56 protein-coding genes and 1 tRNA gene (2 of these 57 only partly in view) are annotated in these 56,269 nt (G+C 70.9%); 44 read left to right on the top strand and 13 right to left on the bottom strand.

Annotation, left to right across the window (positions count from 1 at the left end; genetic code table 11):
* A protein-coding gene (locus KM933_RS02150; RefSeq protein WP_221348026.1) for a KAP family P-loop NTPase fold protein crosses the window boundary here: on the bottom strand, window positions 1–475 show its start. The gene continues 1,658 nt to the left of window position 1, outside the view; only the first 475 of its 2,133 coding nucleotides appear in the window; the start codon lies at window positions 473–475; its stop codon lies beyond the left edge, outside the window.
* Between the two features lie 346 nt (window positions 476–821).
* Between KM933_RS02150 and KM933_RS02155 the strand changes: the two genes are divergently transcribed.
* The 13 genes from KM933_RS02155 (at window position 822) to KM933_RS02215 (ending at window position 10,465) form a co-directional block, all read left to right on the top strand.
* On the top strand, window positions 822–1,673 hold the full coding sequence (locus tag KM933_RS02155) for a helix-turn-helix domain-containing protein (protein ID WP_221348027.1): 852 nt from the start codon (window positions 822–824) through the stop codon (window positions 1,671–1,673).
* 97 nt (window positions 1,674–1,770) lie between these two features.
* Window positions 1,771–2,160, top strand: coding sequence for an ATP-binding protein (locus KM933_RS02160; RefSeq protein ID WP_221348028.1), 390 nt, complete (start codon window positions 1,771–1,773; stop codon window positions 2,158–2,160).
* A 175-nt stretch (window positions 2,161–2,335) separates the two neighbouring features.
* Entirely contained in the window at window positions 2,336–3,187 is an 852-nt protein-coding gene (locus tag KM933_RS02165) for a sigma-70 family RNA polymerase sigma factor (protein ID WP_221348029.1), read from the top strand.
* Complete coding sequence (locus tag KM933_RS02170; RefSeq protein ID WP_221348030.1) at window positions 3,184–4,005, top strand: integrase; 822 nt, start codon at window positions 3,184–3,186, stop codon at window positions 4,003–4,005. Before KM933_RS02165 ends, KM933_RS02170 begins: the two co-directional genes overlap by 4 nt.
* Before the next feature lie 182 nt (window positions 4,006–4,187).
* The gene (locus KM933_RS02175; RefSeq protein WP_221348031.1) at window positions 4,188–4,535 is read left to right on the top strand and encodes an SCO3933 family regulatory protein; all 348 of its coding nucleotides are present in this window, start codon (window positions 4,188–4,190) and stop codon (window positions 4,533–4,535) included.
* A gap of 5 nt (window positions 4,536–4,540) precedes the next feature.
* Complete coding sequence (locus KM933_RS02180; RefSeq protein WP_221348032.1) at window positions 4,541–5,908, top strand: FtsK/SpoIIIE domain-containing protein; 1,368 nt, start codon at window positions 4,541–4,543, stop codon at window positions 5,906–5,908.
* An 89-nt stretch (window positions 5,909–5,997) separates the two neighbouring features.
* Window positions 5,998–6,747, top strand: a complete 750-nt coding sequence (locus KM933_RS02185) for a DUF2637 domain-containing protein (protein WP_221348033.1) — start codon at window positions 5,998–6,000, stop codon at window positions 6,745–6,747.
* A gap of 13 nt (window positions 6,748–6,760) precedes the next feature.
* Window positions 6,761–6,940 (top strand): mobile element transfer protein, encoded by a 180-nt coding sequence (locus tag KM933_RS02190; RefSeq protein WP_073889547.1) that lies wholly within the window; start codon window positions 6,761–6,763, stop codon window positions 6,938–6,940.
* A gap of 15 nt (window positions 6,941–6,955) precedes the next feature.
* Entirely contained in the window at window positions 6,956–7,111 is a 156-nt protein-coding gene (locus KM933_RS02195; protein ID WP_221348034.1) for a hypothetical protein, read from the top strand.
* Between the two features lie 20 nt (window positions 7,112–7,131).
* A complete protein-coding gene (locus KM933_RS02200) occupies window positions 7,132–7,434 on the top strand; it encodes a SpdD-like protein (protein ID WP_221348035.1) in 303 nt (100 codons plus the stop codon).
* Between the two features lie 111 nt (window positions 7,435–7,545).
* Entirely contained in the window at window positions 7,546–8,919 is a 1,374-nt protein-coding gene (locus KM933_RS02205; protein ID WP_221348036.1) for a replication initiator, read from the top strand.
* On the top strand, window positions 8,919–9,089 hold the full coding sequence (locus tag KM933_RS02210) for a helix-turn-helix transcriptional regulator (protein ID WP_221348120.1): 171 nt from the start codon (window positions 8,919–8,921) through the stop codon (window positions 9,087–9,089). The genes KM933_RS02205 and KM933_RS02210 overlap by 1 nt, the downstream gene beginning before the upstream one ends.
* Window positions 9,086–10,465, top strand: a complete 1,380-nt coding sequence (locus tag KM933_RS02215; protein WP_221348037.1) for a tyrosine-type recombinase/integrase — start codon at window positions 9,086–9,088, stop codon at window positions 10,463–10,465. Before KM933_RS02210 ends, KM933_RS02215 begins: the two co-directional genes overlap by 4 nt.
* Window positions 10,466–10,727: 262 nt before the next feature.
* On the opposite strand, the gene KM933_RS02220 is transcribed toward KM933_RS02215, so the two are convergent.
* Window positions 10,728–10,799: transfer RNA gene (locus KM933_RS02220), tRNA-Arg, on the bottom strand.
* Between the two features lie 369 nt (window positions 10,800–11,168).
* Here KM933_RS02220 and KM933_RS02225 point away from each other — a divergent pair.
* From KM933_RS02225 to KM933_RS02345, 25 genes are all read left to right on the top strand, one after another.
* The gene (locus KM933_RS02225; protein WP_430727265.1) at window positions 11,169–11,669 is read left to right on the top strand and encodes a response regulator; all 501 of its coding nucleotides are present in this window, start codon (window positions 11,169–11,171) and stop codon (window positions 11,667–11,669) included.
* A 108-nt stretch (window positions 11,670–11,777) separates the two neighbouring features.
* The gene (nrtL, locus tag KM933_RS02230; protein WP_221348039.1) at window positions 11,778–12,845 is read left to right on the top strand and encodes an ArgS-related anticodon-binding protein NrtL; all 1,068 of its coding nucleotides are present in this window, start codon (window positions 11,778–11,780) and stop codon (window positions 12,843–12,845) included.
* A 92-nt stretch (window positions 12,846–12,937) separates the two neighbouring features.
* On the top strand, window positions 12,938–14,329 hold the full coding sequence (lysA, locus tag KM933_RS02235) for a diaminopimelate decarboxylase (RefSeq protein ID WP_221348040.1): 1,392 nt from the start codon (window positions 12,938–12,940) through the stop codon (window positions 14,327–14,329).
* A gap of 290 nt (window positions 14,330–14,619) precedes the next feature.
* Window positions 14,620–15,918, top strand: a complete 1,299-nt coding sequence (locus KM933_RS02240; protein ID WP_221348121.1) for a homoserine dehydrogenase — start codon at window positions 14,620–14,622, stop codon at window positions 15,916–15,918.
* Between the two features lie 6 nt (window positions 15,919–15,924).
* Complete coding sequence (gene thrC, locus KM933_RS02245) at window positions 15,925–16,983, top strand: threonine synthase (RefSeq protein ID WP_221348041.1); 1,059 nt, start codon at window positions 15,925–15,927, stop codon at window positions 16,981–16,983.
* 429 nt (window positions 16,984–17,412) lie between these two features.
* Window positions 17,413–18,330: a homoserine kinase gene (gene thrB / locus KM933_RS02250; protein WP_173895057.1), complete on the top strand. Its 918-nt coding sequence runs from the start codon at window positions 17,413–17,415 to the stop codon at window positions 18,328–18,330.
* Between the two features lie 397 nt (window positions 18,331–18,727).
* The gene (gene rho / locus KM933_RS02255) at window positions 18,728–20,851 is read left to right on the top strand and encodes a transcription termination factor Rho (RefSeq protein WP_221348042.1); all 2,124 of its coding nucleotides are present in this window, start codon (window positions 18,728–18,730) and stop codon (window positions 20,849–20,851) included.
* Between the two features lie 277 nt (window positions 20,852–21,128).
* A complete protein-coding gene (locus tag KM933_RS02260; RefSeq protein WP_221348043.1) occupies window positions 21,129–22,232 on the top strand; it encodes an LCP family protein in 1,104 nt (367 codons plus the stop codon).
* A gap of 258 nt (window positions 22,233–22,490) precedes the next feature.
* Window positions 22,491–22,712 carry a 50S ribosomal protein L31 gene (rpmE, locus tag KM933_RS02265; RefSeq protein ID WP_010984345.1) on the top strand — a complete coding sequence of 74 codons (222 nt, stop codon included), beginning with the start codon at window positions 22,491–22,493 and terminating at the stop codon, window positions 22,710–22,712.
* Between the two features lie 212 nt (window positions 22,713–22,924).
* The gene (gene prfA / locus KM933_RS02270) at window positions 22,925–24,001 is read left to right on the top strand and encodes a peptide chain release factor 1 (RefSeq protein ID WP_221348044.1); all 1,077 of its coding nucleotides are present in this window, start codon (window positions 22,925–22,927) and stop codon (window positions 23,999–24,001) included.
* Window positions 24,002–24,086: 85 nt separating this feature from the next.
* Entirely contained in the window at window positions 24,087–24,926 is an 840-nt protein-coding gene (prmC, locus tag KM933_RS02275) for a peptide chain release factor N(5)-glutamine methyltransferase (protein ID WP_221348045.1), read from the top strand.
* A gap of 138 nt (window positions 24,927–25,064) precedes the next feature.
* Complete coding sequence (locus KM933_RS02280) at window positions 25,065–25,712, top strand: L-threonylcarbamoyladenylate synthase (RefSeq protein WP_221348046.1); 648 nt, start codon at window positions 25,065–25,067, stop codon at window positions 25,710–25,712.
* Window positions 25,709–26,389, top strand: a complete 681-nt coding sequence (locus KM933_RS02285) for an arsenate reductase/protein-tyrosine-phosphatase family protein (protein ID WP_221348047.1) — start codon at window positions 25,709–25,711, stop codon at window positions 26,387–26,389. The genes KM933_RS02280 and KM933_RS02285 overlap by 4 nt, the downstream gene beginning before the upstream one ends.
* 123 nt (window positions 26,390–26,512) lie before the next feature.
* Window positions 26,513–27,766 (top strand): serine hydroxymethyltransferase, encoded by a 1,254-nt coding sequence (locus KM933_RS02290; protein ID WP_221348048.1) that lies wholly within the window; start codon window positions 26,513–26,515, stop codon window positions 27,764–27,766.
* A 126-nt stretch (window positions 27,767–27,892) separates the two neighbouring features.
* The gene (locus KM933_RS02295) at window positions 27,893–29,266 is read left to right on the top strand and encodes an MraY family glycosyltransferase (RefSeq protein ID WP_221348049.1); all 1,374 of its coding nucleotides are present in this window, start codon (window positions 27,893–27,895) and stop codon (window positions 29,264–29,266) included.
* 298 nt (window positions 29,267–29,564) lie between these two features.
* Window positions 29,565–30,002: a Cg1360 family ATP-synthase-associated protein gene (locus KM933_RS02300; protein WP_221348050.1), complete on the top strand. Its 438-nt coding sequence runs from the start codon at window positions 29,565–29,567 to the stop codon at window positions 30,000–30,002.
* Window positions 30,003–30,227: 225 nt separating this feature from the next.
* Window positions 30,228–31,049: a F0F1 ATP synthase subunit A gene (gene atpB / locus KM933_RS02305; RefSeq protein WP_221348051.1), complete on the top strand. Its 822-nt coding sequence runs from the start codon at window positions 30,228–30,230 to the stop codon at window positions 31,047–31,049.
* 75 nt (window positions 31,050–31,124) lie between these two features.
* Window positions 31,125–31,361 (top strand): ATP synthase subunit c family protein, encoded by a 237-nt coding sequence (locus KM933_RS02310; RefSeq protein ID WP_019060721.1) that lies wholly within the window; start codon window positions 31,125–31,127, stop codon window positions 31,359–31,361.
* Between the two features lie 42 nt (window positions 31,362–31,403).
* Window positions 31,404–31,958, top strand: a complete 555-nt coding sequence (locus KM933_RS02315; RefSeq protein ID WP_221348052.1) for a F0F1 ATP synthase subunit B — start codon at window positions 31,404–31,406, stop codon at window positions 31,956–31,958.
* Window positions 31,955–32,770 carry a F0F1 ATP synthase subunit delta gene (locus tag KM933_RS02320; protein ID WP_221348053.1) on the top strand — a complete coding sequence of 272 codons (816 nt, stop codon included), beginning with the start codon at window positions 31,955–31,957 and terminating at the stop codon, window positions 32,768–32,770. The genes KM933_RS02315 and KM933_RS02320 overlap by 4 nt, the downstream gene beginning before the upstream one ends.
* A gap of 170 nt (window positions 32,771–32,940) precedes the next feature.
* Window positions 32,941–34,533 (top strand): F0F1 ATP synthase subunit alpha, encoded by a 1,593-nt coding sequence (atpA, locus tag KM933_RS02325; RefSeq protein ID WP_221348054.1) that lies wholly within the window; start codon window positions 32,941–32,943, stop codon window positions 34,531–34,533.
* Between the two features lie 20 nt (window positions 34,534–34,553).
* Window positions 34,554–35,471, top strand: coding sequence for a F0F1 ATP synthase subunit gamma (locus KM933_RS02330; RefSeq protein ID WP_221348055.1), 918 nt, complete (start codon window positions 34,554–34,556; stop codon window positions 35,469–35,471).
* On the top strand, window positions 35,471–36,907 hold the full coding sequence (atpD, locus tag KM933_RS02335; RefSeq protein ID WP_221348056.1) for a F0F1 ATP synthase subunit beta: 1,437 nt from the start codon (window positions 35,471–35,473) through the stop codon (window positions 36,905–36,907). Before KM933_RS02330 ends, atpD begins: the two co-directional genes overlap by 1 nt.
* A gap of 197 nt (window positions 36,908–37,104) precedes the next feature.
* Window positions 37,105–37,479: a F0F1 ATP synthase subunit epsilon gene (locus KM933_RS02340; protein ID WP_217456820.1), complete on the top strand. Its 375-nt coding sequence runs from the start codon at window positions 37,105–37,107 to the stop codon at window positions 37,477–37,479.
* Between the two features lie 129 nt (window positions 37,480–37,608).
* Window positions 37,609–38,055, top strand: coding sequence for a DUF2550 domain-containing protein (locus KM933_RS02345; protein WP_221348057.1), 447 nt, complete (start codon window positions 37,609–37,611; stop codon window positions 38,053–38,055).
* Window positions 38,056–38,140: 85 nt separating this feature from the next.
* On the opposite strand, the gene KM933_RS02350 is transcribed toward KM933_RS02345, so the two are convergent.
* From KM933_RS02350 to KM933_RS02360, 3 genes are all read right to left on the bottom strand, one after another.
* On the bottom strand, window positions 38,141–39,976 hold the full coding sequence (locus tag KM933_RS02350; RefSeq protein WP_221348058.1) for a glycoside hydrolase family 18 chitinase: 1,836 nt from the start codon (window positions 39,974–39,976) through the stop codon (window positions 38,141–38,143).
* 106 nt (window positions 39,977–40,082) lie between these two features.
* Entirely contained in the window at window positions 40,083–40,724 is a 642-nt protein-coding gene (locus KM933_RS02355; protein WP_221348059.1) for a response regulator, read from the bottom strand.
* Window positions 40,721–42,019: a sensor histidine kinase gene (locus KM933_RS02360; RefSeq protein ID WP_221348060.1), complete on the bottom strand. Its 1,299-nt coding sequence runs from the start codon at window positions 42,017–42,019 to the stop codon at window positions 40,721–40,723. The genes KM933_RS02355 and KM933_RS02360 overlap by 4 nt, the downstream gene beginning before the upstream one ends.
* A 160-nt stretch (window positions 42,020–42,179) precedes the next feature.
* On the opposite strand from KM933_RS02360, the gene KM933_RS02365 reads away from it, so the two are divergent.
* Window positions 42,180–42,734 (top strand): hypothetical protein, encoded by a 555-nt coding sequence (locus KM933_RS02365; RefSeq protein ID WP_221348122.1) that lies wholly within the window; start codon window positions 42,180–42,182, stop codon window positions 42,732–42,734.
* A gap of 32 nt (window positions 42,735–42,766) precedes the next feature.
* On the opposite strand, the gene KM933_RS02370 is transcribed toward KM933_RS02365, so the two are convergent.
* Window positions 42,767–43,339 carry a cob(I)yrinic acid a,c-diamide adenosyltransferase gene (locus KM933_RS02370; protein ID WP_221348061.1) on the bottom strand — a complete coding sequence of 191 codons (573 nt, stop codon included), beginning with the start codon at window positions 43,337–43,339 and terminating at the stop codon, window positions 42,767–42,769.
* 439 nt (window positions 43,340–43,778) lie between these two features.
* Here KM933_RS02370 and KM933_RS02375 point away from each other — a divergent pair, with 439 nt between their 5' ends.
* The 3 genes from KM933_RS02375 (at window position 43,779) to KM933_RS02385 (ending at window position 48,198) form a co-directional block, all read left to right on the top strand.
* Window positions 43,779–44,627 (top strand): 3-hydroxyacyl-CoA dehydrogenase family protein, encoded by an 849-nt coding sequence (locus KM933_RS02375; RefSeq protein ID WP_221348062.1) that lies wholly within the window; start codon window positions 43,779–43,781, stop codon window positions 44,625–44,627.
* A gap of 216 nt (window positions 44,628–44,843) precedes the next feature.
* Window positions 44,844–45,167, top strand: a complete 324-nt coding sequence (locus tag KM933_RS02380) for an STAS domain-containing protein (RefSeq protein WP_221348063.1) — start codon at window positions 44,844–44,846, stop codon at window positions 45,165–45,167.
* A gap of 322 nt (window positions 45,168–45,489) precedes the next feature.
* A complete protein-coding gene (locus KM933_RS02385; RefSeq protein WP_221348064.1) occupies window positions 45,490–48,198 on the top strand; it encodes an ATP-binding protein in 2,709 nt (902 codons plus the stop codon).
* A gap of 80 nt (window positions 48,199–48,278) precedes the next feature.
* Here the strand turns inward: KM933_RS02385 and nucS are convergent, their stop codons facing one another.
* The gene (gene nucS / locus KM933_RS02390) at window positions 48,279–48,950 is read right to left on the bottom strand and encodes an endonuclease NucS (protein WP_221348065.1); all 672 of its coding nucleotides are present in this window, start codon (window positions 48,948–48,950) and stop codon (window positions 48,279–48,281) included.
* A gap of 287 nt (window positions 48,951–49,237) precedes the next feature.
* On the opposite strand from nucS, the gene KM933_RS02395 reads away from it, so the two are divergent.
* Entirely contained in the window at window positions 49,238–49,630 is a 393-nt protein-coding gene (locus tag KM933_RS02395) for an SCO5389 family protein (protein ID WP_221348066.1), read from the top strand.
* A gap of 144 nt (window positions 49,631–49,774) precedes the next feature.
* Here the strand turns inward: KM933_RS02395 and KM933_RS02400 are convergent, their stop codons facing one another.
* Window positions 49,775–50,803 carry an LLM class flavin-dependent oxidoreductase gene (locus KM933_RS02400; RefSeq protein ID WP_221348067.1) on the bottom strand — a complete coding sequence of 343 codons (1,029 nt, stop codon included), beginning with the start codon at window positions 50,801–50,803 and terminating at the stop codon, window positions 49,775–49,777.
* A gap of 218 nt (window positions 50,804–51,021) precedes the next feature.
* Between KM933_RS02400 and KM933_RS02405 the strand changes: the two genes are divergently transcribed.
* Window positions 51,022–51,351 carry an ATP/GTP-binding protein gene (locus tag KM933_RS02405; protein ID WP_221348068.1) on the top strand — a complete coding sequence of 110 codons (330 nt, stop codon included), beginning with the start codon at window positions 51,022–51,024 and terminating at the stop codon, window positions 51,349–51,351.
* A 52-nt stretch (window positions 51,352–51,403) separates the two neighbouring features.
* On the opposite strand, the gene KM933_RS02410 is transcribed toward KM933_RS02405, so the two are convergent.
* From KM933_RS02410 to scy, 5 genes are all read right to left on the bottom strand, one after another.
* Complete coding sequence (locus KM933_RS02410; protein ID WP_221348069.1) at window positions 51,404–51,556, bottom strand: hypothetical protein; 153 nt, start codon at window positions 51,554–51,556, stop codon at window positions 51,404–51,406.
* Complete coding sequence (locus tag KM933_RS02415) at window positions 51,553–52,290, bottom strand: ABC transporter permease (protein ID WP_221348070.1); 738 nt, start codon at window positions 52,288–52,290, stop codon at window positions 51,553–51,555. Before KM933_RS02415 ends, KM933_RS02410 begins: the two co-directional genes overlap by 4 nt.
* Window positions 52,287–53,489, bottom strand: coding sequence for an ABC transporter ATP-binding protein (locus tag KM933_RS02420; RefSeq protein WP_221348071.1), 1,203 nt, complete (start codon window positions 53,487–53,489; stop codon window positions 52,287–52,289). The genes KM933_RS02415 and KM933_RS02420 overlap by 4 nt, the downstream gene beginning before the upstream one ends.
* Before the next feature lie 232 nt (window positions 53,490–53,721).
* Window positions 53,722–54,657 (bottom strand): coiled-coil domain-containing protein, encoded by a 936-nt coding sequence (locus KM933_RS02425; protein WP_221348072.1) that lies wholly within the window; start codon window positions 54,655–54,657, stop codon window positions 53,722–53,724.
* A 183-nt stretch (window positions 54,658–54,840) separates the two neighbouring features.
* Window positions 54,841–56,269: the end of a polarized growth protein Scy gene (gene scy / locus KM933_RS02430; protein WP_221348073.1), read on the bottom strand. Its footprint extends 2,420 nt past the window's final position; 1,429 of the gene's 3,849 nt are visible here — the last part of the coding sequence; the start codon falls outside the window, past its right edge; it ends in the stop codon at window positions 54,841–54,843.

A 56,269-nucleotide genomic window follows, 5' to 3' on the forward strand; every position in this document is an offset into this window, starting at 1 on the left:
ACACCCCGGAAGAAATGCCCTGTGCGGTGCCAATAGCTGCCCCTGCGAATGGCATGAACTTCAGGGGTGAAAGTGCGGCAGAGTAGCGTGTGAATGCGTCAGCTATGGAAACGCTCTTTTGTCTAAATCTTTTACGCTTCTTCTCTGTGTCCTGAAGTTGGCTAGCTAGCTCCGTGAAAAAGAATCCCATAAGTTGATCTGTCCCCGAGAAGAGCCAGGGATTGAAGCGGGTGGTGCGAACCGCCTCGTTCTGTTCAAGCTTATTGGCAATTAGATTTATTAGGGAAGTCTTCCCGGTCCCCCACCTGCCGGTTATAGCCAGAACGCCACCGTTGTCGGCATTCATTCCTGCTATTTCCTCCGCAATGGCGGCTGCCAAAGACGTCCGATTTAGTAGATCGTCCTGTTCTCGCGAGATCGGGTCGTCCCCAGAAATTAGGGCGCTGCCGTTGTCGTCGTCGTTTACTTCGCTCATTCCTGCCACCGTTCCTTATGAGAGTCGTTTCAGTGTGACAGCCTCGGTCCACCAAGGTGCGAGGATCGATGGATTGCAGCCATGGAGCCGACCGTTCCCAGACGCGCGCACTCAAACTCGGGTATCAAGCGGCCAATCGCTGTGCGTGCGGCCCGGCTGCCGGCCGGGTTGGAGCGGGGCGGAGACAGGAGCGCAGGCCCGGCCGGGGGTCGGGCCGCACGCGGGGAGCGGAGCGAGCCGCCTTGAACCAGTAGAGAAACTTTGAATCATGCTCTGTGCCGACCGGTGTTGATCACTCCGGTTCGGACGCCCGGTGCCTGCTGTCCTGTGGTGTAGAACCCTGGGTATGGGGAGTGAGCGGCGGGAGCGGATGAGGGCGCTTGGGGCGCGTCTTCGGGGACTGCGAGCTGAAGCCGGGCTGACGGGTGCTGTGTTGGCGCAGCGGGCGGGTGTGGGGCAGCCGACTGTGTCCAAGGTCGAGACTGGGCGCATGGTTCCGAGTCTCGATGTGCTCGACCGGCTGTCGCGTGCCCTCGGCCTCGATGACTTGACCGCTCGTGAGGTGCGTGAGCTTCTGGTCGCTGTGGAGGCTGCTGCGGACTCTGGTTCGGCGTCTGGTGATGAGGCTCCCGCGGGAATGGTCCTGGATGACGCCGTACGGTCCGCTCGGCTGGTGCGGTCGTTCCAGTGCGTTGTTCTGCCGGCCATGTTGCAGAGTGCGGAGTACGCCCGGCACGTCTTCGAAAGCGCGCCGAACTCGACCCCTGAAGTGGTTGGTCGGGCTGTCGCTGCTCGTGTGGAGCGGCAGAGCGTGTTGTACGAGCCGGGGCGGGAGTCGGTGTTCGTGCTGACGGAAGCCGTGTTGCGGACCTGGCCGGGGACCCCGGCGCTGATGCTCGCCCAGTTCGACCGGCTGCTGGCTGTCGAGAGTCTGAGCACGGTACGGCTCGGGGTCATCCCCTGGCGTCGGCCGGTGCCGGTGCTGCCTCGGCATGGGTTCACGCTGTGCGATCAACGGGCGGTCGTGGTCGAGACGTTCGATGACGAGCGGGTATCGATCGACTCCGTCGAGCTGGCCGCGTACGAGGAGACGTTCGCTCGCTTCGAGCAAGCCGCGGTCTTCGGTGGTGAGGTGCGGGAGCTGCTGTTGCGAGTGATGAAGGAGTTCCGCAACTTGGGAGACGCCGTCACTCCTTAGAGGAATAATTCCTCAAGATGCCTAGGCTGTAGGTCGTGTCTGGGAATATTCTGCCGTCACGTTGTCTAGCCCCCTAGACGTACTGAGGTGGTTTCCCATGCATCCCAAGTGGTGCCGTGCCTTTCCCGGCCATGCTGAGGAGGTGGCCCATGCCCGTCACTTCGTGGCATCCCTGGTCGGTGAACGGAGCTGCGTCGACGATGCCGTCCTGGTCGTGAGCGAGTTGGCGACCAATGCCGTTCGGCACTCGCGGAGCGGCGCGGTCGGCGGCTGGTTCCTGGTGGTCATCTGCTTCGGTGACGACTTCGTGCGTATCGAGGTGGTCGACCAGGGCGGCAAGTGCAGGCCGCGCCTGTGTGACGTGACGCATCAGGAGGAGGGCGGCCGGGGCCTGGTACTGATCGCGGCCTGCGCCAAGGACTGGGGCGTGAAGGACTGGCCCGAGGGGCGTTCGGTGTGGGCCGACCTGGTCCAGGAGGGCGTGTGATCGCGCTCCGCTCGACGCCGACCCGCGGTTGCCGCACGGACGGTGACGTGTGAGTCCTCGGGGTGTGCCTCGGCGGCGGTCCCGGTTCTACGTGATCGGCGTTCATACGGGGAGGCGCCTCCCGCCCATACCGTCTAGAGCCCTAGACTCCTGGGTAACCGTGGGAGGTGAGGTCATGTCGGACGAGTTGCAGCGGATCATGGCGATCGATGATCCGTACCTGCTGCTGCGTGAGGTCACGACCCGGTTGGCCGACGCGCAGCAGGAAGTGACCGAACTGGCCCGCCTCCGTCGGCGGGTGGTGCAGGACCTGCATGCCCAAGGGCTGTCGTACGCGCAGATCGCGACAAAGGCCGGCCTGAGCCGCGGGCGCATTCACCAGATCCGGCACACCGGACCGGCTCCTGAAGGTGCCTTCCTGGGTGCGGGCGCCGTCACCATCGTGACCCCGCTGCGGTGGGACGACACGAAGAAGCGCCCGGTCGTCGCCATGGACGACGTGAACTCCGGTAAGCGTTTGGAAGAGCTGGCGAAGTCGTACGGGCTCGATGTCAGCTCCGGTCACGTACTCGTGAGTGGGGAAGTCGACCTCAACCGTAACGGCCTGGTCGTCGTCTGCGGGCCGGGGATGTCCCAGGCCATGAGGGACCTGTACGCCCAGGATCCGGTCCTCGGCTGGGAGCACCCGGAGGGCGAGCCATGGGCCCTGGTGGACCGGCGTACCGGCACGGCGTACCGCGCGGGAGCGGACACCGAACCGCACCGCCCGCACGATGTCGGCTACCTCGGCCGGCTGCCCCGCCCGGACGGCAACGGCTCGGTGCTCGCCATCGCCGGAATCCACACCGCGGGCTCCCTCGGCGTCGTGCACCTGCTTGCCTCCGACCTCAACGCGCTTTGGGGGCAGGTAGGGGAACGTCACTTCTCCACACTGGTGAGCGTCGACTACGACCCCGAGACCGGCGAACCGCAATCCGTCGAACTGCTCTGCCCCCTCTACCTGCACGACGAGGAAGCAGCGGCGTGAACGTCGCCCTCGGCTCGTTGCCTGCCGACCCGGAACGGGAGAACGAGGACTTCGCGGCCGTCGCTCCCGGTGTGGCCGTACTCCTCGACGGTGCAGGCGTGGCCGGGGCGGAGACCGGATGCGTGCACGGTGTCGCGTGGTTCTCCTCGACGCTAGGCGGGCTGCTGTTGAGCAGCATCACGACGCGCCCCGCCTGGTCCCTTGCTGGTTGCCTTGCCGACTCGATCCGGGCGGTCCGGTCCCTGCACGAGGACAGTTGCGACCTGACCTATCGGGCCAGCCCGACCAGTACGGTCGTCGCGGTGCGGGTCGGTGCGGGAGCTCTGGAGTACCTCGTACTCGGTGACTCGACGCTCCTCCTCACCGACGAGGACGGGAAAACCGCTGCCATCACCGACCGGCGCCTGGACGAGGTCGGCAAGCGGCTCCGTGGCCGGGTCGACGACCTGCCCACCGGCTCGCCGGAACATGCTGCCGCGCTGGCCGAGTACCGCGATGCTCTGACAGGGCTACGCAACCGGCCGGACGGCTTCTGGATCGCCGGCCCCGACCCGCGAGCAGCCGAACACGCCTTTACGGGAACCGTGCCGCTGGACTCGTTGGCGTCCGTGTCGCTGCTGAGCGACGGAGCAACCCGCCTTGTCGACCGGTTCGAACTGGCCGACTGGCAAGAGGTTGTGGCGGTCCTCGGATCCTCCGGGCCGGATGAGCTGATCCGCCGTGTGCGAGAAGCGGAGGACGGCGACCCTAACGGTCGGCGCTGGCCGCGCGGCAAGGCGCGCGATGACGCGACCGCCCTTCACTGGGTCCTGCCGTAGCCCGTTCGAGCGGCTCCGGAAGACGTTTCGTATACCCCCCTAGACAGTTGATGGGGCGTCGGGTTACGGTTGGCGTCAACCCCCCTAGACAGATGGGGCGGGTCACCTCTCTACTGTCTAGGGGGGTATCCAATCGAAGTGGCGCCGCCCAACAGCGCCACCGACCCTGTGAGGTTCAGGAAATGCGTGTCATCCCTGTGGACACCTCGGCCGCGACGCTCCTCGTCACCAAGCTGCCCGAGGTCAAAGTGAGGGACCGGCAGACCGGTGAGGTCGCCGTGGACCCGGTGTCCAATCAGCGGCTCATGACGCTGGAGCTGGTGTTCATCGCGGCCGGCGGCTCCGACATGGTCAAGGTCACCGTGCCCGAACAGGGCATCGGTGAGGGCCTGGTGATGGGAGCGCCGGTCATCCTGTCCGGCCTGGTGGCCCGGCCCTGGGAGAGCGAGTTCGGCGGGCGCGCCCGTCACGGCATCGCCTACCGGGCCGACGCCGTCATGGTCAACGCTCCGGCGCCGGTGAAGGGCTGATCGCCATGACAGACGCCGTGCGGGTGCTGTTACCGCTTCTCCTGGCCCTGGTCGCGCTGCTCGTGCTGCGCCGTCGGATGCCGGTCCTGTTCTGGTGGCTGGTCGGGTATCCGGTGATCGCGCTGCGGGTGCTCGTCTCGTACCGGGCGACAATGGACGCCTGCGGCCTGACGGTCCCGGCCTCGGCCATCCGCCGGGCCACGGCCCGGATGGTGGGGCGAGAGGCGGCACCCGTACCGCCTCGCCACTCGTTCCCGCTGCCGACCGGGTCCGGACTCGTGATGCGGCTGCGCATGGCGGCCGGGCAGGCTCCGGAGGACTTCACCGCCTCGGCGGACCGGCTGCGGCACGCCTGGGGCGCTCACGCCGTGCACGTCCGTCCCACGAAGCCGGGGCGGCTCGAACTGCGGTTGGTCGGTTGGGACGTGCTCGCAGAGGTGCGTCCCGCCCGGAGACGGCTGGCGACCGGTCCGCTCTGTCTGCCGCTGGCGCTGCGGGAGGACGGGCAGTGGCACGTACGGGACTTCCGCACCGTGCCGCACGAACTGATCCTCGGCGCCACGCAGTCCGGCAAGTCCGTCTACCTGCGCAACCTGCTGTGCGGTCTGGCCCGGCAATCGGTCGTGCTCGTCGGCATCGACTGCAAATGGGGCGTCGAACTGGCCCCGTTCGCACCCCGGCTGTCCGCGCTCGCCGACAACCCGGACCGGGCTGACGAACTCCTCGACGCGCTGCTGGAGGAGATGGAGGCACGGTTCCGGCTCATCGGGCTCCGCAGCGGGGCCGGTCCGGACGCCGTACTCACCTCGGACGTATGGGGGCTGTCGGAAGCGGTGCGGCCGGTGCCGGTCGTGCTCGTCGTCGACGAGGTGGCGGAACTCTTCCTCGCTGCGAACAAGGACGACGAAAAGCGACGGGATGCCATGGTCACCAAGCTCATCCGCCTCGCCCAGCTCGGCCGCGCGGCCGGCATCTACCTGGAGGTCTGCGGACAGCGTTTCGGCTCCGAACTCGGTAAGGGCGCCACCATGCTCCGTGCCCAGTTGACCGGGCGGGTCTGCCACCGCGTCAACGACGAAGCCTCGGCGAACATGGCGCTGGCCGACATCTCCCCTGAGGCGGCACTGGCCGCCACCTCCATCCCCGCCGAACGGCCCGGCGTCGCGGTCGTCGGCGACTCCTCCGGCGGCTGGTCCCGCGTCCGCTCGCCTCACCTCACCCTCGACGCCGCGGCGGCCGTCTGCCGCGACACCTCGGCCCTGGTGCCGGAACTGCCCCGGCTCGACTCCTTCCGGCCCGTCGTAGCCATGGAGTCCGCCGCGCTGGCCTCGCCTGCCGCTGCCGCGCCCACCACTCGCCCGGTGACCGAGTAGCCGCACCCGCCCCTTCCACGGTCGGCGTGACCGTCTCGCGCCAAGCCCCTACCCCTCCCATGCCCGAAACCGGAAGGAACGCCGTGCCCATGCGTGCCCACCTGGTCCGCGTAGACGCCGTGCTCGTACAGGCGGTCATCGCGGGGGCCCTCTCCTTCTCCCACCTGCACGACTTGGCCGAAGCGGCCGGGCAAGGCGGCTGGAAGGCATGGGCCTACCCCGTCAGCGTCGACCTGCTGCTGGTCGCTGCCTGGCGCCGGATGCGTGATCAGCAACGGGCCGGAGTACCGGCCGAGGGACCGCGGCTGTGGTTCCTGGTCGCGCTGGCCGCGTCCCTTGGTGCGAACGTCGCCACCGCCGGGCTCCTCGACCTGGACCACGTCCCCGCTTGGCTCCGAGTCGTGGTCGCGGGCTGGCCCGCCGTCGCCTTCTTCGGCGGGACGCTGCTGGCCCACACACCGCGCAGCCCGGAAGCGCCGGTCTCGCCAGCCCCGCCGGTCTCGCCGGTGACTGACACGGGTGAGGACGCGGAATCACATCCCGCCCCGGTCCCCGTCGACGTACCCGAGCGGGACGCGCTCCCGGCACCGTCCCCCGCCGCTGTCCCCGCCCTCGACCCTGCCTCCGGTCCCGATCCCGTTCCCGCCGCGGAACCGGTCTCCGCTCCGTCTGTGGCAACCGTTCCGGCCGTCCCGCTCCCGCCCGCCCTGGTCGAACGCGTCCGGGCCCTGGCCTACGAGCACCACTCGACCACTGGCCGCCCCGCCGATCCCGACGTCGTACGCACCCGGCTCGGCCTGCCCCCGTCCATGACCGCGTCCGTCGCCGCGCACCTCTGAGAGGAGCACCACCATGCACCGACGCTTTCGCAACGTCCGCCGCATCGGCCCCGTGAACGTCGCTTCCTACCTCGACCGCGGCAAGAACCGTCACCTGGCCGCCTGCACCGCACCCCGCTGCGACTTCTCCGCCGAGTACGACAGCCGCGCCGCCGCCGAACTCGCAGCCCGTACCCACCGCTGCTCCGCCTGACAGGAGATCACCGTCATGGACGTTCCGCTCTGGCTGGCTCTGCTCTGCGTCGGGGTCCTGGGCGTCAAGCTCATCCGCCCGCCCTGGTGGCTCATCGCCGCGCTGCTCCTCGGCGGCTACCTCCTCGCCGACAGCCTGCTGACCCCCGTCATCGACTCCGTCGTCAAGTAACCCGCGAAGGGAGATCCGCCATGCTCCGACCCAAGATCCCGGCCATGCCCCAGCCGACCGGCCTGGTCACCCCGCCCGCTGTCGCGCAGCCGGTCACCATCACCTCGGCCGCTCAGGTTCCGCAGCCGGCCCCCGCCGCCCCGGCGCCGTTCCGCCCGGCCGTCCAGCTCACCCCCGGCACCGCGCTCACCTTCGTCGGCGGCGGCACCGCCGTGGTCCTGGTCGTCGGCGCCGTCCTGGTCTCCATGCTCCTCGCCGTCGCCATCACGGCCGCCTCCGTCGCCGTCTGCGCCGCGTCACACGCTCTCCTCACTAAGCGCTGACCTCGCCTGCTTCGCCCCAGTCCGGCTTGCCCATGCTGTCTAGCCCCCTGGACGACATGGGTGGGCCGGACCAGCCCTCAACCCCAACCTCTCTCAAGGAGGAAACCGCACATGCGTCCCGCGGCTCCGACCGGAGCCATCCGCCAGCTCGCAGCCCTCGCCCAGCACGGTGATCTCAGCGCCTATGCCCGACAGGTCCAGCGCCTCGGCGGCTGCGAGCAGCCGGTACGGATGGAAGGCCACCGGCTCGACGTCCACGCCGCCACGGGCGAGATCGTCCGGGAAGTCATCGACCGCGACCTTCCCGCCGGACAGCTCCTCATCCGCTGCAACAACCGCCGCGCCACACGATGCGCAGCCTGCGCCGAGGTCTACCGCAAAGACACCTTCCACCTCGTCACGGCCGGACTGAGTGGCGGCAAAGGCATCGGCCCGACCGTCGCCCAGCACCCCCGCGTCTTCGCCACCTTCACCGCCCCTTCCTTCGGACCCGTCCACAACCGACCGGCAGGCGGTCGCTGCCGCTGCGGACGCACCCACCCGGACGGTGACCCCGCTCTCGGCACGCCCTTGGACCCGGAGCGGTACGACTACCGCGCGGCCGTCCTGTGGAACGCGCATGCCGGAGCGCTCTGGGCCCGGTTCACCACCTACCTGCGCCAGCAACTCGCCTCCCGCGCAGGCATCGGTCGCTCCGCGCTGCGCCACTGCCTCAAGGTCTCGTACGCCAAAGTCGCCGAGTACCAGCGGCGCGGAGCCGTCCACTTCCATGCCGTCATCCGCCTCGACGGCCCGGAAGGCGCCGAGGACACCCCACCCTCCTGGGCCACCACCGAACTCCTCACCGACGCGATCCGCTCGGCGGCCCACCTCGCCGAAACCCCCGGCCCCGTCCTCGACGGCCACGCGTACACCTTCAGCTTCGGCCGACAGCTCGACGTCCGACCGATCCGCTCTGCCGACTTCGCGGGCACCTCGGAGCTCTCCAGCCGCGCCGTGGCCGCGTACATCGCCAAGTACGCCACCAAGGGCGCCGAAACCGCCGGCACCCTGGACCGTCCCATCCGCAACCCGATCACCGACCTGATCGGCACCGAGGTCACCGACCACGCCCGGCAGATGATCCTCACCTGCTGGCACCTGGGCGCGCTGTCCGAACTCGAAGACCTGCGCCTGCGCAAGTGGGCCCACATGCTCGGCTTCCGCGGCCACTTCTCCACCAAGTCCCGCGCCTACTCCGTCACCCTCGGGGCCCTGCGCCAGGAACGCGCCGACCACAACGAAGCCGTATCCCGCGAACGCGCGGCCGAAGCGGGCCACCCGCTGCCCGACCCGGACACCGTCCTCGTCCTCTCGCACTGGCGCTTCGCCGGTACCGGCCTGACCGCGGCCGAGTCCTGGTTCGCCACCTCCCGGCGACCCGACGTCCTTGACGCTCCTGACGTGGAAGGAGACTCGGCGTGGACCGCCGACGAGACGAACTGATGACTGTTCCGCAGGTCCTCGCCGAATTGGGCGGAGTCTCCCGCCGCACCTTCTACCGCTGGCGCGAACTGGGGCAGGCTCCGGAAGCTATCAAGCTCCCCAACGGTGAACTTCGCTTCTGGCGCAGCGACTTCACAGCATGGCTTCACGGACTCGGAGAAGCGGCATGAAGTCGCACGACGTGAAGGTGTGGGGCATCCGGAAGCGGCCGTACAAGACACCGTCGTATGACGTGCGGTGGAAGGTCGGTGAGGCTACGCCGTTCTCCGAGACCTTCCGGACCAAGGCGCTCGCTGACAACTTCCGCGCGCAGTTGCTCCGGGCCGCGCAGAAAGGGGAGGCATTCGACACGGAGACCGGTCTGCCGGACTCCATGGCGCCGGTCAAGGAGTCCCTTACCTGGTACGACTTCGCGCGGACGTACGTGGCCATGAAGTGGCCGCACGCGGCTCCGAACTCCCGCGACAGCCTGAACGAGACGATGACGCTCGTCACGACTCAGCTCCTGGGGGACCGCCCCGGTCGTCCGGCGGACGATGTGTTGCGGCGGGCCCTGCGCGGCTGGGCCTTCGTCGTCCAGGACGAGGACGAGAACACCCCACCGGTGGACATCGCGAACGCTCTCCGCTGGGTGGGCAAAGCCTCGCTGCCGCTGACCACGCTCAAGAACCCGGCCGACATCCGGAACGTCCTCGACTCGCTCAAGCTCACGCTTTCCGGGGCTCCGGCCGCCGCCGAGACGGTACGGCGCAAGCGAGCCGTCCTGTTCAATGCCCTGGCCTATGCGGTCGAGCTGGGGGAGCTCCCCGAGAACCCGGTCACGCTCGTGAAGTGGAAGCTGCCGAAGGTGACCAAGGAGGTTGACCGCCGAGTCGTGGTGAATCCCCGGCAGGCTGCCGAGCTCCTCGGGGCTGTCTCGTACGTGGGTGGCTACCGCCGGGCCCGTGGGCGCCGTCTCGTCGCGCTCTTCGCCTGCATGTACTTCGGCGGGCTTCGGCCGGCAGAAGCCGTGGCCCTGCGGCGGCAGGACTGCACGCTGCCGGACACCGGTTGGGGCTCGCTGATCCTGGAGAAGAGCCGCCCCACCGTCGGCAAGCGGTGGACCGGAACGGGCGAGGTGCACGACAACCGCGGCCTCAAGAACCGGCCCGCGAACGAGACCCGCATCGTTCCGATTCCGCCGCGCCTGGTGCGCATGCTCCGAACTCACATCGCGGAATTCGGCACGGCCAAGGACGGCCGGCTGTTCGCCAACGAACGCGGGGGAGTGGTCGCCTCGACGACGTACTGGCGTGTCTGGGACGAGGCGCGGCACCTGGCGCTCACCCCGGAACAGGTGGCCTCGCCGTTGGCCGCTCGGCCGTACGACCTGCGGCACGCCGCGCTGTCGTCCTGGCTCAACGCGGGAGTGGACCCCACCGAGGTCGCCGAGCGCGCGGGCAACAGTGTGGAGGTGCTGCTGAGCCGGTACGCCAAGTGCCTCGACGGTCGGCAGGACGTCGCCAATCGCCGGATCGCCGAGTTGCTCGGTGAGAGCGACGGCTAGGAGGAGAAGAAGCCCGGCGGCGGGCCCTGATCCCGACACACCTCCGACACGCGCACCTGCGGCATGATGGCCCCTAGACCACGGTCCGGGGGCCTCGTCATTTCTAGGGCTGACCTGCGGATTCCTGCCCTGCGGCCAGTCCACGCATAGTCCACGGCACCCGACATACAGCCGCTCCGAGCGGCATACGGCTGCACATACGCCAAGACCCCGTCCTCAGCGAAAGCGCTGATGGCGGGGTCTTTGGGCACCTAATCCAAGGTGCCCCCGGCAGGATTCGAACCTGCGCACACGGCTCCGGAGGCCGTTGCTCTATCCCCTGAGCTACGGGGGCGTGTCGGGCGCTGTTGTTGCGGCGACGGGTAGAACCCTACCAGCTCTTTCGGGGTCGTCATGAACAGGTTTTGAGGGTGGGAGGCGGAGGGACGGGGGCTCAGTGGATCTTGGTTGGGTCCTGCTCGGTTCCCGTGATGGTTGGGGTGGGTGCGGTGGTCGCGGCGGGTGTGGAGTTGGGTGGCTGTGGCGTACCCGTCCCCCGTTGGCCCAGAGCGTCCGCTCGTCACCCCGTGGAGCGCCCCGGCCCGAAAGGGTGCCCGGTGCGAAAGAGCGTCGGTGTCCCCCGTGCGAGGCAGAAGTGGGGAAAAGCCGGACGCGGCCCCGCGTGCCGACCTACTCTCGAGTTGTGCCAGGCGCGTCGGGTCGGGTGCTTGTTGTGGACGACAACAAGGTCATCCGGCAACTGATCAGGGTCAACCTCGAGCTGGAGGGTATCGAGGTCGTGACCGCGGCCGACGGTGTCGAATGTCTGGATGTCGTCCACCAGGTTCGGCCCGATGTGGTCACCCTCGACGTGGTCATGCCCCGGCTGGACGGGTTGCGTACCGCCGCCCGGCTCCGGGCCGATCCGCGGACCCGTGGACTTCCCCTCGCCGTCATCAGCGCTTGTACCCAGTACGAGGTCGACAGCGGTCTTGACGTCGGCGTCGACGCCTTTCTGGCCAAGCCCTTCGAGCCCGCCGAACTGGTCGCGCTCGTACGTCAGTTGCTGGAGCGGCGAACCCCCTACGGCGGCACCGGTGCCACCGATGGACCGGCTGGGCCGGTTGCGCCCGGTGCTCCCGGCGCGTCCAGTGCGCTGTTGCAGGGTGCCGAAGGGCTGTACGGGGCCGGCGGGAGCGAGCATGCCGGCCGTACCGGGAACTGAGCCGGGCCGGGGAAGGCGGGAGGGAGGGAACGGGGAGTCTGTCCATAGTGCGGACAGTCGTCTTAACCCGTTCGCCTGCCCCACCCCCTCCTCCCCTACGCTTGTCCCATGACCCCCGTCGAGCTCTCCAGCACCGTTCTGCGCGCCGTGCGCCGTGCGGTGGACGCCGGTGAGCTTGATGTCGGTGTGCCCCGGCGGGCGCAGGTCGTCCCGCCCGGACCCGGCGGCCGGGGGGACTACGCCACCAACGTCGCCCTTCAGCTGGCCCGCCCCGCGGGTCGCCCGCCCCATGAGGTCGCCGCGATCCTGCAGCCGTACCTCAGGGGAACGGCCGGTGTGACGCGGGTCGACATCACCGGGCCGGGATTCCTCAACATCACCCTGCGGGGGAGGGGGCAGGCCCTGGTCGGCGAGGTGCTGCGGCGCGGGGAGCGGTACGGGTACGCCGACGCGCCCACCGGTGAGCTGGTCCGACTGCACCACCCCCGCGAAGTGCGCGCCGCCGTGACCGGTCAGGTCGTCGCCCGGATTCTGCGTTCCCAGGGCGTGGCGGCCCGTACGTACTGCGCCGGGGAGCCCGATCCCGCCTGGGCGGAGGTCCTCGGTGTCGACGGCGACGACCATGGGGTGGGCCAGGGCGCGGACCGCACCCCCGGTGCCCCCCTCGACGTGGGCCTCCGGCCCGTGCCCGCCGGTCAGGACCCCCGTCCCCTCGGCCGCGACGCCGGCCGCTGGGCGCTGCTCCACCCCGCGCCCCACGACCGGCCCCGCATCACCGGCGAGCACCTCGTGCAGCGGGAGGGCAATCCCCTCTTCCGGGTCCGCTACGCCCACGCCCGTTCCCGGGCCCTCAGCCGCAACGCCGCCGGACTCGGGTTCAGCGGCGTTGCCGGAGACCCCGGCGGTTCCCAGGACTGCGGTGCTCTCCTCGACGCCCTCGACACCTACCCGCACGCCCTCGCCGCCGCCGCGCGCCACCGTGCGCCCGACCGGCTCGCGCGGCACCTCGTCACCACCGCCGACGCGGTGCTCGCCTTCCAGCACGGCGTGCTCCCGCCGGGCGACGAGAAACCCTCGGCCGCCCACCGCGCCCGGCTCGCGCTCGCCGAAGCCGCCGGGACGGTGCTGGCCGGCGGCCTGTCCCTGCTCGGCATCGACGCACCAGAGCACCTCTGAACCCTTCGAGCATCCCAATATCTCTGAATATCCCTGCATAACTCTGCACACCTCTGCATATCTCTGAACATCTTCGAGAGAGCCCACCAGACATGAGCCGTTCCGCACACCCCGCCGGGCCCCGTCACGCCGATGTGCTGCCCGAGGGCCACTACTCCGCTCCGGCGGCCGACCTCAACGTCCTCGACCCGAAGGTCTGGGCGCAGACCGTGACGCGTACCGAGGACGGCTCGGTCAGCGTCGGCGGGATCGACGTGGCGACGCTCGCCGAGGAGTTCGGCACCCCCGCCTACATCCTCGACGAGACCGACTTCCGTGCGCGGGCGCGCGCCTGGCGCACCGCCTTCGGGCACGACGCCGACGTCTTCTACGCCGGGAAGGCGTTCCTCTCCCGCGCCGTCGTGCGCTGGCTGCACGAGGAGGGCCTCAATCTCGACGTGTGCTCCGGTGGCGAGCTGGCCACCGCCCTCTCCGCCGGCATGCCCGCCGACCGCATCGCCTTTCACGGCAACAACAAGTCCGTGGAGGAGATCACCAAGGCCGTCGAGGCCGGCGTCGGGCGCATCGTCCTCGACTCCTTCCAGGAGATCGTGCGGGTCGCGCACATCGCGCAGGGCCTCGGCAGGCGGCAGCGCGTGCAGATCCGCGTGACCGTCGGCGTCGAGGCCCACACGCACGAGTTCATCGCCACCGCCCACGAGGACCAGAAGTTCGGGATCGCGCTCGCGGACGGGCAGGCCGCCGAGGCCGTACGGCGCGCGCTCGCCCTCGACGGGCTCGAAGTGATCGGTATCCATTCCCACATCGGTTCGCAGATCTTCGACATGGCGGGGTTCGAGGTGGCCGCGCGGCGTGTCGTGTCGCTGCTCGCCCAGATCCGTGACGAGCACGGGGTCGAGCTGCCCGAGATCGACCTCGGCGGCGGTCTCGGCATCGCCTACACCAGCGAGGACGACCCCCGCGAACCCCACGAGATCGCCAAGGCGCTCGGTGAGATCGTGACGAGGGAGTGCGAGGCCGCCAAGCTGCGCACGCCCCGCATCTCCGTCGAGCCCGGGCGTGCCATCGCCGGGCCGACCGCCTTCACCCTGTACGAGGTGGGCACCGTCAAGCCACTCGAAGGACTGCGTACGTACGTCTCCGTCGACGGCGGCATGTCCGACAACATCCGCACCGCGCTGTACGACGCCGAGTACAGCGTCGCCCTGGTCTCCCGTACGAGTGACGCCGAGCCCATGCTCGTCCGGGTGGTCGGCAAGCACTGCGAGAGCGGCGACATCGTCGTGAAGGACGCGTTCCTGCCCTCCGACCTGGCCCCCGGCGACCTCGTCGCGGTGCCCGCCACCGGTGCGTACTGCCGCTCGATGGCCAGCAACTACAACCACGCCCTGCGCCCGCCCGTCGTCGCGGTCCGCGACGGCGAGGCGAGGGTGATCGTGCGCCGCGAGACGGAGGAGGACCTTCTGCGTCTCGACGTCGGCTGATCGCGACGACGCACGGGTGTCGCGGCCGACCGCGACCGATGCCGACCGGCCGCGACCGTTGCCGACCGGCCATGGTCGGCATCGGCCGACCGTGACCGGTGTCGTCGGCGCCGGCGACCGGTCGTCGCTGGTGGCGGCCTGCGGAGCGAGTGAGTCCGGACGGAAGATCTCCTGTCCTCCGTCCCGTAAAGATGAAATAGACATCTCACGATCCGGACGAGGGGCAGAAACCCCCGTCCGGTGAGTGAGACTGGTTCCACCGTGACGGTGTGAGGAAACGAGGTCGGATGATGCGTACGCGTCCGCTGAAGGTGGCGCTGCTGGGCTGTGGGGTCGTCGGCTCAGAGGTGGCGCGCATCATGACGACGCACGCCGACGACCTCGCCGCCCGCATCGGGGCCCCCGTGGAACTGGCGGGCGTGGCCGTGCGCCGCCCCTCCCGGGTGCGCGAGGGCATCGACCCCGCGCTGGTCACCACGGACGCGACCGCCCTGGTCAAACGGGGCGACATCGACGTGGTCGTCGAGGTCATCGGCGGTATCGAACCCGCCCGCTCCCTCATCACCACCGCCTTCGAGTACGGCGCCTCCGTCGTCTCCGCGAACAAGGCGCTCCTCGCCCAGGACGGCGCGGCCCTGCACGCGGCGGCCGAGGACCACGACGCGGACCTCTACTACGAGGCCGCCGTCGCCGGCGCCATCCCGCTGATCCGGCCGCTGCGCGAGTCCCTCGCCGGCGACAAGGTCAACCGGGTGCTCGGCATCGTCAACGGCACCACCAACTTCATCCTCGACAAGATGGACTCGACGGGCGCGGGCTACCAGGAGGCCCTGGACGAGGCCACCGCCCTCGGGTACGCGGAGGCCGATCCCACCGCCGACGTCGAGGGGTTCGACGCGGCCGCCAAGGCCGCCATCCTCGCCGGGATCGCCTTCCACACGCGGGTGCGCCTCGACGACGTGTACCGCGAGGGCATGACCGAGGTCACCGCCGCCGACTTCGCCTCGGCCAGGGCGATGGGCTGCACGATCAAGCTGCTCGCCATCTGCGAGCGGGCCGCCGACGGGGGGTCGGTCACCGCGCGGGTGCACCCCGCCATGATCCCGCTGAGCCATCCGCTGGCCTCCGTGCGCGGCGCGTACAACGCCGTGTTCGTCGAGTCGGACGCGGCCGGGCAGCTCATGTTCTACGGGCCGGGGGCGGGCGGCGCCCCGACCGCGTCCGCCGTGCTCGGCGACCTCGTGGCCGTGTGCCGCAACAAGCTCAGCGGTGCGACCGGGCCAGGCGACTCGGCGTACGCCCGGCTGCCCGTCTCGCCCATGGGCGAGGTCGTCACCCGCTATCACATCAGTCTCGACGTGGCGGACAAGCCGGGTGTCCTGGCCCAGGTGGCGACCGTCTTCGCCGAGCACGGCGTGTCCATCGACACGGTCCGCCAGCAAGGACGGCAGGACGGGGGCGGCGACGCCTCCCTGGTCGTCGTCACGCACCGCGCGTCCGACGCGTCCCTCACCGGGACCGTCGAGGCGCTGCGCAACCTCGACACCGTGCGGGGTGTCGCCAGCATCATGCGGGTTGAAGGGGAGTAACCAGCAATGACCCACCAGTGGCGCGGAATCATCGAGGAGTACCGGGACCGGCTGCCGGTGTCCGGCACCACGCAGGTCGTGACGCTCCGTGAGGGCGGTACGCCGCTCGTGCCGGCGCAGGTGCTCTCCGAGCGCACGGGCTGCGAGGTCCACCTCAAGGTCGAGGGCGCGAACCCCACCGGGTCCTTCAAGGACCGCGGTATGACCATGGCCATCACGCGGGCCAAGGAGGAGGGCGCGAAGGCCGTCATCTGCGCCTCCACGGGCAACACGTCCGCCTCGGCCGCCGCCTACGCCGTACGGGCCGGGATGGTCTGCGCCGTCCTCGTCCCGCAGGGCAAGATCGCGCTCGGCAAGATGGGCCAGGCCCTCGTGCACGGCGCGAAGATCCTCCAGGTCGACGGGAACTTCGACGACTGCCTCACGCTGGCGCGCAGCCTCTCCGACAACTACCCGGTGGCGCTGGTCAATTCGGTGAACCCGGTGCGTATCGAGGGGCAGAAGACCGCGGCGTTCGAGATCGTGGACATGCTCGGCGACGCCCCCGACATCCACGTCCTCCCCGTCGGCAACGCGGGCAACATCACCGCGTACTGGAAGGGGTACACGGAGTACGCCGCCGACGGGATCGCCGGCCGGACTCCGCGGATGTGGGGCTTCCAGGCGTCCGGGTCCGCGCCCATCGTGCGCGGCGAGGTCGTCAAGGACCCCTCGACGATCGCCACCGCGATCCGGATCGGCAACCCGGCCTCGTGGCAGTTCGCGCTCGCCGCGCGGGACGAGTCGGGCGGCCTCATCGACGAGGTGACGGACCGTGAGATCCTGCGCGCCTACCGGCTCTTGGCCGCTCAGGAGGGCGTCTTCGTCGAGCCCGCCTCCGCCGCCTCCGTCGCCGGGCTCCTCAAGGCCGCCGAACAGGGCAAGGTCGACCCGGGGCAGCGCATCGTCTGCACGGTGACCGGGAACGGTCTCAAGGACCCCGACTGGGCCGTCGCGGGCGCCCCGCAGCCCGTCACGGTCCCCGTCGACGCGGCCACGGCCGCCGAGCGCCTCGGGCTGGCGTAACCGCGGCATGCCGCGACGCGGCGTGGCGTGGCGCGTGACGCCCTGTGCCACGCCGCAACGCGTCACGCCCCGCGCCACGCCGGGCGCGTGACGCCTCGCCCCACCGGGGCGCCCCACCAGGGGCGTGCCACGCTTCACCGCGTCACGTCACGCGGCCAAGGCGGCCGGCAGGACACCGGCGGCGTGTCCGGCGTGGCACGGCAAGGTGCCTGACAAGGGGTGCACAAGGGGCTTGCGACACGCATCGTGCGCCTCTTGTGCGCCCTATGTCGCCACGGAACCTTCCTTCGATAAGCTGTACCGAACCCGCCCGCCGCATATGCCGCGGTGCCGCGCCGTCCCTGCGGCCTCCGGGTGTTCCGCATTCTCCGTACGTCTCGCAGGATTTCGAGAATCTCGCAGCTCAAGCTCAAGGAGAGTCATCGAGCGATGGCCGGTCCAGCGTTCCGCGCCGCCGCCGTCCGGGTGCGCGTCCCCGCCACCAGCGCCAACCTCGGCCCGGGCTTCGACGCCCTCGGCCTGTCCCTGGGGCTGTACGACGACGTGGTCGTCCGGGTGGCCGACTCCGGGCTGGACATCGACATCGCGGGTGAGGGGAGCGAGACGCTCCCGCGCGACGAGCGCCACCTCCTCGTACGCTCCCTGCGCACCGCCTTCGATCTGCTGGGCGGACAGCCCCGCGGCCTGGAGATCGTCTGCGCCAACCGCATCCCGCACGGCCGCGGCCTCGGCTCCTCGTCCGCCGCGATCTGCGCCGGCATCGTCGCCGCCCGCGCCGTGACGATAGGCGGCGACGGCAAGCTCGACGACACCGCGCTCCTGGAGCTCGCCACCGAGATCGAGGGACACCCCGACAACGTCGCGGCGTGTCTGCTCGGCGGGTTCACCCTCTCCTGGATGGAGAGCGGAGCCGCGCGCGCCATCAGGATGGACCCTGCGGACTCCGTCGTTCCGGTGGTCTTCGTACCCGGCAGGGCCGTGCTCACCGAGACCGCCCGCGGGCTGCTCCCGCGTACCGTCCCGCACGTCGACGCCGCCACCAACGCGGGCCGCGCCGCCCTGCTCGTCGAGGCCCTGACCAGGCGCCCCGAGCTGCTGCTGCCCGCCACCGAGGACCGGCTGCACCAGGAGTACCGCGCCCCCGCCATGCCGGAGAGCGCGGCGCTGGTGGAGCGGCTGCGGGCCGACGGGGTCCCCGCGGTCATCTCCGGCGCCGGGCCCACCGTGCTCGCGCTCGCCGACGAGGCCGCGGCCGACAAGGTCGCACGACTGGCGGGCGAGGGCTGGGCGGCCAACCGGCTGGCCCTCGACGCCACGGGGGCGAGCGTGCTGCCGCTTGCTCCGTGACACTCGGTTGCCGGATTTCGAGAGGGGGAATGTTTGTTGGATCCGGTAGTGTTAACCTCAAGTCTGCACCCGACCCCACCATGGCGAGGTGCTTCACGTCCCCGTCCGGGACAACCATTCTTCCGGGAGCCCCCCAAACTGCTTTGTGCCATGCATTGGGTTGCATTGGGTGCTACGCGCGCTGAGCGGTGCTGAGCACGCTCCGGAACCGGCGTGAACGAGCCGATGGACACAGCACCTCAGGTCCATGGCCCCGGGAAACGTCATCCCAGAAGTTCCCTCCGCCTTTTGGCGGACCACCGCCCCGGCACGGTCCACACAGCAAGGACCACTGTCGGACAGCACAACCGGTCGCCGAGCCAGACAGGCCGACGTCCGCTCCAGGGAAGGACCCTTCGTGAGCGACACCACCGATCTGATGGGCGCACGTGTCGAGGAGACCGCTGCCGCGCCCGCCACGGACGCCTCCGCGCCTGCCACCGGTGCCGGCTCCCGTCGGCGCCGCGGTACCGGCCTCGAGGGCATGGTGCTGGCCGAGTTGCAGCAGGTCGCATCCGGCCTCGGCATCAGGGGCACCGCGCGGATGCGCAAGAGCCAGCTGATCGAGGTCATCAAGGAGGCGCAGGCCGGGGGCGGTGCTTCCCCCAAGGCCGCGTCCGCCGCCGACGCCGAGGCGAAGCCCAAGCGCCGGGCCACCTCGAAGGCCCGTACGGGTGACGAGACCGTCCCCGCCGACGGGAAGAAGGCGGACGCCGAGGCCGGGAAGGCCGTGGCGCAGCAGCAGATCGAGATTCCCGGCCAGCCCGACGGCGGCCCCTCCCGCGGCGAGGCCGAGGACGCCCCGGCCGAGCGCCGCCGCCGTCGCGCCACCGCCGACGCGGGCAGCCCGGAGACGGTCACCGCCGAGGCGAAGACCGACCTGAAGACCGAGCCGAGGGCCGAGGCGCCCGCGCAGTCCCAGGGCGAGCCCAAGGGCGACGGCCCGGACGCCGGCGCCGAAGGCCGTCAGGGCCGCCGCGACCGCCGGGACCGCGGGGACCGGGGGGAGCGCGGCGACCGTGACCGCGGGGGCCGCGACCGCGACCGCCGTGGCAAGGGCGACGAGCAGCAGGGCGGCCAGGGCGGCCAGGGTGGCCAGGGTGGCCAGAGCGGCAACCAGGGCGGCGGCAACCAGCAGCGCCAGGACCGACAGGACCGCCAGGACCGTCAGCAGGGCGGCGGCCGTCAGGACCGCCAGGACCGCCAGCGGGACAACGGGCCCCAGGACGACGACGATTTCGAGGGTGGCCGCCGCGGTCGCCGCGGTCGTTACCGGGACCGCCGCGGCCGCCGCGGCCGCGACGAGTTCGGCCCCAACGAGCCGCAGGTCGCCGACGACGACGTCCTGATCCCCGTCGCGGGCATCCTGGACATCCTCGACAACTACGCGTTCATCCGTACGTCGGGTTACCTGCCCGGCCCGAACGACGTGTACGTCTCGCTGGCCCAGGTCCGCAAGAACGGCCTGCGCAAGGGCGACCACGTCACCGGCGCCGTCCGCCAGCCCAAGGACGGCGAGCGCCGCGAGAAGTTCAACGCGCTGGTCCGCCTGGACTCCCAGAACGGCATGGCGCCCGAATCGGGGCGCGGACGGCCGGAGTTCAACAAGCTGACGCCGCTCTACCCGCAGGACCGGCTCCGCCTGGAGACCGACCCGGGCGTGCTGACGACCCGGATCATCGACCTCGTCGCGCCGATCGGCAAGGGCCAGCGCGGTCTGATCGTGGCCCCGCCGAAGACCGGCAAGACCATGATCATGCAGGCGATCGCCAACGCGATCACGCACAACAACCCCGAGTGCCACCTGATGGTCGTCCTGGTCGACGAGCGTCCGGAAGAGGTCACCGACATGCAGCGGTCGGTGAAGGGCGAGGTCATCTCCTCGACCTTCGACCGTCCCGCCGAGGACCACACCACGGTCGCCGAGCTGGCCATCGAGCGTGCCAAGCGCCTGGTGGAGCTGGGCCACGACGTCGTCGTGCTGCTCGACTCGATCACGCGTCTGGGCCGTGCGTACAACCTCGCCGCCCCGGCCTCCGGCCGCATCCTGTCCGGTGGTGTCGACTCGACCGCGCTCTACCCGCCGAAGCGCTTCTTCGGCGCCGCGCGCAACATCGAGGACGGCGGCTCGCTGACGATCCTGGCCACCGCGCTCGTCGACACCGGCTCGCGCATGGACGAGGTCATCTTCGAGGAGTTCAAGGGCACGGGCAACGCGGAGCTCAAGCTCGACCGCAAGCTCGCCGACAAGCGCATCTTCCCGGCGGTGGACGTCGACGCGTCCGGCACCCGCAAGGAGGAGATCCTGCTCGGCAGCGACGAGCTCGCGATCACCTGGAAGTTGCGCCGCGTGCTGCACGCGCTCGACCAGCAGCAGGCGATCGAGCTGCTGCTCGACAAGATGAAGCAGACGAAGTCGAACGCCGAGTTCCTGCTGCAGATCCAGAAGACGACGCCGATGCCGGGCAACGGCAACGACTGACGTCACCGCCGGCGCAGCCGGTACCGCGCAGGGCCGCCCCCGTCACCCCGGGGGCGGCCCTGCGCGTTGTGGAGCGCGGAGGCGGACCACCGGCCGTGTCCCGTCGGTCACTCTTCGTGCCCTCCGCCTCACAGTACGGTCACAGCGTGTTGTGCAACCCTTTTTCCGGTTCACCCGTCTCAACGGACAGACCCTGACAGAGGCGTCACGACATCCGACCACGCCTGACCCCGACCGCAGGGGGTAGCCGGGAGAACCAGCGAGGACCGAGGAGCCCATGCCTGCCGAGAGCACACCGGAGCCCGAGAGCACGCCGGAGGGCGGCCGCCGCACGACGCGCAGCCGGCGCCGCAGGGCGCTGCTCGTCGCCGCCTGGTCCGCGGCGGGAGTCCTCGTCCTGGGCGGCACCGGCCTCGGATACCTGTACGTCAACCTCAACGACAACATCAGGACCGTCGACATCGACCAGGCCCTCGGCACCGACCGGCCCCTGGACGTCGACGACGGTTCCCAGGACATCCTCGTCCTGGGCTCCGACACCCGCTCCGGCAGCAACAAGGAGCTCGGCGGCGGCGCCGACGACGGCAGCGCCCGCTCGGACACCGCGATGGTCGTGCACGTCTACGAGGGCCACCGGAAGGCCAGTGTGGTCTCCATACCCCGTGACACCCTCGTGCCGCGGCCCTCGTGCACCGACGACGAGGGCGTCACGCACGACGCCGCGTCCCTGGCCATGTTCAACTCGGCGTACTCCACGGGCGGCGCCGCCTGCGCGGTGAAGACCGTCGAGGCGATGACCGGCATCCGCATGGACCACTACGTCGAGGTCGATTTCAGCGGCTTCCGGAAGCTGATCGACGAGCTCGGCGGCGTCGAGGTCACCACGACCGAGGACATCGAGGACAGGGACAGCCACCTCGACCTGGAGGCCGGCACGCACCGGCTCACCGGCGAACAGGCGCTCGGCCTGGTCCGTACGCGCCACGGGGTCGGCGACGGCTCCGACCTCGGCCGTATCCAGCTCCAGCAGGCGTTCGTCAGGGCCCTGGTCGAGCAGGTGTCGGACATAGGCGTGCTGAGCAGCCCGAAGAACCTGTACGACCTCGCCGACACGGCCACCGGGACCGTCACCACCGACTCCGACCTGGACTCGGTCAAGGACCTGGCCTCCTTCGCCCACGGGCTCAAGGGAATCGATTCGTCGAACATGCACATGGTCACGATGCCGGTCCGGTACGACCCCGCGGACGGCAACCGCGTCCTGGTCCAGCGGAAGAAGGCCGAACAGGTCTGGGACGCGCTGAAGAACGACCGTCCGATCCCGGAGTCGGCGACGCGGGACACGGCGACGGGTGACGCGAAGGGCGTCGTCACGGGGTGACGGCACCCTGCGGCGGGGCTGCGCCCCGGGGCGGCAGGGGGCGGGTGCCTCGCGCCGAGGGCGGGTGCGGGTGCGCCGGGGCTGGTCGCGCGGTTCCCCGCGCCCCTCACGGGGCCGGGGCCCGGCCCCGGGAATACCCACGGCCGTCCCCCGGTTTGGGGAGATGGCACCAGTCCTGGCAGACTGGACAGTCGGCTCCGGTTCACGCCCCGCATCCCGCGGCAGCGACCCGGCGCCCTCCCGAAACTAGGAGACACCTTGAAGCGCGACATCCACCCCGAGTACGTCGAGACGCAGGTCAGCTGCACCTGTGGCGCGTCGTTCACCACCCGCAGCACGATCTCCAGCGGCACCGTCCGTGCCGAGGTCTGCTCCGAGTGCCACCCGTTCTACACGGGCAAGCAGAAGATCCTCGACACCGGTGGCCGCGTGGCCCGCTTCGAGGCCCGCTTCGGCAAGGCCGCGGCGGCCAAGAAGTAGCGACCTCACAGCGCCGGTCTCCGTCGCCTCCGACCAGGAGGCGCCGGGACCGGCGCTTTGCGGTGCAGCGTCCCCGCAGCTTCCCCCCCCGCTGCAGCCCCTTCTCCCCGCTCTCGGCGTCGATCGGGCGCCGATCGAGCAGGGGAACCCCCATGCCGTACCTACGTCCCCGGGCCCGAGACGGTGCCGGGGGCAGCCCATTGGAGCCGGAGATGTTCGAGGCGGTCGAGGAACTCATCGGCGAGCACGCCGATCTGGAGAAGAAGCTCGCTGACCCGTCGGTCCACGCCGATCAGGCCAACGCGCGCAAGCTCAACAAGCGCTATGCCGAGCTGACCCCGATCGTGGCGACCTACCGCTCCTGGAAGCAGACCGGGGACGACATCGAGACGGCCAAGGAGTTCGTCGCCGACGACCCCGACTTCGCCGCCGAGGTCAAGGAGCTGGAGAAGCAGCGCGAGGAACTGACGGAGAAGCTGCGGCTGCTCCTCGTCCCGCGCGACCCCAGCGACGACAAGGACGTCATCCTGGAGATCAAGGCGGGCGCGGGCGGCGACGAGTCGGCGCTGTTCGCCGGCGACCTGCTGCGCATGTACCTGCGGTACGCCGAGCGCGTCGGCTGGAAGACCGAGATCATCGACTCCACCGAGTCCGAGCTGGGCGGCTACAAGGACGTCCAGGTCGCCGTGAAGACCAAGGGCGGCAACGGCGCCACCGAGCCCGGCCAGGGCGTCTGGGCCCGGATGAAGTACGAGGGCGGCGTGCACCGCGTGCAGCGCGTGCCCTCCACCGAGTCGCAGGGCCGGATCCACACCTCCGCCGCCGGTGTGCTGGTCACGCCCGAGGCCGAGGAGGTCGACGTCGAGATCCACGCGAACGACCTGCGGATCGACGTCTACCGCTCCTCCGGACCCGGCGGCCAGTCCGTCAACACCACCGACTCCGCCGTGCGCATCACGCACCTCCCCACCGGGGTCGTCGCCTCCTGCCAGAACGAGAAGAGCCAGCTGCAGAACAAGGAGCAGGCGATGCGCATCCTGCGCTCCAGGCTCCTCGCCGCGGCGCAGGAGGAGGCGGAGCGCGAGGCCGCGGACGCCCGCCGCAGCCAGGTCCGCACCGTCGACCGCTCCGAGAAGATCCGTACGTACAACTTTCCGGAGAACCGCATCTCGGACCACCGCGTCGGGTTCAAGGCGTACAACTTGGACCAGGTGCTCGACGGCGACCTCGACGCGGTGATCCAGGCATGTGTGGACGCCGACTCGGCGGCCAAGCTCGCCGCCGCGTAACCACGCTCCCAGCCCACCAGACCGCTCAGCCCGGAGGACCAGCGTGCAGCAACATCTTGGGGGGCGACCCCCGAACCCCCGCGGCGTGCTGCTCGCGGAGGTGGCCCAGGCCACCCAGCGGCTGGCCGACGCCGGTGTGCCCTCGCCGCGCAACGACGCCGAGGAACTCGCCGCGTTCGTGCACGGCGTGAAGCGGGGCGAGCTGCACACCGTCAAGGACGCGGACTTCGACGCCCGGTACTGGGAGGTCATCGCGCGCCGCGAGGCCCGCGAGCCGCTCCAGCACATCACCGGACGGGCCTACTTCCGGTATCTGGAGCTGCAGGTCGGGCCGGGTGTGTTCGTACCGCGGCCGGAGACCGAGTCCGTGGTCGGCTGGGCCATAGACGCCGTGCGCGCGATGGACGTCGTGGAACCGCTGATCGTCGACCTGTGCACCGGCTCGGGCGCCATCGCACTCGCCCTCGCCCAGGAGGTGCCGCGCTCCCGCGTGCACGCCGTCGAGCTGTCCGAGGACGCCCTGCGGTGGACCCGCAAGAACGTCGAGGGGTCCAGGGTCGACCTGCGCCAGGGGGACGCCCTGGACGCCTTCCCCGACCTGGACGGCCAGGTGGACCTCGTGATCACGAACCCGCCGTACATCCCGCTCACCGAGTGGGAGTACGTCGCGCCGGAGGCCCGGGACCACGATCCCGAGCTCTCCCTGTTCTCGGGGGAGGACGGCCTCGACCTGATCCGGGGCCTGGAGCGCACCGCGCACCGGCTGCTGCGGCCCGGTGGTGTCGTCGTCGTCGAGCACGCGGACACCCAGGGCGGCCAGGTGCCGTGGATCTTCACCGAGGAGCGGGGTTGGGCCGACGCCGCCGACCACCCCGACCTCAACAACAGGCCGCGGTTCGCGACGGCCCGCAGGGCGACGCCATGACGACGGCGACCCGTCGCGCGCACCACGCAGACAGCACAGACAGCACAGACGGCACTGACAGTGCAGACGGCACAGACGGCATGGAATTCGTCAGGTACGCGGCCGACGGGGCCCGCGTGTTCGAGGAGGCTTGCTGACATGGCACGGCGATACGACACCAACGACGCGACCGACCGCACGACGGGTCTGCGCGAGGCCGCGTCCGCCGTCCGCCGGGGCGAGCTCGTGGTGCTGCCGACCGACACCGTGTACGGGATCGGCGCGGACGCGTTCAGCTCGGAGGCCGTGTCCGACCTGCTGGAGGCCAAGGGCCGCGGCAGGAACATGCCCACGCCCGTCCTCATCGGCTCTCCGAACACCCTGCACGGCCTGGTCACGGACTTCTCCGAGATGGCCTGGGAGCTCGTCGACGCCTTCTGGCCGGGCGCGCTGACCCTCGTCGCCAGGCACCAGCCGTCCCTGCAGTGGGACCTGGGCGACACCCGGGGCACCGTCGCGGTCCGCATGCCGCTGCACCCGGTGGCCATCGAGCTGCTGACCGAGACCGGCCCGATGGCCGTCTCGTCCGCGAACCTCACGGGACACCCGTCCCCCGAGGACTGCGACGCCGCGCAGGAGATGCTCGGCGACTCCGTCTCCGTGTACCTGGACGGCGGTCCGACCCCCGGCATCGTCCCGTCGTCGATCGTCGACGTGACGGGCGAGGTCCCGGTGCTGCTGCGGGCGGGGGCGCTGTCGGCCGAGGAGCTGCGCAAGGTCGTACCCGACCTCGAGGTGGCGAATTGACAGCCCCTGACGCGGGGCGTGGCATAGGCACGGGAACGGGGGGCTCGGGGGCTTACGGCGACGGGGCCTTCGGCGACTCCTCCTTTCGCATCCTCCACGTCAGCACCGGCAACGTGTGCCGCTCGCCGATCACCGAGCGGCTGACCCGCCACGCCCTGGCGGACCGGCTCGGCGACCCCCTGGGCGGCGGCCTGATCGTGGAGAGCGCCGGCACCTGGGGGCACGAGGGCGCGCCCATGGAGGCCAACGCCGAGACGGTCCTCGCGGACTTCGGCGCGGACCCCTCCGGCTTCGTGGGCCGCGAACTGCTGGACGAGCACGTCATCAAGGCCGACCTGGTGCTCACCGCGACCCGCGACCACCGAGCCCAGGTCATCTCCATGGGCCATTCGGCGGGCCTGCGCACCTTCACCCTGAAGGAGTTCACCCGTCTGGTCCGGGCCATAGACCCCGCGACGCTGCCGCCCCTGGACGACGGCATGGTCGAACGCGCGCGGGCCCTGGTCCGTGCCGCGGCGGCGCTGCGCGGGTGGCTGCTGGCCCCGACGGCGGAGGCGGACGAGGTGTACGACCCGTACGGGGCGCCCCTGCCGTTCTTCCGCTCGGTGGGGGAGGAGATCCAGCAGGCCCTGGATCCGGTGGTCACGGCGCTGACGGGGGCGCCCGCGGGCAGGTGACCCGGGCGCGCGGGAGTGCGGCGGGGGCAGGGCGGGCAGGGCCGTCCGGGTGTGACACCGGGCGCGGGTGCGCACGCGGTCCTACATTGGACACAGCGTCCCCGTCGAGGTCCGGAGTCCGCCATGCCGGTCGCACACCCGCTTGAGAGCCCGCCGTCGGCCGATGTGCTCGGCCGGCAGGATCCGGAACTGGCCGAGATCCTCCGCGCGGAGCGGGAGCGGCAGTCGACGACGCTGCAGCTGATCGCCGCCGAGAACTTCAGCTCGCCGGCCGTCCTGGCCGCGCTGGGCTCGCCGCTCGCCAACAAGTACGCCGAGGGGTATCCCGGCGCCCGGCACCACGGCGGCTGCGAACTGGTCGACATGGCCGAGCGGACGGCCGTGGAGCGCGCGAAGGCGCTCTTCGGCGCCGCGCACGCCAATGTGCAGCCCCACTCCGGGAGTTCGGCCGTCCTGGCCGCCTACGCCGCCCTGCTGCGCCCCGGTGACACCGTTCTCGCGCTGGGGCTGCCGCACGGCGGCCACCTCACGCACGGGTCGCCCGCCAACTTCTCCGGCCGGTGGTTCGACTTCGTCGGGTACGGCGTCGATCCGGAGAGCGGGCTCATCGACCACGAGCAGGTGCGGGCGCTGGCCCGCGCGCACCGGCCCAAGGCCATCGTGTGCGGGTCCATCTCCTACCCGCGGCACATGGACTACGCCGCGTTCCGCGCGGTGGCGGACGAGGTCGGCGCGTACCTCATCGCCGACGCCGCGCACCCCATCGGCCTCGTCGCCGGGGGAGCGGCGCCCAGCCCGGTCCCGTACGCCGATGTCGTGTGCGCGACCACCCACAAGGTGCTGCGCGGCCCGCGCGGCGGCATGCTGCTGTGCGGGAGCGAGCTGGCCCAGCGGGTGGACCGGGCGGTCTTCCCCTTCACCCAGGGCGGGGCGCAGATGAACACCGTCGCCGCGAAGGCCGTCGCGTTCGGCGAGGCGGCGGCACCGGCGTTCGCCGGGTACGCCCGTCAGGTGGTCGCCAACGCGCGAACGCTCGCGCGCTGCCTGACGGCCGAGGGGTTCACGGTCACCACCGGCGGCACCGACACCCATCTGCTGACCGTGGACCCGGCGCCGCTCGGGGTGGACGGCCGGACCGCCCGCGGCCGGCTCGCCGCCGCCGGGGTGTTCCTCGACACCTGCGCGCTGCCCGGCCCGGGGGTGCGGGGGCTGCGTCTGGGCACGGCCGCCGTCACCACGCAGGGCATGGGGGAGACGGAGATGGCCCGGATCGCGGCGCTGTCCGCAGCGGCCGCGCGGGACGAGTCCGCGGCCCTGCGGGTCCGTGGAGAAGTGCGGGAGCTGACCGGGAGATTTCCGCCTCATCCCGGCGGGTGAGGGGGAGAGGGGCCGGGACGCACAGCCACTCGTGCAACCATCGGCCCTACCCGGAAGTCCCCAACCGTATGCGCACGAAGCTAGGGTGTGGGGCTGAGACGGCTAGCGAGACCTGTGGGGAAGCCCGTGCGTGAATACCTCCTGACGCTCTGCATCACGGCCGCGGTGACGTACCTGCTGACCGGGCCGGTGCGGAAGTTCGCGATCGTGGCCGGGGCGATGCCGGAGATCCGGGCACGTGACGTGCACCGGGAACCCACCCCGCGCCTCGGCGGCATCGCGATGTTCTTCGGGCTGTGCGCCGGTCTGCTGGTCGCCGACCACCTGACCAACCTCGACGAGGTGTTCACCGACTCCAACGAGCCGCGGGCCCTGCTCTCCGGCGCGGCCCTGATCTGGCTGATCGGCGTCCTGGACGACAAGTTCGAGATCGACGCCCTCATCAAGCTCGGCGGCCAGATGATCGCCGCGGGCGTCATGGTGATGCAGGGCCTGACGATCCTGTGGCTGCCGATCCCCGGGGTCGGCTCCGTCTCGCTGACGCAGTGGCAGGGGACGCTGCTGACGGTGGCGCTCGTCGTGATCACCATCAACGCCGTGAACTTCGTCGACGGCCTCGACGGCCTCGCCGCCGGCATGGTGTGCATCGCGGCCACGGCGTTCTTCATGTACGCGTACCGCATCTGGTACGGCTACGGACTGGAGTCCGCGGCCCCCGCCACCCTCTTCTCCGCGATCCTGATGGGCATGTGCCTCGGCTTCCTGCCGCACAACATGCACCCCGCCCGCATCTTCATGGGCGACTCGGGCTCGATGCTCATCGGTCTCGTCCTGGCGGCCGGCGCCATCTCCATCACGGGCCAGATCGACCCCGACGCGATGAACCTGTTCGCCGGGTCCGAGAAGGAGGCCGTCCACCAGACGGTGCCCGTCTACATCCCGCTGCTGCTCCCGCTGACGATCATCGCCGTCCCGGCGGCCGACCTGGTGCTCGCCATCGTGCGGCGCACCTGGCGCGGCCAGTCGCCGTTCGCCGCCGACCGCGGGCACCTGCACCACCGCCTGCTGGAGATCGGGCACTCGCACAGCCGGGCCGTGCTCATCATGTACTTCTGGTCGGCGCTGATCGCCTTCGGGGCCCTCGCCTACTCGGTGAACTCGGGCGCCATGTGGATCGTGCTCGGCATCATGGGGCTCAGCGCGGTGGGCCTGGTCCTGCTCCTGCTGCCGCGCTTCACGCCGCGTGCCCCGCGCTGGGCCGAGCACCTGGTGCCGCCCCGCTACCGCCGCCGCAAGGCCGTGGAGGTCTCCGGGGAGGGTGCCCCCGGGGCCGCGTACGGGGCGGGCGCGCAGCCGCGCGGCGGGGCCGGCGGGGCCGGCGACGGGGATGCGGAATGTGCGGACGACCGCGCTCCGGTGGCCGCCGGCGTCAACGGGGCGACCGCCGTCGGCGCCGGGCAGCGTCTCCTGGAGGACCACAAGACCGGAACGTCGCGCTGACGCCAGGGTAAGAATCGTGCAAGAGCCATCCTGTGGACGGCTCTCCGAAAATACCCCAATACCACACAAGAGGTCCGCGCGGGCGCGCAGATGCGCATGTTCGTTCTCATGTGTGACGCCGGGCACACCAACCAGGTAAAGACCTCATCAAATAGTTTGTGATACGGTTCACGAGAACCCGGGACAGAGCCGAGGGACCGCGATACGACGGTCCACCGGCGATGAGGTTCTCTCGCTGTCCGGGACTACGCTCGTCCATGACGACACCTGCCCCCTTGAGCAAAGCGGAGTTGCCGCCATGCCCTCCAATGACGTCCGGATCCTTCTCCAGGCCGCTGTACCCACGGCTGCCGTCGGCGCGATCGCAGCCGTCGTCAGCGCCGTGGTCGCGGGTGGCGAGGGGGCGGTCGGGGCGGTCGTGGCGACGCTGGTCGTGATCCTCTTCATGGGCATCGGGCTGTACGTCCTGCAGCGCACCGCGAAGTCGCTTCCGCATCTCTTCCAGGCGATGGGTCTGATGCTGTACACGGCACAGATTCTTCTGCTGTTCATCTTCATGGCGACCTTCAAGGACACGACGCTGTTCGACCCCAAAGCCTTTGCGATCACCCTGGTCGTCACCACGCTCGCGTGGATCGGCGCCCAGGCTCGTGCTCATATGAACGCCAAGATCCTTTACGTGGAACCCGACTCCTCGAAGGGCGACAAGCCCGAAAAGACGGGGCACTCGTCGTGAGGGGTAGGGCCGGGATAAGGGCACGTCGGAGATCCTGCTATCGTCCGGTGCCAACTGCGGCATCGCGGGCGCGGGCATGTGAGCTGACGCCTGCTCTAGCGCGAGGCTCGATGCCCTCCTGCCGCCCCCACATCCGTAACACCAGTCCAGTGCCGAACCGCGGCTGTCCGCCGCGCCGACACAACGAGGTTGCCGTACCCATGCGCCACGCTGAAGGAGCCCGCGGTGAGTGCTGACCCGACGCAGGTGCTCGCCTTCGAGACCGACTGCCACATCTTCGACGGCTGTGGATTCCCGGCTCCCGGCCTGCACTCGTTCCTGTTCGAGCCCATCTGGGGCCATCAGGACGACGCCGTCTACTTCAACAAGACGATGCTGCTGGCGCTGCTCGGCTCCGTCATCATCATCGGTTTCTTCTGGGCCGCTTTCCGTAAGCCGCAGGTCGTGCCCGGGAAGCTGCAGATGGTGGCCGAGGCGGGCTACGACTTCATCCGTCGCGGTGTCGTCTACGAGACCATCGGCAAGAAGGAGGGCGAGAAGTACGTCCCGCTCGTCGTCTCCCTCTTCTTCTTCATCTGGATGATGAACCTCTGGTCGATCGTCCCGGTCGCCCAGTTCCCGGTGACGTCGATCATCGCGTACCCGCTCGTGCTCGCCCTGATCGTCTACGTCCTGTGGGTCTCGCTGACGTTCAAGCGGCACGGTTTCGTCGGTGCCTTCAAGAACATCACGGGCTACGACAAGTCGCTCGGCCCGGTGCTGCCGCTGGCCATGCTCATCGAGTTCTTCTCGAACCTGCTGGTCCGGCCGTTCACCCACGCCGTGCGGCTCTTCGCGAACATGTTCGCGGGTCACACCCTGCTGCTGCTCTTCACGATCGCCAGCTGGTACCTGCTCAACGGCGTCGGTATCGCCTACGCCGGTGTGTCGTTCGTGATGGTCATCGTGATGACCGCCTTCGAGCTCTTCATCCAGGCGCTGCAGGCATATGTCTTCGTGCTTCTGACCTGCACCTACATCCAGGGCGCGCTCGCCGAGCACCACTGAGCCACCCCACCTGCAAAACCCCCAAACGTCCGGTGGCCAACCCCCGCCGGTCCGTACAGAGAAGGAAGAATCAGCATGGCTGCCACTGAGACCCTCGCCGCTGTCTCCGGCTCCCTCGGCTCCATCGGCTACGGCCTCGCCGCCATCGGCCCCGGCGTCGGCGTCGGCATCATCTTCGGCAACGGCACCCAGGCCCTTGCCCGTCAGCCCGAGGCCGCCGGCCTGATCCGCGCCAACCAGATCCTCGGCTTCGCCTTCTGTGAGGCGCTCGCCCTCATCGGTCTGGTCATGCCGTTCGTCTACGGCAAGTGATCTGACGATCCACGACCAGCCGACTAGACGAAAGGCACTGACATGAGCCAGCTGCTCATTCTGGCGGCCGAGGAGACGCAGAACCCCCTGGTTCCGCCGATCCCCGAGCTCGTCATCGGCCTGATCGCCTTTGTCATCGTCTTCGGTTTTCTCGCCAAGAAGCTCCTCCCGAACATCAACAAGGTTCTGGAGCAGCGCCGCGAGGCCATCGAGGGTGGTATTGAGAAGGCCGAGGCCGCTCAGACCGAGGCTCAGAGCGTGCTTGAGCAGTACAAGGCTCAGCTCGCCGAGGCCCGGCACGAGGCCGCGCGGCTGCGCCAGGAGGCGCAGGAGCAGGGCGCCACGCTCATCGCCGAGATGCGCGCGGAAGGCCAGCGGCAGCGTGAGGAGATCATCGCCGCCGGTCACGCCCAGATCGCGGCCGACCGCAAGGCCGCCGCGTCCGCGCTGCGCCAGGACGTCGGCCAGCTGGCCACCGAACTGGCCGGCAAGCTCGTGGGCGAGTCCCTCCAGGACCACGCCCGCCAGAGCCGGACCATCGACCGGTTCCTCGACGGTCTCGACGACAGCGCTTCGAAGGCCGAGGCCACGCGATGAACGGAGCGAGCCGCGAGGCTTTGGCCGCCGCACGTGAGCGTCTCGACGCGTTGACGGACTCCGTGTCCGTGGACGCGGCGCGGCTCGCCGACGAGCTGGCCGCCGTCACCGCGCTGCTCGACCGCGAGGTGTCGTTGCGTCGGGTCCTCACCGACCCGGCGCAGGCCGGCGAGGCGAAGGCCGAACTGGCCGGGCGTCTCCTCCGCGGCCAGGTCAGCGGTACCACCGCCGATCTGGTGGCCGGTCTGGTGCGCTCCCGCTGGTCGCGCTCGCGCGACCTGGTCGACTCCGTCGAGGAGCTGGCCGACACCGCCGACCTCACGGCGGCGCAGCGGCGGGGCGCGCTCGACGACGTCGAGGACGAGCTGTTCCGGTTCGGCCGGATCGTCTCCTCGAACACCGGGCTGCGCGCCGCGCTGACCGACCGCGGTGCCACGACCGCGGCCAAGGGCGAGCTGCTGCGCAGCCTGCTCGGCGGCCGGGCGGACACCGTGACCGAGCGATTGGTCACACGCCTCGTGACCGCGCCCCGGGGACGTAGCCTGGAGTCGGGACTCGAATCCCTGTCCAAGCTCGCCGCCGGGCGCCGCAACCGCATGGTCGCCGTCGTCACGTCGGCGGTCCCGCTGAGCGAACTGCAGAAGCAGCGCCTGGGCGCCGCTCTCGCGAAGCTCTACGGCCGCCCGATGCACCTCAACCTCGACGTGGACCCCGAGGTCCTCGGCGGGATCCGGGTGCAGGTCGGCGACGAGGTCATCAACGGTTCGATCGCGGACCGGCTGGAGGACGCCAGCCGCCGTATGGCGAGCTAGCAGAACCAGCAGCACCTGAACACGCGTACACGAGCAGTACCCGAGCAGTACTACGGCCCTGGTTGGGCCGTGCAGAGGATTCCTGGGGGCCCGCGGCTCAGCCGCAAAGGGAAACAGCCCCAGACCCCCCAAGAAAACTTCGGGCCCAACAAGGAGAGCAGGGAACCCAGATGGCGGAGCTCACGATCCGGCCGGAGGAGATCCGGGATGCGCTGGAGAACTTCGTCCAGTCGTACAAGCCGGACGCGGCCTCGCGCGAGGAGGTCGGTACGGTCACCCTTGCCGGCGACGGCATCGCGAAGGTCGAGGGCCTGCCCTCGGCCATGGCCAACGAACTGCTGCGGTTCGAGAACGGGACCCTCGGTCTCGCGCTGAACCTGGAGGAGCGCGAGATCGGCGCGGTCGTCCTTGGCGAGTTCAGCGGCATCGAAGAGGGACAGCCGGTCACGCGTACCGGCGAGGTCCTGTCCGTGGCCGTGGGCGAGGGCTACCTCGGCCGCGTGGTCGACCCGCTCGGCAACCCGATCGACGGCCTCGGCGAGATCGAGACGTCCGGACGCCGTGCCCTGGAGCTGCAGGCTCCGGGCGTCATGGCCCGCAAGTCGGTGCACGAGCCGATGGAGACCGGCTACAAGGCCGTCGACGCGATGACCCCGATCGGCCGTGGCCAGCGCCAGCTGGTCATCGGCGACCGCCAGACCGGCAAGACCGCCCTGGCCGTCGACACGATCATCAACCAGCGTGACAACTGGCGCACGGGCGACCCGAAGAAGCAGGTCCGCTGCGTCTACGTCGCCATCGGCCAGAAGGGCTCGACCATCGCCTCCGTGCGTGGCGCCCTCGAAGAGGCCGGCGCGCTGGAGTACACGACCATCGTCGCCGCCCCGGCGTCCGACCCGGCCGGCTTCAAGTACCTGGCGCCGTACACCGGCTCGGCCATCGGCCAGCAGTGGATGTACGAGGGCAAGCACGTCCTCATCATCTTCGACGACCTCTCGAAGCAGGCCGACGCCTACCGCGCCGTGTCCCTGCTGCTCCGCCGTCCGCCGGGGCGCGAGGCGTACCCCGGTGACGTCTTCTACCTGCACTCCCGTCTCCTGGAGCGCTGCGCGAAGCTCTCGGACGAGATGGGCGCGGGCTCGATGACCGGTCTGCCGATCGTCGAGACGAAGGCCAACGACGTCTCGGCGTTCATCCCGACCAACGTCATCTCCATCACCGACGGCCAGTGCTTCCTGGAGTCGGACCTGTTCAACGCCGGTCAGCGCCCCGCGCTGAACGTCGGTATCTCCGTCTCCCGGGTCGGTGGTTCCGCGCAGCACAAGGCGATGAAGCAGGTCTCCGGCCGGCTCCGCGTCGACCTCGCCCAGTTCCGTGAGCTGGAGGCGTTCGCCGCCTTCGGTTCCGACCTGGACGCCGCGTCGAAGGCGCAGCTGGAGCGCGGCCAGCGGATGGTCGAGCTGCTCAAGCAGGCCCAGTACCAGCCGATGGCCACCGAGGACCAGGTCGTCTCCGTCTGGGCCGGCACCACCGGCAAGATGGACGACGTCCCGGTCGCCGACATCCGCCGCTTCGAGAAGGAGCTCCTGGAGTACCTGCACCGCAAGGAGCAGGGCCTCATGACCTCCATCAAGGAGGGCGGCAAGATGTCGGACGACACCCTGCAGGCCATCGCCGACGCGATCGCGGACTTCAAGAAGCAGTTCGAGACGTCGGACGGCAAGCTGCTCGGCGAGGACACCCCTGCCGCTGCGGGCAAGTGACGACGGAAGGGACCTGACTCATGGGAGCCCAGCTCCGGGTCTACAAGCGTCGCATCAAATCCGTCACCGCGACCAAGAAGATCACCAAGGCGATGGAGATGATCGCCGCCTCGCGCGTCGTCAAGGCGCAGCGCAAGGTGGCGGCCTCCACGCCGTACGCGACCGAGCTCACCCGCGCGGTCACGGCGGTCGGGACCGGTTCGAACACCCAGCACCCGCTCACCACGGAGGCTGAGACGGCGACCCGTTCCGCGGTGCTGCTCCTCACGAGCGACCGCGGACTGGCCGGCGCCTTCAACTCCAACGCCATCAAGGCGGCGGAGAAGCTGACCGCCCGCCTGGAGGCGGAGGGCAAGGAGGTCGACACGTACATCGTCGGCCGCCGCGGCCTGGCCCACTACAACTTCCGGGAGCGCAAGGTCTCGGAATCGTGGTCGGGCTTCACCGACGAGCCCTCCTACGGGGACGCGAAGAAGATCGCGGTCCCGCTGATCGAGGCCATCGAGAAGGAGACGGCGGACGGCGGCGTGGACGAGCTCCACATCGTCTACACCGAGTTCGTCTCGATGATGACGCAGACGGCCGTGGACAGCCGCCTGCTGCCGCTCAGCCTCGAAGAGGTAGCGGAGGAGCAGTCCGCCAAGGACGAGATCCTTCCGCTGTACGACTTCGAGCCGTCGGCGGAGGACGTCCTGGACGCCCTCCTGCCGCGGTACGTCGAGAGCCGTATCTACAACGCGCTGCTCCAGTCGGCTGCCTCCAAGCACGCCGCCACCCGCCGCGCGATGAAGTCGGCGACCGACAACGCGGGAGACCTGATCACTTCACTCTCCCGACTTGCGAACGCGGCCCGCCAGGCCGAAATCACCCAGGAAATCAGCGAGATCGTCGGTGGCTCCGCAGCCCTGGCCGACGCGACCGCGGGGAGTGACAGGTAATGACGACGACAGTTGAGACGGCCGTTGCCACGGGCCGCGTCGCCCGGGTCATCGGCCCGGTCGTCGACGTGGAATTCCCCGTCGACGCCATGCCGGAGATCTACAACGCCCTTCACGTCGAGGTGGCCGACCCGGCCAACGCCGGCGAGAGGAAGACGCTGACCCTGGAGGTCGCCCAGCACCTGGGTGACGGCCTGGTCCGCACCATCTCCATGCAGCCCACCGACGGCCTGGTCCGCCAGGCCGTGGTGACCGACACCGGCAAGGGCATCAGCGTCCCGGTCGGCGACTTCACCAAGGGCAAGGTGTTCAACACCCTCGGTGAGGTGCTGAACTCCGACGACACCTACGACGGCGAGCGCTGGTCCATCCACCGCAAGGCCCCCTCGTTCGACCAGCTCGAGTCGAAGACCGAGATGTTCGAGACGGGCCTGAAGGTCGTCGACCTCCTCACCCCGTACGTCAAGGGCGGCAAGATCGGTCTGTTCGGTGGTGCCGGTGTCGGCAAGACCGTGCTGATCCAGGAAATGATCATGCGTGTCGCCAACCTCCACGAGGGCGTCTCCGTCTTCGCGGGCGTCGGTGAGCGCACCCGTGAGGGCAACGACCTCATCGCGGAGATGGAGGAGAGCGGCGTCCTCGACAAGACCGCTCTCGTCTTCGGCCAGATGGACGAGCCCCCGGGCACCCGTCTGCGGGTGGCGCTGGCCGGTCTGACCATGGCGGAGTACTTCCGCGATGTGCAGAAGCAGGACGTGCTGTTCTTCATCGACAACATCTTCCGCTTCACCCAGGCCGGTTCCGAGGTCTCCACCCTGCTCGGCCGTATGCCGTCCGCGGTGGGCTACCAGCCGAACCTGGCCGACGAGATGGGTCAGCTGCAGGAGCGCATCACCTCGACGCGTGGTCACTCGATCACGTCGATGCAGGCGATCTACGTCCCCGCGGACGACCTGACCGACCCGGCCCCGGCCACCACCTTCGCCCACCTCGACGCGACGACGGTGCTCTCCCGTCCGATCTCCGAGAAGGGCATCTACCCGGCCGTGGACCCGCTGGACTCCACGTCCCGCATCCTGGACCCGCGCTACATCGCGCAGGACCACTACGACGCCGCCATGCGCGTCAAGACGGTCCTGCAGAAGTACAAGGACCTCCAGGACATCATCGCGATCCTCGGTATCGACGAACTGGGCGAGGAGGACAAGCTCGTCGTCCACCGCGCCCGTCGCGTGGAGCGCTTCCTGTCCCAGAACACCCACGCCGCCAAGCAGTTCACCGGCGTCGACGGGTCGGACGTCCCGCTGGAGGAGTCGATCGCGGCCTTCAACGCGATCATCGACGGCGAGTACGACCACTTCCCGGAGCAGGCGTTCTTCATGTGCGGTGGCATCGAGGACCTCAAGGCGAAGGCCAAGGAGCTCGGCGTCTCCTGAACCGGAGTGTTCGGCGGCCGAGGGGGCGGGTGCGTCCCGCCCCCTCGACCGCGCCAGTGCAGCACCCCCGGGGGACGGTCCCCGGACCCCCGCCGGGAGGCGGGGCGGGGCCCGGCGCCTTCCGGTGCGCGGCGCCCCATTAGACTTAGACCCAACACCCGGCGGCAACGGCCGGGTGGTGACCCGAGGAGCCCACCTTGGCTGCTGAGCTGCACGTCGAGCTCGTCGCCGCGGACCGCAGTGTCTGGTCCGGCGAGGCCACCCTGGTCGTCGCGCGCACCACGTCCGGCGACATCGGCGTCATGCCCGGTCACCAGCCGCTGCTCGGTGTGCTGGAGTCGGGCCCGGTGACCATCCGTACGAGTGATGGTGGAACGGTCGTCGCCGCGGTGCACGGCGGTTTCATCTCGTTCGCGGACAACAAGCTGTCCCTGCTGGCCGAGATCGCCGAGCTGTCGGACGAGATCGATGTCCAGCGTGCGGAGCGGGCGCTCGAGCGCGCGAAGTCGGACGCCGACGCGTCCGCCGAGCGGCGCGCGGACGTCCGACTGCGGGCGGTGTCGGCGCACTGAAACCAGCGCGTCGGAGGAAGTGACTCAGCCGCGGCCAGGACCGGAGCTTTTTCCGGACCGGGTCGCGGCTGAGGCGATGCGGGTGCTTTTTTCCTTTCCGTTACCTAGGAGACGAGGAGGTCGGTGTCGATGGTCCTCGCTCTGACTGTGGTCGGGTCGGTAGTAGCGCTGGTGGCCCTCGGACTCCTCGTCTTCGGTCTGCGCCGCAGAGTGATCCAGCGTTCGGGTGGCACCTTCGACTGCAGCCTGCGCTGGAACGTCCCGGAGAAGGGCGACACCGGCGGCAAGGGCTGGGGGTACGGCATCGCCCGCTACAGCGGCGACCGGATCGAGTGGTTCCGCGTCTTCTCGTACGCCCTGCGGCCGCGCCGCGTCCTCGAACGCTCGGCGATCGAGGTGGCGGGCCGGCGCACTCCCGAGGGGGAGGAGGAGCTGGCGCTGCTCTCCGACTCGATCGTCCTCGCCTGTGTCCATCGCGGTACGCGCCTGGAACTCGCCATGAGCGAGGACGCGCTCACCGGGTTCCTCGCCTGGCTGGAAGCGGCGCCGCCCGGACAGCGGGTGAATGTGGCCTAGCGCCGCATCCACCCACCGTCCGGGCGTCGTGCCGTCCGGGGGACGGGGCGCGGGGCCCGGGGTCACCGGGCGCCCGCGCGGACCGCTACTTCAGACCGCTGTCGATCGCGGTCACCAGCTCGCCGTTGCCGGTGTCACCGCTGAACTCCCAGAAGAAGGCCCCGCCCAGGCCCTGGTTCTTGGCCCAGGCCATCTTGGAGTTGATGGTGGCCGGGGTGTCGTAGCTCCACCAGTTGCTGCCGCAGTGGGCGTAGGCCGTGCCGGCGATCGTGCCGGTGACGGGGCAGGAGTTCTTGAGGATCTTGTAGTCCTCGATGCCCGCCTCGTACGTGCCGGGTGCCGCGCCGGTCGCCGAGCCGCCCGGGGCGGACTGGGTCACGCCGGTCCAGCCGCGGCCGTAGAAGCCGATGCCGAGCAGCAGCTTCTTCGCGGGTACGCCCTTGCTCTTGAGCTTGGCTATCGCGTCGGCCGAGTTGAAGCCGGCGGCCGGGATGCCGCTGTACGAGGTCAGCGGCGAGTGCGGGGCGGTCGGGCCGTCCGCGTCGAAGGCGCCGAAGTAGTCGTACGTCATCACGTTGTACCAGTCGAGGTACTGCGCGGCGCCGCCGTAGTCGGCCGCGTCGATCTTGCCGCCGGAGGAGCCGTCGGCGGTGATGGCCGCGGTGACCAGGTAGTTGCTGCCGAACTCGGTGCGCAGCGCCTGGCTGAGGGTCTTGAAGGCGGCGAAGCCCGAGGTGTCGCAGGTCAGGCCGCAGGCGTTCGGGTACTCCCAGTCGATGTCGATGCCGTCGAAGACATCGGCCCAGCGCGGGTCCTCCACGACGGCCTTGCAGGACTTGGCGAACGCGGCCGCGTTCTGCGCGGCCTGGCCGAAGCCGCCGGAGTAGGTCCAGCCGCCGAAGGAGTACAGCACCTTGATGTGCGGGTACTTCGCCTTCAGCTGGCGCAGCTGGTTGAAGTTGCCGCGCAGCGGCTGGTCCCAGGTGTCGGCGGTGCCGCTGACGGACTGGTCGGCGGTGTAGGCCTTCTCGTACGCGGCGAAGGTGTCGTCGACGGTGCACTGACCGTTCTTGACGTTGCCGAACGAGTAGTTGATGTGGGTGATCTTCGACGCGGAGCCGGAGGTGACCAGGTTCTTGACGTGGTAGTTGCGGCCGTAGACGCCCCACTCGGTGAAGTAGCCGAGCTTGACCTTGTCGCCGGTGGGCGGCTCGGTGGTGCCGCCGGTGGTGCGCACCGCGGTCGAGCCGCTGACCGGTCCGGTCTGGTCGGCGGTGTCCCGGGCCTGGACCGTGTACGAGTAGTCGGTGCCGGCGGTCAGGCCGGTGTTCGTGTACGAGGTCCCGGTCACCGTGGCGACCTTGGCGCCGTCGCGCAGGACGTCGTAGTTCTTGACGCCCTTGTCGTCGGTGGCCGCGCTCCAGGAGAGCTTCACCGAGGTGTTCGTGATGTCGGAGGCGGTCGGCTTGCCCGGCGCCGAGGGCGGGTTGTCGCCCGGGACGGTGGGGCCGCCGTCACAACTGCCGCCGTTGAGCTTGCAGTTGGTGGGGGAGCCGGTGCCCGAGCCGTTGAAGCCGAAGGAGAGGGAGGCGCCCGGTGCGAGGGTGCCGTTCCAGGACTTGTTCTTGGCGGTCCAGTGGGTGCCGGAGCTGGTGACGTCGGCGTCCCAGGAGGAGGTGACCGAGGTGCCCGAGGGGAAGTCCCACTCGACGGTCCAGGAGTTGATGGCCGTGGTGCCGGTGTTCTTGACGGTCCACTTGCCCTCGAAGCCGTTGCCCCAGTCCTGGGTCTTGGCGTAGGTGGCGGTCGCCGTCGTGGCGGCGGAGGCGGGGCTCGCGAGCCCGACCAGTGCGGCGAACGGCAGCAGCAGGGTGGTGAATCCCGCTACCGCCCTGAGTCCGAGTCTGCGTCTGAGGCGCATCCGCGTCTCCTTGGGGGGAGTTTGATGAGGTGCGCAGGACAATAGAAAGGTCTGGACCATAGGTCAAGAGGTCCAGACCACTGAGAAGGTGCGGTGCGGCTACTTGTTACACGCCCAACTCCTGGGCCAGCACGGCCGCCTGCACCCGGCTGCGCAGCCCCAGTTTGCCCAGCAGTCGGCTGACGTGCGTCTTCACGGTGGCCTCCGCCATGTCGAGCCGCGTTCCGATCTCCGCGTTGGACAGACCCTCGCCGAGGCAGGACAGGACCTCCCGTTCGCGCCGGGTCAGCGCGTCCAGGACGGCCGGGTCGGTCCCCGGCCCGCGTACCGGCCGCGCGGCGAACTCGGCGATCAGCCGGCGGGTGACCGCGGGCGAGATCAGCCCCTCGCCGCCGGCCACGGTGCGGACCGCGTCGAGGAGCTGCCGCGCCTCGGTGTTCTTCAGCAGGAAGCCGGCGGCGCCCGCGCGCAGCGCGCCGAACACGTACGCGTCGAGGTCGAAGGTGGTGAGCACGAGGACGTCGGCGAGTCCTTCGGCGACGACCTGGCGGGTGGCGGAGACGCCGTCCAGCCGGGGCATCTGGACGTCCATCAGGACGAGGTCGGGCCGCAGTTCCCTGGCCAGGGCCACCGCCTGCTCGCCGTCCGCGGCCTCGCCGACCACCTCGACGTCGGGGGCGCTGCGCAGGATGAGCACCAGGCCGGCGCGTACGGCGGATTGGTCCTCGGCGACGAGCACACGGATCATGCGGTTTCTCCTTCGGTGATCGGGAGGGTGGCCCGGACGGCCCAGGTCCTGACGACGGCCGCCGGGTCCCCGGCGCCGCCCCCGGCCCCGGCCCCGTCCGCGGGTCCGGGCGCAGGGCCGTTCGCGGGTCCGGGCGCGGGGCCCGCCCCGCCGAGTGCGGGACCTGCCTCGAACGTGCCCTGGAGCAGGGCCACCCGCTCGCGCATCCCGATCAGGCCCGCGCCCGAGCCGGGGGCGCGCGGGCCGTCGTCCCGGACGCCGCCGAACGGACTGGTCACGCACACGTCCAGGGCGTGGTCGCGCCGGTGGAGGCGGACGGTGACCCGGCCGGGGGCGGCGTGCTTGAGAGCGTTGGTCAGCGACTCCTGCACGATGCGGTAGGCGGCCAGCTCGACCGGGGCGGGGAGCGCCGTGTGCGCGCAGTCCAGGTCGGGGTCGAGATCGACGTCGACGTCGAGGCCGTTGGCGCGGGCGTGCTCCACCAGGGAGCCGAGCCCGTCCAGGGTGGGCGCGGCGGCCGGCTCGGTGTCCCCGCTGCTGTCGCGCAGGATGCCGATGAGGCGGCGCATCTCGGCGAGCCCCTCGACGCTGTTCTCGCGGATGACGCCGAGGGCCTGCCTGGAGGTGTCCGGGTCGTCCAGGGAGAGCGCGGCCGTGGAGTGGATGGCGATCGCCGACAGGTGGTTGGCCACCAGGTCGTGCAGCTCCCTGGCCATCCGGGCGCGTTCGGCGGTCACGGCCTGGACGCGGTCGATCTCGGCGAGCAGGGCCGTCTGCCCGGCCCGCAGCCGGGCGGCCTCGGCGGCGTCGCGGTGGTTGCGCACGACCCAGCCGGTGGCGCCGGGGGTGAACGCCACGACCCCGACGACCACGCCGATCAGCAGTGCCTCCGGCACCCGCCAGACCGCGAAGGGCACCACGGTGCCGACCACCGTGAGCAGGCCGCTGTTCCACAGGACGCGGCGGGCGGTGGCGGGCGGACCGTACAGCACGGCCGCGTACACGAGGTCCGTGAACATCAGGACCGTCACGAGGCTGCCCTGCGTGACCGTGTCGAGGGTCAGTGCGGCGACGCCGGTCAGCAGGCCGGTGCGCGGACGGGTCCGCCGCAGCAGCTCGCAGCCCGCCGTGACCGCGAGCGGCAGCAGGACCGGCCAGCGGCCCGCCCAGAGCACGAGATCGTCGGTGGCCGGGCGGGTGCCGAGGCCGGCGCCCCACAGGAGGAGTCCGCCGAGCAGTCCCGCGAGGGCGATGCGCACGTCGTCGCGGTGCGGTCGGGGGCTTCGTGCGGACATGACCCCATCCAACACGCGGCGTCCCCCCGCCGCCCGGTCCCGGGGGACGGTTCGCGAGGTCCGCGAGTACATCGAAGGATGCAGCGGCGGTTCGTCATCGACGACGACGATCTCCGGCGGCGCCCGCGGGAGCCTGGACGGTGACCGGGAGGAGTCCGTCATGATCGTCGTACTGATCGCCGTCTGCGAGGTCGGGTTCTGGGTGCTGCTGGCGGCCGGGCTGTCCTGCCGCTACCTGCTGCGCATGCCGCGCACGGGGCTGGCCCTGCTGCTGTGCGAGCCGCTCCTGGAGGTCGTGCTGCTGGTGGCCACCGCGCTGGACCTGAAGGCGGGCGCCGAGCCGAACTGGACGCACGGGCTGGCCGCGCTGTACATCGGGTACACCGTCGGGCACGGCCACCGGACCGTGAAGTGGCTGGACGGCCACGCCGCGCACCGGTTCGGGGGCGCTCCCCGGCCCGTGGGCCCGCCCCGGTACGGGATGGCGCGGGCGCGGCACGAGGGGCGGGTGTGGCTCGGCACGGTCGTGGCGGCGGCCGTCGCGACCGCGCTGCTCCAGATCGCGATCTGGTACGTCGGCGATCCGGAGCGCGTCGGGTCGCTGGAGAACTGGCGGTACGTGGCGTGGCGGGCGGCCGGGATCCACGGGATCGTGGCGCTGACGTACCTGGTGTGGCCCAAGAGGGCGCCGGCGCCGGACCTGACGAAGCGGTGACCTCGGTCGGGTGCCGGATGCCGGGTGCCGGGCTAGCGTTCGCCGCCCGGGACCCACAGGACGTCCCCCACCTCCTTGTTCGCCGTTCTGGCCAGGATGAAGAGCAGGTCGGAGAGACGGTTGAGGTAGGTCGCCGTCAGGGGGTTCATCACCTCGGCGTGGGACTCCATGGCGGCCCACGTCGAGCGTTCCGCCCGGCGGACCACCGTGCACGCCTGGTGCAGGAGGGCCGCGCCGGGGGTACCGCCGGGGAGGATGAAGGAGCGGAGCTTCTCCAGCCGTTCGTTGAAGCGGTCGCAGTCCGCCTCCAGCCTGTCGATGTAGAACTGCTCGACGCGCAGGGGCGGGAACTCCGGATTCTCGGCGACCGGCGTGGACAGGTCCGCCCCCACGTCGAACAGGTCGTTCTGGACGCGGGAGAGGACCCCGACGATCTCCTCGTCCAGGCCGCCGAGGGCGATCGCCGTGCCGATGGCCGCGTTCGCCTCGTTGGCGTCGGCGTACGCCGAGATCCGCGGGTCGGTCTTGGCGGTGCGGCTCATGTCGCCGAGGGCCGTCGTGCCCCGGTCGCCGGTCCTGGTGTAGATGCGCGTCAGATTGACCATGGCGCCAGCGTAGTTACGCCCCGGCCCTCCGGAACACCCGTGTGCCCACCGTCACGGCGAGCACCGCGGAGCCGGCGGCGACCGGGCCGCCGTACCCCGTCGGGGCGGTGGCGCACGCCGGCCCTCCTCGACCGCATGGAGGACCCTTTGGGCGGGAAGGGCCTCAACTACGCCGTACGGGCGGCCGGCTGAGCCGCCCGGTGTGATGTCCGTCAGATGAGACGTGACGCGCGTTACTTACCGGTCACACGGCACCCCACGGGCGCTAGGGTCCGCCGGAGGGACAACCCGGCCGGCCACGGGACACGCGGTGCGGGGCTGTCCCGCGATGTCAACACCAGTCCTTCCGGCCGGCCCGTTCGCCGGCCGGGGTCCGGGGTCGCGCGGCGGTGGCCGCACCGGGACGCGGCCCCCGGAAGAAGCAGCAGGGAGTCGGACAGTGGCAGGGAAACTCGCCGTCATCGGAGCCGGGCTCATGGGTTCCGGTATTGCCCAGGTCGCCGCACAGGCGGGCTGGGACGTCGTCCTGAGGGATGTCACCGACGAGGCGCTGACCCGTGGCACCGACGGCATCAAGGCTTCGTACGACCGGTTCGTGGGCAAGGGGAGGCTGGACGCGGACGCGGCGCAGCAGGCGCTGGGCCGCATCACCGCGACCACCGACCTGGACGCGGTCGCCGACGCCGACGTCGTCGTCGAGGCGGTGTTCGAGAAGCTGGAGGTCAAGCACGAGATCTTCCGCGCGCTCGACCGGCTGGTGAAGGACGAGACCGTCCTGGCCTCCAACACCTCCGCCATCCCGATCACCAAGATCGCGGCAGCCACCGCGCGGCCGGAGCGGGTCGTGGGCGTCCACTTCTTCTCGCCGGTCCCGATGATGCAGCTCTGCGAACTCGTCCGCGGCCACAGGACGAGCGACAGCGCGCTCGCGACCGCGCGTGAGTTCGCCGAGTCGGTCGGCAAGACCTGCATCGTCGTCAACCGGGACGTGGCGGGCTTCGTGACCACCCGGCTCCTCTCGGCGCTCGTCGTCGAGGCGGCCAAGCTGTACGAGTCGGGCGTGGCCACCGCCGAGGACATCGACCTCGCCTGCAGACTGGGCTTCGGGCACGCCATGGGACCCCTGGCCACCGCCGACCTCACGGGTGTCGACATCCTGCTGCACGCGGCCGGCAACATCTACACCGAGACCCAGGACGAGAAGTTCGCCGCGCCGGAACTGATGCGCCGGATGGTTGACGCCGGTGACATCGGACGCAAGAGCGGGCAGGGCTTCTACACGTACTGATCCGCGTACCGGTCCCGTGAGGATCCCGAGCCCGTCACACCGCCGCGGTGCGGCCCTGTCACCCGTCGGGGTTGAATTGGGTATCGGTTCGCTCACGGAGGGCAACTTCTGCCCCGGTGCGCCAGTCAGTCCTGACATCAGGACACGACGCAAGACGCCGAAGGCGCCGTCACGATGAGGGCGCCGCGTACGAACACGCACTCTCGGGGAGCGCATATGCACATCAGGGGCGACCACGTCGAGCTGGTCGTCGGGGGCCGCCTCGACGTCCGCAGCGCGGCGGACGCCCGTACGGTCCTGCACTCGGCCGTCGACGACGGAGCCGGCGACCTGGTGCTCGACCTGTCAGAGCTGGACTCCTGGGACGCCACCGGACTCGGTGTCATCATGGGGGCCCACCGGCGGGCGGGGCGGTGCGGCCGGAGGCTTGTGCTGCGCGGTGTCCCGCCGCAGATGCAGCGCCTGCTGGTGGCCACCCGCCTCCACCGCATCCTGGCCGTCGAGGGCGGTATCGGGGTCGAGTCGCTGCCCCGGGTGTGACGCCCGGGACGTGACGCCCGGGACGTGACGTCCGGCCGGGTCGCCGGCCGCCTCCGTGCGCGGCCCGCGTCGCTGCCGCAAACGGCGAAGATCGGATGGGAAGCGGCGTACGAAACCCGTACCCGGCGAACAATCCTCACGAAGCTGTGACGTCTCGGACGGCGCGGTACCCCGTGTGTTCGTAGATACTGTGCGAAGGTTTAGGGTTCGGCTGCCCGCGTCTTCACGAACCCGTGCGGGGGCACCGGACCAGAAGCGACAGCGCGGTGTGCGGCAGGCCGGGAGGGGCTCGGCACACGACGCTTTTGGGGGGCTAGAACCTATGGACCCGACAGACCGGGAACCCGAAGAGTACGGACGCGACGACGGCTCGGCGTCACGACAGCGCCCGCCGCGCGATCAGCTGACGCACCCGCTGGGGCAGGGGGGCGCCCAGCACACACCCGCACCGGTCCGCACCGTGCGACTCGTCACGGGCGACCACCTGCTCACCGTCAATCCCGTCGACGGCAGCGAGATCGAGCTCTGCCCGCCGGGCGAGCGGCCGCCGCGGCCCGTGAAGTTCGGCGCGGCCGAACGGACCGAACTGACCCGCGCGGGCCGCCCGACCGTACCGCCCGGGGCCCCGCAGCCCAGACTGCCGCTCCTGGAACGCCAGGAGGAGCGCGAGCGGCTCGTACGGCTGCTCGCGCGCGGGCGCTCCGTACGGCTCACCGGGCCCTCGGGCTCGGGCCGCACCGTGCTGCTGGACGCCGTCGCCGACGACTGCGCGGACCTCGCGCCCGACGGCGTGATCCGCCTCAGCGGCCACCGCCGCACGGCCGACGATCTGCTGCACGACCTCTTCGCGGCCGTCCACGACGCTCCGCTGCACCGGCCGGAACAGGACGAACTGCTCGCGCTCGTCCACGACATCGGCGCGGTCGTCGTCCTGGACGACGTGGAGTTCGGCGGCACCGCGCTCGACGGCCTGCTCGACGCCACGCCGGAGTGCGCCTGGCTGGTCTCCGCGACGCCCGCGACCGCCGCGCCGTCCCCCGACTCGCTCCTGGAGGAGGTCCTCCTCGGCGGCCTCGGGCGGGGCGGCGGGCTCGAACTGCTGGAGCGTGTCGTCGGCCGCGTGCTGACCGAGGAGGAGGCCAACTGGGCCGGCGACCTCTGGTTCGAGTCGGAAGGGCTTCCGCTGCGGTTCGTGCAGGCCGGTGCCCTGCTGCGGCAGCGCGACCAGCTGCGCGCCGCCCCGGAGGCGTTCGAGGAGTCCGGCCGTTCACGTTCAGAGGGCGGATCGGACAGACCGGACGGATCGGACGGACCGGACGAGTTCGACGACGCGGCGGACGCGCCCTTCGGCGCCGGGGACGACCACCACGTACCGCTGCCCTCGCTCGCCGAGGGGGCCGCGCCCGCCGCGCTGCTCGCCTCCCGGCTCAGCGAGTCGGCCCGCGCCACCCTGCGCTTCGCCGTCGCGCTGGGCGGCGAGGTGCCGCACCAGGCCCATCTGCCCGCCCTGGTGGGGCACACCCACGCGGACGCCGCGCTCGCCGAGCTCGTCGGCTGCGCGCTCGTCACCCCGGTCGGCTCGCACTACCGGCTCGCGGCCGGCGTGCAGACCCAGCTGGAGGCCGCCGGGTACGCGTCCGACGCCGAGGAGACGGCCCGGGCCGCCGCCCGGCACTACACCTGGTGGGCCGGACACCCCTCCGTCGCCCCGGAGCGGGTCTGCGCCGAGGCGGACGCCGTGCTCGCCGCACTGGCCGCCCTCGTGCCGCTCACCGTGCCGCCGGGCGGGGACGGTGAGGACGGCGAGCACGCGCCCGCGGTCGGGCTGGCCCGGGCGGCCGCGCCCGCGTTCGCCGCGGGACTGCACTGGAGTGCCTGGGAGCGCGCGCTGCGCTCCGGGAGCGAGGCGGCCCGGCTCGCGGGCGAGGTCGCGGACCAGGCCTACTTCCACCACGAGCTGGGCGTCCTCGCGCTCTGCGGCGGACAGCTCGACCGGGCCCGCGCCGAACTGGAGGCGTCCATCGGCCTGCGCGGCGCCCTCGCCGACAAACGGGGCACCGTCGCGGGCCGGCGCGCCCTCGCCCTGGTCGCGGACCGCTCGGGCACCGTACCGCTCGTCGGCGGCGCCTTCGCGGGCATCGGCCCGACGGCGGGCGAGGAGGTGTCCGACGCGCGGTACGAGGAGTCGGCGTCGCCGCCCGGCGGTGTACCGGCCGGGTTCGGGGCGGTCCCCTCGCTCCAGGGCCCCGGCGAGCCCGCCACCCTGATCACCCACCGCGACGGGCCGGTCTCCCCGGCCAGGACCGGTGCGGCCGGTGCGGTCGGCGGAGCGGCCGCGGCCACGGGGGCGGCCGGGGCCACGGGGGCAGCCCGGGTGACCGGGACGGCCGGGACCGGCGGAACCGGGAGGCTCAGGGGCCTGGTCCACGGCACCCGGCGCAACCTGGTGGCCGCCGGGGCGGGCGCCCTGCTCGCCGCCGTGCTCGGCACGGTGGTGACGCTCGGCGCGACCTCCAGCCCCGACGACAACGCCCCGGCGGAGAAGGTCGGCAGCGGCCCGTCGGCCAGCGCGGGCGAGGACGACGGCGGACTGGGTGCGGACCGGCCGAAGAAGGGCAGCGGCGACGCGGACTCGACGAGCCGCCCGGCCGACCCGGGCAGGGACGGGGTCATCGGGACCTCGGACGATCCCGAGCCCAGCCCGACCGGCGAACCGTCGCAGGACCCGAGCGGATCGAAGGACCCGAGCCCGAGCGCGTCCTCGTCGGAGCCGCCGCCCTCCACCCCGGAGCCGTCGCCCTCGACGACGAAGCCGCCGACCGGTTCGACACCGCCGGCCAGCCCCACCCCGGACCCCACGCCGACCGGGAGCGAGCCCACGGGGGAGCCCAGCGAACCGCCGCCCTCCACCCCGCAGACCTCGGACTCGGCCGGCGGCCCCGCGTCCAGCCCCGTCGCGAGCGGCTCCGCGAGCAGTTCCGCGAGCGGCCCGGCGGAGGACGGCGGCACACCGGACACACCGGTGATCTGAGGCACGGCAGACGCGGCAGGCACGGCAGACGCGACGGGCGCGCCCCCGAGGGGACGCGCCCGTCGCGTTCGCCGTTGCCGTCAGAACAGCCGCAGCTTGTCGTCCTCGATGCCGCGCAGCGCGTTGTAGTCGAGGACCGTGCAGCCGATGCCCCGGTCGGTGGCGAGGACCCGCGCCTGGGGCTTGATCTCCTGGGCCGCGAAGATGCCGCGCACCGGCGCGAGGTGCGGGTCGCGGTTCAGCAGGTCCAGGTAGCGCGTCAGCTGCTCCACGCCGTCGATCTCGCCGCGCCGCTTGATCTCCACGGCGACGGTCCCGCCGTCCGCGTCACGGCAGAGGATGTCGACCGGGCCGATGGCCGTCATGTACTCGCGGCGGATGAGGGAGTAGCCCTCGCCGAGAGTCTCTATGCGGTCGGCCAGCAGCTCCTGGAGGTGCGCCTCCACCCCGTCCTTGATCAGGCCGGGGTCGACGCCGAGCTCGTGCGAGGAGTCGTGGAGGACCTCCTCCATGGTGATGATGAGCTTCTCACCGGCCTTGTTGACGACGGTCCAGACACCCTGGTCGTCCCCCGAGCCCTCCTTCAGGGTGCAGGGCGGCGACATCCAGTTGAGGGGCTTGTAGGCCCGGTCGTCCGCATGGATCGAGACACTCCCGTCCGCCTTCACGAGGATGAGGCGGGGGGCGGACGGGAGATGGGCGGTGAGCCGGCCCGCGTAGTCGACGGAGCAGCGGGCAATGACGAGACGCATGGTCGGCAACGCTACTCGACCGGCACGGGTCGGCGCGATCCGCCCGCAGGGCCCGCCGGGCGCTGCTTCCCCGCTCGTCCCCGTTTCCCCGGATAAGCCCCGTTCGCCGGTGGCCGGTTGTGTGCACGTCGGGCCCCCGCCGTGTGCGCGATGTCCTGGTGCGGCCACGAACAGTTGCCTACCGTGTGAGCGGGAGGTCGCGATGCGTGTACCGAGCGTGTTTGACATCGCTGTCTCCCGACCCGTCCGTCAGCCCCCTCTGACGAGGGGGTGCGAGAGGAGAACCCATGTCGCTGGACGTCTCACCGGCCCTACTCGAAAAGGCCGAGCGAGGCGAGGTCGACGAAGCGGAATTCGTCGACTGCGTCCGGAACTCCCTGCCCTACGCATGGGAGATGATCAGCTCCCTGGCGGTGCGGCTGAAGGTGGACGGCGGCAACTTCGCCGACAACCAGACGCCTCCGCCGGACGAGCAGGCGCGGGGCCAGCTGCTGCGCGCCCTCGCGAGCGACGCGATACGAGGTGCCTTGCAGCGCCACTTCGGGGTGCGGCTGGCCTTCCAGAACTGCCACCGGGTGGCGGTGTTCCCGCTGGACGGCTCGGTGGACGACACCCTGGCCCGCTTCACCTCGGTGCGCAGCCAACTGCTGAACCAGTCCCCGGAGTTCCGGGACTGCTGACGCGGTGAGCCCGCACGGCCTGCTGCTCCGTACGCGGGAGGTGTTCTGTACGGGAGCGGCAGGCTCCCCGCGGTCCGGGCCCCCGGGTCCGGACCGCGGGCCGGCGGAGCCGGGCCGTCGCGCCCGTCGCCGGGCGGGGCCGGCTCACCGCAGCCGTGGCAGTACCTCGCCCCCCAGCCGCCGTACGTTCTCCTCCGTGGCCGTCAGGTCGCCGGAGCCCTCCACGAGGAGCGCGAAGCGGGTGATGCCCGTGCGCTCGGAGGTCGCCGCGAGGCGGTCCGCGCACAGCTGCGGAGTACCCACCGGGTGCAGTCCGCACAGGAGTTCGGTGTAGGCGAGGGGATCGCGCATCGGGCGCTTCCGGCCGTCCACCGTCACATGCGCCTCCAGTCCCTGCCTCAGCCAGCCCGGCACGGCCTTCAGGAGCGTCTCGACGGCGTCCGTCCGCCGGTCCGCGATCTGTGCGACCCCGGCCGACACATGGGGGGCGCCCGTGATCTCGGCGGGGGAGCGCCCCGCGGCGCGCGCGTGTGCACGCCACAGTGCGACCATCCCGGCCTTCTCCTCGTCCCCCACGTGCATGCCGAGCAGCATCGGCAGCCCGCGCTCGGCGGCCGTCCGCACGCTCGCCGGCGAGGTGCAGGCGACGACGACCTCGGGGCCCGTACCGCCCGTCAGGGCCTCCGAGGGCCGGGGCACCACGGCGACCTCGCGGAAGGCGAAGCGCTCGGAACCGCCCGCCACGGACGGCTCGCGCAGCCAGCGCACCAGCAGATCGAGTGATTCCGGGAACCCCTTCTCGTACGCCTCCAGACCCGCCCCGAAGACCTCCAGATCGACCCAGGGCCCACCGCGCCCCACCCCCAGCGAGAAGCGCCCGCCCGAGACGACGTGCAGCAGCGCGGCCTGCTCGCCGAGCGCCACCGGGTGCGCGGTGGGCAGCACGCTGACCGCCGTGCCCACCCGGAGGCGGCGGGTGCGACCGAGCAGCAGCGCCGCGAGCGTCACGGCCGACGGGCACGTCCCGTACGGCACGAAGTGGTGCTCCGCCAGCCACACCGCGTCGAGTCCGGCCTCCTCGGCGACCTCCGCCGACCGCACCGCGCGGTGCAGCGCCTCGGCCTGCCCCTGACCGGGGAACTGTGCGGCCAGAACGAAACTTCCTACACGCATCGCACTCCTGCCTCCTTGTGCCGACGCTCCTCCCCCACCTCGCATAACCGTCCGACACGTGCCAAAGACACGGCTTGGCGGGGGGATTGGCGGATTGTCTGCAGAATGAGCTGATTGTGCGGGTGATCTGAGGTGATAGGTGACGTACGCGTACCCCTGGGCGCTCCGCGTAGGCTGGATGCGGCCCGTGCTCCCTGTATAGCCCCGTGAGGTGTCCCGTGTCCCCGCGCCGCAACCGTCCCCATGCCGCCGGCTCCGGCCGGCGCGCGGACGAGGATCCGTCCGACCGGTACGGCGGCTGGCAGTCCACGGAGAGCTGGCGGGGCGAGCCCTGGAGCGTGCGGCACGTGGCGGGGGCCGGCGCGCAGGGCAAGACGTACCGCTGCCCCGGCTGCGACCAGCAGATCCCCTCCGGTGTCCCGCACGTGGTGGCATGGCCCGAGCACTCCGGGGTGGACGAGCGCCGGCACTGGCACAAGGCGTGCTGGAACGCGAAGGACCGCCGCACCACACGGGTGCAGCGGTCCCGGAACGCGCCGAGGTTCTAGTCCCAGGGCGAGGTTCCAGCCCCACGGCCGGAGCGGGTACGCCCGGCCCGGTTCACACGTCGCGCCGCTCCACGAGCACGTAGGCGCCCGCGACGGCGGCGGCGGTCAGACCGGCGAGCAGGGCGAGCTGCGGGGTGCCGGTCCCGGCCTCGGCGTCGATCCGGAAGATCCTGGCGAGCGCGTTCGGCGCGTTGTAGTCCATCATCTTCTCGCCGATNGCGCGTTCGGCGCGTTGTAGTCCATCATCTTCTCGCCGATCGAGCGCAGGCTGTCGGAGATCATGAGGAACGCGGGCAGGATCGCCGGCACCAGCACCAGGCCGAGCATCGCGGTGATCGCGCCCGCGGAGTGCCGCAGCATCGAGCCCACGGCGAGCGCCAGCACGCCGAGCAGCGACACGTAGAGCGCGCCCTTCAGGACGGTCCCGGTCCAGGAGACGTCCGACACCCCGCTGTGCATGCCCGACGTGACCAGGCCGACGAACCCGATGGCGAGGACCGACACGGCGAACGCGACGAGGAAGAAGACCAGCAGCTTGGCGGTGAGCACCCGGTGGCGCTGCGGGGAGGCCGTGAACGTCGTACGGATCATGCCCGTGCCGTACTCCGACGAGATCACCAGCACACCCAGGGTGATCAGGCAGATCTGCCCGAGGATCAGCCCGAAGAAGGCGGGGATCGTGTAGGGGACGTCCACGTAGTCGCTGCTGTCCGTGTTGGCGGCGACGAGGAGGCCGATCCCCACGACCAGGAGCAGGAAGACGCCGAGCGTCCACATCGTGGAGCGCACCGACTTGATCTTCGTCCACTCCGAGGCGAGCGCGTGCCCGAGGTGGGTGCGGGTGACCGGGATCGGCGAGGTGTACGAGGTCCCGGGCGCCGACTGCCAGTTGGGGGCAGGGGCGGCCTGCTGGTGCGTCTGCGGCTGGGGCGTGCTCATCGGGCGTCCTCGGGCTTGGTCAGGTCGGGGGCGGCGGAACCGGCGGGCTGGGCGGGCGCGGGCTGGGCGTACGGGTTGGACACCGCGGCGCCCGGGACGCCCGGGGTGCCGTAGGGGCCCGCCGGCGGCTGTCCCTGGGGCATCCCCTGGGGCATCGCGAACGGCTGCCCGCCCTGCTGGGGCGGCGGCGGCGCGTACCAGCCCGGCTGGCCCTGCCCCGGCACCGGCGGCTGCGGTACCGCCCCCGGCGGCAGCTCCTGCCGCAGGCCCGCCCGCTGGTCGGTGGTGGAGCGGTAGTCGACGACGCCCTGCGTCATCCGCATGTACGCCTCCTCCAGCGAGGCCTGGTGCGGGGAGAGCTCCCACAGGCGTACGTCCGCGTCGTGCGCCAGGTCGCTGATGCGGGGCAGCGGCAGCCCGGTGACGCGCAGCCCGCCGTCCTGCTCGGGCATCACCTGGCCGCCCGCCTCGGTGAGCGCGGCCGTCAGCTTCTCGCGCTGGGCGGGCTCGGTGTCGGGCGTGCGCACCCGCGCGAAGTCGGCGGAGTTGTGCGAGATGAAGTCGCGCACGCTCATGTCGGCGAGCAGCTGGCCGCGGCCGATCACTATGAGGTGGTCGGCGGTGAGGGCCATCTCGCTCATCAGGTGCGAGGAGACGAAGACGGTACGGCCCTCCGCGGCCAGCGACTTCATCAGGTTGCGCACCCAGAGGATGCCCTCGGGGTCGAGCCCGTTGACCGGCTCGTCGAAGAGCAGCACCTGCGGGTCGCCGAGCAGCGCGGCCGCGATGCCCAGCCGCTGGCCCATACCGAGCGAGAAGCCCTTGGAGCGCTTCTTGGCCACGTCCTGGAGCCCCACGACACCGAGCACCTCGTCCACCCGGCGGGCGGGGATGCCCGACAGCTGTGCCAGGCACAGCAGGTGGTTGCGGGCGTGCCGACCGCCGTGCACCGCCTTGGCGTCGAGCAGCGCGCCGACCTGGCGCGGTGCGTTGGGCAGCCTGCGGTAGGGGTGGCCGCCGATCGTCACCCGCCCGGCGGTGGGATTGTCGAGCCCCAGGATCATCCGCATGGTCGTCGACTTGCCCGACCCGTTGGGGCCGAGGAAACCGGTGACGGAGCCCGGCCTGACCTGGAAGGAAAGGTTGTACACGGCCGTCTTGTCGCCGTAGCGCTTCGTCAGGCCGACTGCCTCGATCATTCTCCGCACCCATCGAAAAGGTTCAGGACGTCGGGGCACATGCCCCCCGTAAGGGTTAGGAGGATATCGGGGCGCTGACGGTTCCCTTCAAGACCGGGTAAAAAATCGCGCCCCACACGTCCCGCCCGTTCGGGAAGGAGCTCCGTAAGGGGCGCGGGTGGACTGCGCGACCAGCCACGGCCGGTCCGCAGTCCACCCGCGCCCCGTACCGAACGGGAGTGCGGGTCCGCGCCTAGCGGGACTGCTGAGCCGGCACCCCGCGGGAGATCGGCTCGTCCTCCGCCGGAGAGCCCGCGGCGGCCACGGCCGCCCCCGTGAGCGTCGCCAGCATCTCGCGCACGTTCGTCAGCTGGGCGTTGATCGAGTCGCGCCGGTTCGTCAGGGCCGCCAGCTCCCGCTCGGACTCCGAACGGATCCGGTCCGCCTTGGCGTTCGCGTCGGCCACGATGTCCTCGGCCTGCCGCTGAGCCGTCTCGACGGTCTGGCGCGCACGCCGCTCCGCGTCCGTGCGCAGCTTCTCGGCCTCCAGCCGCAGCTGCTCCGCACGGTGCTCGATCTCGGCGAGCCGCTTCTCGGCCTTGGCCTGCCGCGACGCCAGGTCGCGCTCGGACTGCTCACGCCGCTTGGCGAGGTTCGTCTCGAAGTCGGCGGCGGCCTGCGCGGCCTTCGCGCGGGTCTCCTCGAAGAGGGCGTCCGCCTCCTCACGCTTCGACTGCGCGTCCTTCTGCGCCTCCTGGCGCAGCTGGGAGGCGTCGGACTTGGCCTTCTCGACGATCCGGACGCCTTCGTCCTCGGCCTTGGACTTGCGGTCCGCGGCGAACGACTCCGCGTCGTTGCGCACCTGCTGGGCCGCCGACTCGGCGAGCTCGCGGTGCTGCTCGGACGCGCGTCGGGCCTCCTCGCGCAGGTCCTTGGCCTCCTCCTCGGCGAGGCGGAGGATCTTCTCCACGCGGGCGCCGAGACCGGCGTACGACGGCTCGGCGTCGCTTACCTGGGCCTGGGCGTTCTGCGTTTCGAGGTGGAGTTCCTCGATGCGCTTCTCGAGAGCAGTGATACGGGCCAGAGCGCTGTCACGGTCGGAGACGAGCTTCGAAATGCGTTCGTCCACCTGAGCGCGGTCGTACCCACGCCGCACAAGCTCGAAGCCGTAGGGGGAAGTGTCGCTCATGGGGTTCCTGTCGAATGAGACCGGTGAGGTGATAGGTGGAATCCTAGGGGCCAGAACGGTGTGTCATCGAGCAGTAGCCCGATTGATATGGAGAATGACACCCTTTTTGGAGGCTAACGGCCGGAAGTGGCAGCCGGAGGGTTCACTGAAGCTCCTCGACATGCACGAGAGCCGCCCATCCGGCTAGCCATCCGACTGTTTGCCACCCGAACGGGTCGCGCCGGCCGCGGCGCCCGCCTTGACGCCCCCGTCCTTGCCGCCCGACGGGGCTTCAAAGGACTCCAACGCCTCCAGGACGTCCTGGACACGGGAGATCTCGGCATTGATGTCCTGCCGACGGCGGACCAGCACCTCCAGCTCCCGCTTTCCCTCCTCGACCGCGGCCCGCGCCTCGCGCACCGCCTCGGACCTGATCCCCTCCGCCTCCGCGATGAGCGCGGCCTTCTTCTGCTCGGCCTCCTTGAGGAGCCCTTCCGCCTTCTTCACGGCGGCGATCCGGACCTTGCTCGCCTCGGAGCTCGCCTCCGACACCAGGTCCTCGGCCTTCGCCTCGGCTTCCCTCAGCTGGTCCTCGGCGGCCCTGATCAGCGCGTCGCACCGGTCGCCGGCCGCCTTCATCGTCTCGGCGGACTCCCGGCGGGCCCGCTCGTGCAGCTCCTCGATCTCGGTGGTGATCCGGTCGCGCAGCTCCTCGGCCCGCTCCCTTATGGCCGTCGCGTCCCGGCGCGCGCCGACCAGCAGCTCGTCCGCGTCGGCCCTGGACCGCTCCACCAGGGAGTTGCCCTCGACCGTCGCCTCGGCGAGCAGCCGCTCGGCCTCGTTGCGTGCCGCGCCCACCATCGAGTCGGCCTGCGCCTCGGCGTCCGCGGTGGTCTTGCGCGCGTTCTGCTGCGACTCGGAGAGGAGCTTGTCGGCCTCGGCCGTCGTCTCCGTGATCAGCTTGTCGACCTGCTCGGCCGCCTCGGAACGCCGCTTGTTGGCCTCCTTGCGCGCCTTGTCCAGCGTGTCGTCGGCCTCGTCCCGGGCGTTCGACATGAGGCGGTCGGCCTCCGCGGCGGCCTCGGCCTTGACGCGCTGCGCCTCCGAGCGGATCCGCTCGGCGTGCTGCTGGGCGGAGCCGACCGTCTCGGCCGCCTCGGCGCGCAGTCGCTCCGCGTCGCCCGTCGCGTCCGAGATCAGCTTCTCGGCCTTCGCCACGGACTCGGCGCGAACGCGCTCCGCCTCCTGGTTCGTCTCCGCGGTGAGCCGCTCCACCTCGGCCGTGGTCTCGGTGATGAGGGTGTCCGCCTGCGCCGCCGCGTCCGACCGGATGCGGTTGGCGTCCTCCCGGGCCTCGGCCCGGGAGCGCGAGGCGTCCTGCTCGGCCGACGCGATGGTGTCCGATGCCTCCGTGCGTGCCCGCTGGACGTACTCCGAGGCGTCCGAACGCAGCCGCTCGGCCTCGGCGATCGCCTCCGAGACCGTGCGCTCCGCGAGCGACCTGGCGGCCTCCGACTCCTCCTGCGCCTCGCGCCGGATCCGGTTGCCGTCCTCGCTCGCCCGCTCCCGCTCCGCGTGCGCGTCGGCGCGGACCCGGTCGGCCTCCTGCTGCGCCTCGGTGCGCACGCGCTCC

The sequence above is a fragment of the Streptomyces beigongshangae genome, from assembly GCF_019710745.1.
GTDB classification, from domain to species: Bacteria; Actinomycetota; Actinomycetes; order Streptomycetales; family Streptomycetaceae; genus Streptomyces; species Streptomyces beigongshangae.

Bases quoted from the DNA above. Each gene is read 5' to 3' on its own strand.
- KM933_RS02155 (WP_221348027.1), top strand. From the start codon at position 822: ATGGGGAGTGAGCGGCGGGAGCGGATGAGGGCGCTTGGGGCGCGTCTT.
- KM933_RS02160 (WP_221348028.1), top strand. From the start codon at position 1,771: ATGCATCCCAAGTGGTGCCGTGCCTTTCCCGGCCATGCTGAGGAGGTG.
- KM933_RS02165 (WP_221348029.1), top strand. From the start codon at position 2,336: ATGTCGGACGAGTTGCAGCGGATCATGGCGATCGATGATCCGTACCTG.
- KM933_RS02175 (WP_221348031.1), top strand. From the start codon at position 4,188: ATGCGTGTCATCCCTGTGGACACCTCGGCCGCGACGCTCCTCGTCACC.
- KM933_RS02180 (WP_221348032.1), top strand. From the start codon at position 4,541: ATGACAGACGCCGTGCGGGTGCTGTTACCGCTTCTCCTGGCCCTGGTC.
- KM933_RS02185 (WP_221348033.1), top strand. From the start codon at position 5,998: ATGCGTGCCCACCTGGTCCGCGTAGACGCCGTGCTCGTACAGGCGGTC.
- KM933_RS02190 (WP_073889547.1), top strand. From the start codon at position 6,761: ATGCACCGACGCTTTCGCAACGTCCGCCGCATCGGCCCCGTGAACGTC.
- KM933_RS02195 (WP_221348034.1), top strand. From the start codon at position 6,956: ATGGACGTTCCGCTCTGGCTGGCTCTGCTCTGCGTCGGGGTCCTGGGC.
- KM933_RS02200 (WP_221348035.1), top strand. From the start codon at position 7,132: ATGCTCCGACCCAAGATCCCGGCCATGCCCCAGCCGACCGGCCTGGTC.
- KM933_RS02205 (WP_221348036.1), top strand. From the start codon at position 7,546: ATGCGTCCCGCGGCTCCGACCGGAGCCATCCGCCAGCTCGCAGCCCTC.
- KM933_RS02210 (WP_221348120.1), top strand. From the start codon at position 8,919: ATGACTGTTCCGCAGGTCCTCGCCGAATTGGGCGGAGTCTCCCGCCGC.
- KM933_RS02215 (WP_221348037.1), top strand. From the start codon at position 9,086: ATGAAGTCGCACGACGTGAAGGTGTGGGGCATCCGGAAGCGGCCGTAC.
- nrtL (WP_221348039.1), top strand. From the start codon at position 11,778: ATGACCCCCGTCGAGCTCTCCAGCACCGTTCTGCGCGCCGTGCGCCGT.
- lysA (WP_221348040.1), top strand. From the start codon at position 12,938: ATGAGCCGTTCCGCACACCCCGCCGGGCCCCGTCACGCCGATGTGCTG.
- KM933_RS02240 (WP_221348121.1), top strand. From the start codon at position 14,620: ATGCGTACGCGTCCGCTGAAGGTGGCGCTGCTGGGCTGTGGGGTCGTC.
- thrC (WP_221348041.1), top strand. From the start codon at position 15,925: ATGACCCACCAGTGGCGCGGAATCATCGAGGAGTACCGGGACCGGCTG.
- thrB (WP_173895057.1), top strand. From the start codon at position 17,413: ATGGCCGGTCCAGCGTTCCGCGCCGCCGCCGTCCGGGTGCGCGTCCCC.
- KM933_RS02260 (WP_221348043.1), top strand. From the start codon at position 21,129: ATGCCTGCCGAGAGCACACCGGAGCCCGAGAGCACGCCGGAGGGCGGC.
- prfA (WP_221348044.1), top strand. From the start codon at position 22,925: ATGTTCGAGGCGGTCGAGGAACTCATCGGCGAGCACGCCGATCTGGAG.
- KM933_RS02280 (WP_221348046.1), top strand. From the start codon at position 25,065: ATGGCACGGCGATACGACACCAACGACGCGACCGACCGCACGACGGGT.
- KM933_RS02290 (WP_221348048.1), top strand. From the start codon at position 26,513: ATGCCGGTCGCACACCCGCTTGAGAGCCCGCCGTCGGCCGATGTGCTC.
- KM933_RS02300 (WP_221348050.1), top strand. From the start codon at position 29,565: ATGCCCTCCAATGACGTCCGGATCCTTCTCCAGGCCGCTGTACCCACG.
- KM933_RS02310 (WP_019060721.1), top strand. From the start codon at position 31,125: ATGGCTGCCACTGAGACCCTCGCCGCTGTCTCCGGCTCCCTCGGCTCC.
- KM933_RS02315 (WP_221348052.1), top strand. From the start codon at position 31,404: ATGAGCCAGCTGCTCATTCTGGCGGCCGAGGAGACGCAGAACCCCCTG.
- KM933_RS02320 (WP_221348053.1), top strand. From the start codon at position 31,955: ATGAACGGAGCGAGCCGCGAGGCTTTGGCCGCCGCACGTGAGCGTCTC.
- atpA (WP_221348054.1), top strand. From the start codon at position 32,941: ATGGCGGAGCTCACGATCCGGCCGGAGGAGATCCGGGATGCGCTGGAG.
- KM933_RS02330 (WP_221348055.1), top strand. From the start codon at position 34,554: ATGGGAGCCCAGCTCCGGGTCTACAAGCGTCGCATCAAATCCGTCACC.
- atpD (WP_221348056.1), top strand. From the start codon at position 35,471: ATGACGACGACAGTTGAGACGGCCGTTGCCACGGGCCGCGTCGCCCGG.
- KM933_RS02345 (WP_221348057.1), top strand. From the start codon at position 37,609: ATGGTCCTCGCTCTGACTGTGGTCGGGTCGGTAGTAGCGCTGGTGGCC.
- KM933_RS02350 (WP_221348058.1), bottom strand. From the start codon at position 39,976: ATGCGCCTCAGACGCAGACTCGGACTCAGGGCGGTAGCGGGATTCACC.
- KM933_RS02355 (WP_221348059.1), bottom strand. From the start codon at position 40,724: ATGATCCGTGTGCTCGTCGCCGAGGACCAATCCGCCGTACGCGCCGGC.
- KM933_RS02360 (WP_221348060.1), bottom strand. From the start codon at position 42,019: ATGTCCGCACGAAGCCCCCGACCGCACCGCGACGACGTGCGCATCGCC.
- KM933_RS02365 (WP_221348122.1), top strand. From the start codon at position 42,180: ATGATCGTCGTACTGATCGCCGTCTGCGAGGTCGGGTTCTGGGTGCTG.
- KM933_RS02370 (WP_221348061.1), bottom strand. From the start codon at position 43,339: ATGGTCAATCTGACGCGCATCTACACCAGGACCGGCGACCGGGGCACG.
- KM933_RS02380 (WP_221348063.1), top strand. From the start codon at position 44,844: ATGCACATCAGGGGCGACCACGTCGAGCTGGTCGTCGGGGGCCGCCTC.
- KM933_RS02385 (WP_221348064.1), top strand. From the start codon at position 45,490: ATGGACCCGACAGACCGGGAACCCGAAGAGTACGGACGCGACGACGGC.
- nucS (WP_221348065.1), bottom strand. From the start codon at position 48,950: ATGCGTCTCGTCATTGCCCGCTGCTCCGTCGACTACGCGGGCCGGCTC.
- KM933_RS02395 (WP_221348066.1), top strand. From the start codon at position 49,238: ATGTCGCTGGACGTCTCACCGGCCCTACTCGAAAAGGCCGAGCGAGGC.
- KM933_RS02400 (WP_221348067.1), bottom strand. From the start codon at position 50,803: ATGCGTGTAGGAAGTTTCGTTCTGGCCGCACAGTTCCCCGGTCAGGGG.
- KM933_RS02410 (WP_221348069.1), bottom strand. From the start codon at position 51,556: ATGATGGACTACAACGCGCCGAACGCGCTCGCCAGGATCTTCCGGATC.
- KM933_RS02420 (WP_221348071.1), bottom strand. From the start codon at position 53,489: ATGATCGAGGCAGTCGGCCTGACGAAGCGCTACGGCGACAAGACGGCC.
- KM933_RS02425 (WP_221348072.1), bottom strand. From the start codon at position 54,657: ATGAGCGACACTTCCCCCTACGGCTTCGAGCTTGTGCGGCGTGGGTAC.